This window comes from Thioalkalivibrio sp. ALJ12 (assembly GCF_000378305.1).
GTDB lineage: Bacteria > Pseudomonadota > Gammaproteobacteria > Ectothiorhodospirales > Ectothiorhodospiraceae > Thioalkalivibrio.
In genome coordinates, this window is record NZ_KB899538.1 from 1,411,476 (window position 1) to 1,468,905 (window position 57,430).

A 57,430-nucleotide genomic window follows, 5' to 3' on the forward strand; every position below is an offset into this window, starting at 1 on the left:
CGCATGCGGCGCCAGCCCGACGAGCGCATCTATGTGCGCAATCTGCGTCATGTGCGCGATCTCTCCGTGCTGGTGCTGCTGGATCTGTCGGAGTCGACCAACGAGACGATCGGCGACGGCGAGACAACCGTGGTGCAACTGGCGCGCGAAGCGGCCACGCTGCTGTCCGGCGCGATCTCGCGCATTGGCGACCCGTTCGCGATCCATGGCTTCGCCTCCGACGGGCGCCACGACGTCGAGTACTACCGCTTCAAGGATTTCGACGCCCCGTTCGACGATACCGCGAAGGCCCGCCTCGCCGGGATGCAGGGCCAGCTCTCCACCCGCATGGGGGCGGCCATTCGCCACGCCGGCCAGCAGCTGCACAACCAGGGCACGGCGAAGAAGCTGTTGCTGATCATCACCGACGGCGAGCCGGCGGATACCGATGTGCGCGACCCGCAGTACCTGCGTCAGGATGCGAAGCGGGCGGTGGAGGAGGTTGGGCGCAAGGGGGTGTACACCTTCTGCATGAGCCTGGATCCGAACGCCGACGAGTACGTCGAGCGCATCTTCGGGGCCCAGCACTTCATGGTGCTGGACCAGATCGACCGGCTGCCGGAGAAGCTGCCGATGCTGTACGCGGGTCTCACGCGGTAAACGATACGTCGCGTATGACTCAGTCCCCTACGCCAAAGGAGTCCGGTCTCCCGCAGGTGATGCTCAAGTCGGAGCTGCCGGCGCACCTGATCCGGCATGCCACGCTGCGTCAGCTGCAGGTGTTCGAGGCGATCGTGCGCCTGGGGAGCTTTACCCGCGCGGCGGAAGAGCTGCATCTGACCCAGCCGACCGTCTCGATCCAGATCAAGAAGCTCTCCACGGCACTGGGGCTCCCGCTGTTTGAATACGTGGGGCGCAAGGCCTTCCCGACCGAGGTCGGGCTGCTGCTGTACGACACCTGCCGCGAGATGCTCGGCGCGCTGACCAACCTCGAGATGAAGCTGGCCGAGATGCACGGCCTCAAGCGCGGGCGTCTGCGTCTCGCGGTGATCACCACGGCGCAGTACTTCGCGCCCAGCATCCTCGGTCAGTTCGCCCGGCGGTATCCCGATATCGAGCTGTCGCTGGAGGTCAGCAACTTTGACCGGGTGCTGGAGCGGCTGTCGAACAACGACGACGACCTCTACATCATTGGGCATGTCCCCGAGCGGCTGACTGATGTCGCGGTGCACCCGTTCGCGCCCAATCCGCTGGTGGTGATGGCCAGCCGCGACCACCCGCTGGTCGGCCGGCGCAATATCCCGCTCAAGGAGCTGGAGCAGGAGACGTTCCTGATGCGCGAACCCGGCTCGGGTATCCGCGAGGCGACGCTCAAGCTGTTCCAGGAGCACGGGATCAGCCCGCCCGTGCGCATGGAACTGGGCAGTAACGAGGCGATCAAGCAGGCGGTGATCGGTGGTCTGGGGATTGCCGTGCTGTCGCTGCACACCCTGAGTGCCGAGGGGGCCGAGGGCCCGGTGGCGCTGCTGGATGTCGAGCACTTCCCGATCCATCGCCAGTGGCACATCGTCTACCCGAAGAAGAAGGTCCTGTCCGTCGTCGCCCAGACCTTTCTCGACTTCGCCATCCAGGACGAGGCCCGGGTGCGCGGGCAGGTCGAGGACCTGCTGGCCGCGTTCAAGGCCCAGGCCGGCTGAGTGGCGGCCATGACAGGCCCTGAGGGGTCCCTTGGGAAACGCTGATTGATCGGCGTTTCCCTGCGGCACAGGGACGTGCCGCCGGAATCGACCGCCGTAGGCGGTTGATTCCGGAGCAAGCTGCAAACCCCTTTGCCCGTGCAAAGAGATGCAAGACGATGCAGCGCCGCGTGCGCTGAGAAAGCCGGGATGGCTTTATTCAGCGCTTTCTTTAAAATTCACGTTTTACCCGGCCGCCATCGGCCCGAGTGGGAGAACGCGCAGTGAGCACCGTGACCCGTCCGCGTATCAGCGGTACCCAGTTCATCAACGCCGACGAGGCCCCGCGTTCGCGGCTGAGCCTGAGCGCCTCGCACCGCGACCAGCATCACCCGGTGACCGGGACGGGCAGCGATATGCTCGCCGCCGCGATCGATACCCCGCCGAACGAGAGCTGCGTGGTCTGCGCACCCGCCACGCGCCGTCTGGCCGAGGAGTTGTTCGACGCCTGGAATGAAGCCCTGCAGACGGGCGATGCCCGTCGTGTGACCGAGCTGTACGCCAATGACGCGGTGCTGCTGCCGACCGTGTCGAACGTCCCGCGTACCAATCACGCCGAGATCCAGGACTACTTCGAGCATTTCCTCGAGAAGAAGCCCTTCGGCACCATCAACACGCGCAACGTGAAGCTCGGCTGCAACAAGCTGACCGACGCCGGCACCTATACCTTCCGCGTGACCGACGGCAACGAGACGCAGGAAGTCCCCGCGCGCTACACCTTCGTCTACGAGAACCGCGACGGCAAGTGGCTGATCGTGCACCATCACTCGTCGATGATGCCGACCGCCTGAACAGGGTGCGGAGCCGCCCGGACCGCGTTCGGGCTGGATCCCCTGATTCCCGGGTTTAGCGGTCTTGTTGCAGGGCCCGAGCGAGCTTGATACCGCTCGAGATCAGCCCTACATGACTGAATGCCTGCGGGAAATTGCCGAGGAAGGCGCCGGTGGCCGGGTCAATCTGTTCGGGGAGCAGGCCGAGGGGATTGGTGCGGGCGCACAGCGAGTCGTACAGGGCCTGGGCTTCTTCCAGGCGGCCCTGTCCCAGCAGGTTGTCGACCAGCCAGAAGCTGCACAGGACAAATGCACCCTCGTGCCCGGGCAGACCGTCCGGGGACTCTTCCGGAAGATAGCGGTACAGCAGGCCGTTGCCCGCGCCCAGGCGCCGGATAACGGCCTCTGTGGTGGCGATCATCTTCGGGTGATCGGCCGGGATTACACCGCGTCCCGGCAGGGCCAGCAGGCTCGCGTCGATGCCACCGCCGCCCAGGTGCTCGGTGAGACTCCGAAGCTCGGGGTCCCAGGCCTGGTCCAGGATTGCCTTGCGGATTTGTCCCGCCTCGGAACGCCACAGGTCGCTGTTGCCTGCCATGCCATTGTTATCGGCCAGGGCCGCTCCACGCTCCAGGGCGACCGCACACAGGGCGGCGGAGTAGGTAAAGGGACGGCCGGCGGTGCGGACTTCCCAGATGCCATGATCGGGGTTCTTCCACTCCTTCTCGGCGGCTTCGACCAGTCGCCGCAGGCGGCTCCACAGGTGCTCATCCAGCGTCCCGCCCCAGCGCTCCCACCGATAGGCGCAATCGAGGATCTCTCCGAATACGTCGTGCTGGCGCTGCTCCACCGCACCGTTGCCCCAGCGTACAGGCGCTGAGCCTCGGTAGCCCTCCAGTTCGGGATCGATTCGCTCCGGCTGCGGCAGGTGCCCGTCTACGTCATACAGCACCCGTGGCCAGCCCGCGCGATCCACCGCGTCCAGGGCCCAGCCGATAAAGCCCGCGGCCTCGTGGGTCATGCCGATATCGCTCATGGCATACACGGAAAATGCCGCATCGCGTATCCATGCGTAGCGGTAATCCCAGTTGCGCGGGCCGCCTATTGCTTCCGGCAGGGACGAGGTCGGCGCGGCGATCATCGCTCCGGTCGCGGTGTAGTCCATCAACTTGAGCGTGACGGCCGAGCGCCGGACGAGGTCCTCGCAGGGGCCTTCATAGTGGAAATGGGTCATCCAGCGCCGCCAGACCTCCAGCGTGGCCTCGAGCAGTTCCTCGGGTGTGCGGGCCTGGAAACGGTGCGTGTGCGGGCCCCAGCCCAGGATCAGGTAGTGCTGGTCTCCGGCCTCGAGTTCGTGTTCGCTGTCGGTGTCCTCCAAGGGCAGCGACGAGCTCAGCGACAGCTCCAGTTCCGGCTGGCGGTACAGCGACAGGCCCAGGCCGGCACCGTGTGGATACGCCTTCGCACCTCCCCTGGGTGCGATCCTGACCCGCAGGCGCACGCGGCCTTCCAGCACCTCGATCCGCCGGAGCAGTTCGTTGCGCCCTGCCGGCGCATCCTCGGACAAGTCGGCCCCGGCGCGCAGGGGCAGACAATCAGTGACCCGGATGCGTCCTTCGGGGCCGGTCATCTCCGTGATCAGGACCGCAGTGTCGGGCATATAGCGCTGGTGCGAGGCGACCAGGGGCTCCGGGGCCACGGTGAAGTCACCGCCTCGCTGGTGATCGAGCAGAGCGCAGAACAGGGGCTCGGAATCGAAGCGGGGCACGCACATCCAGGGGATGGACCCGTCGCGCCCCACCAGGGCGGCAGTCGTGCAATTGCCTATCAGGCCGTGTTCTTCGATGGGCAGGTAGCCCTCGACACGGGATATGGGGCGGTCGGATACCGTCACGGGCTCACTCCCTCGACATGGGATGTTGGCAAGACATACCGGGCGGATCGCCCGGTTCCATAATCACGACGGAGGCGCCGGGCAGGTCCAGGTTCTCCTGCCCGATCACGATCTCCGCTTCGGATCGCAGCAGCAGGCGTGATCGTGCGGTCCCGGGGCATGCCAGGCGTTGCGCATCGGGGTGCAGGTTGCACGCGACCAGCAGTCCCGGCCGGTGCATCACGAACCATCGGGCTGTCTCGTCGAAGTATGCGTCGATGGCATCCAGGCGATCATCGCTGAAGGCCGGGTGGGTGCGGCGCAGGGCGATCAGCGCCTGGTACCAGCGCAGGATCGCGGCATGTCGAGGCTGTTCGCGTTCGTCCCAGTCCAGTCTCGATCGTTCGAAGGTCTCGTGGGCCTGCGGGTCCGGGATGTCGCCCGGATCCCCGACGAAGGCGGCGAACTCGCGCCGCCGACCCTCGGTGACTGCCTGGCCCAGTTCCGGGTCGGTGTGATCCGTGAAGTACAGAAAGTGGCTCGAGGCGCCCCATTCTTCGCCCTGGAACAGCATTGGTACGAAGGGGCTGGTCATGACCAGGGCCGCTCCGACCTTGAGCAGGCCGGGGGAGACCAGTTCGCTGATGCGTTCTCCGTTGGCGCGGTTGCCGATCTGGTCGTGGTTCTGCAGGCAACCGACGAAGCGCCGTCCCGGCTGGTCCGCCGCGGGGCGGCCGTGCCGCCGGCGGCGGAAGGGCGAATAGCGGCCGTCGTTGGCGAGGCCGCGGGTCAGCACCCGGGCCAGGTCGGCCAGCCCGCGAAAGTCCATGTAGTAGCCGTCGGACTCGCCGGTCAGTGCGGTGTGCAGCGCGTGATGGAAATCCTCGTTCCACTGGGCGTCCAGCCCGTAGCCGCCGGCCTCGACCGGCCACGCCACGCGCGGGTCGTTGCGGTCGTTCTCGGCGATCACCACCAGGTGCCGGCCGAGCTGCCGCCCGAGGCGCTGCACCTCGCCGGCGAGCTGCTCGAGGAAATGGGTGGCCGAGGTGTCGACGATCGCGTGCACCGCGTCGATGCGCAGGCCGTCGATGTGATAGTCGCGCAGCCACATCAGGGCATTGTCGATGAAGAACCGGCGCACGCTGTCGCTGTCCGCGCCGTCGAGGTTGACCGCGTCGCCCCACGGGGTGTGGTAGCGGTCGGTGAAGTAGGGGCTGAACTGCGCCAGGTAGTTGCCGTCCGGCCCGAGGTGGTTATAGACCACGTCCAGCAGCACCGCGATGCCGCGGCGGTGGCAGGCGTCGACCAGGCGTTTCAGGCCGTCGGGACCCCCGTAGGCATGGTGCGGGGCATACAGGTCGACCCCGTCGTAGCCCCAGCCGCGGGCGCCGGGAAACGCGGCCACCGGCATCAGCTCCAGGTGGGTGATGCCGAGTTCGGCCAGATGGCCGAGGCGGTCGATCACGCCGTCGAAGCTGCCCTCCGGGGTGAAGGTGCCGACGTGGATCTCCTGGATCACCGCCGCGGCCAGCGGCGGCGCCTGCCAGCCGGCATCGTTCCAGACGAAGCGGGAATGGTCCAGCCAGCGCGACGGGCCGTGCACCCCCTGCGGCTGCCAGGCGGAACGCGGGTCGGGGAACGGCCCGTTGCCGTCGACGCGAAAGGCGTAGTCGCTGCCATGCACCAGCCGCGAGGTCTGCAGCGACCACCAGCCCTCGCCCTGGCGGTCCATCGGCATGCGGCTGCCGCCGCACTCGAGCTCGACCTGGTTCGCCTGCGGGGCCCAGACGCGTACGCGGGTCATGCGGTCTCTTCCTCGCGTTCGAGCAGTGCCACCGGAAACGCATCGAGGAGCTCGGCCACCAACCGGTCGCCGCCCTCGAAGGTCTCGCCCGAGAGGCGGTTGTGCCAGACGCCGGGCGGCAGCCCGAGCCGGGTGTCGCGCCAGTCGCCCCCCAGCCCGAGCACCAGGCGCGGCACCAGCACCAGCGCGCCTTCCCCGCGCAGGTAGGCCACTGCATGCCCGGCGCGCTCGCCGGTGACCCGCAGCGGGGTGTAGGCCGCATCCGGCCGGAACCATTCCGGATGGCGGTGGCGCAGGGTCAGCGCCTGGTGCACCACCCACTGCTTGGGCAGGCCCTCGTCGGCACGGGCACTGATCTGCGTCGGGGTCAGGTGACCGAGCTCCTCCAGCAGTCGGGCCCGGGTCACGAAGTCCACCGGGCGGCGGTTGTCCGGATCGACCAGGCTCAGGTCCCACAGCTCGCTGCCCTGGTAGATGTCGGGAACCCCTGGCGCGGTGAGCTTGATCAGGGTCTGGGCCAGGCTGTTGGTGCGGCCGGGGCCGACCAGGGGCTGCAGGAACGACTCCAGCGCGTTGCGAAATCCTGCATCCTCCAGCGTCCCGCTCACGAAGTCGCGCAATGCCTGCTCGTAGTCCTCCTGGGGGTGGGTCCAGCTGCTGTACTGCTTGGCCTCGCGCGCGGCCTTTTCCATGTAGGCGGTCATGCGCTCGGCATCGATCGGCCAGGCGCCGACCAGCGTCTGGTAGAACAGGTATTCGGTGGCCGGTTCCGGCCAATCGCCGCTGCGGTAGCGGGCGTTGTGTCGCATCCAGCTGCGCGTGGCTTTTGCCCACGCAACCGGGATCTCGGAGAGCAGTACCAGGCGCGCGCGCACGTCTTCACTGCGTTTGGTGTCGTGGGTGGAGGTGGTGAGCATGGTCTCCGGGTGACGCGCGTGTACCAGGGCGCAGGCCTCGTGGAATGCATCGACCGATATGCCGAAACGTTCCGGGTCGCCACCGACCTCGTTGAGCGCTGTCAGGCGGTGGAAGCGGTACAGCGCGGTGTCCTCGACCCCCTTGGCCATCGCCGGCCCGGTCAACTGCTGGAAGCGCAGGGCGAGTTCGTTCTCGCGCTCGCCGGGGATGCGCAGCAGGAGCAGGTCGCGCAGGAACTGCAGCAGCTCGCTGTCCAGCTCCGGACGGCGTTCGCCCGCCTGGTGGATCGCGGCGTCTACATAGTCGACGTCGGTCGCCGCCACTGAGCCTTCACGCGGGCTCACGTAGGTGCGGTAGACGGGGAAGCAGGAGGCTGTCTCCAGCAGGGCCAGGTGCAGCTCGTGGCGCGTATAGTCGCGGTGTCGGCGGTGCAGTTCGCAGATGTCCACGAACAGCGAACTCAGCCGGTTCAGCTCGCTGCCGAGCAGGTCCTTCAGTACCTGCCGCTTGGACTCGTAGACCAGCCCGGCGTAGTCGGCGTGCTCGCCGGTGAGTTCCTCGAACAGCCGCGTCAGCGGGGCCTCGCCCGCCGGGTCCACGAACAGCCCCTGTACGCGGTTGAGAAAGTCGTAGCCGGTGGTGCCGGCGATCGGCCAGTCTCCGGACAGCTGTTCGCCGGGCTCGAGGATCTTTTCGGCGACGATCCAGGCGCCCGGGCAGGCCCGGCTCAGCTGACTGAAGTACTGCCCCGGGTCGCGCATGCCGTCGGGGTGGTCGATCCGCAGGCCATGCACCGAGCCTTCCTCTACCCAGCGGAGCGGTAGTGCATGTACTGCCTCGAAGACCTCTTCCTGCTCCTGGCGCAGGCCGGCCAGGTCGTTGATGTCGAAGAACCGCCGATAACCGAGATCGCGTCCGGCGGTACGCCACCAGGCCAGGCGGTAGTTCTGTTTCTCGATCAGTGCATCCAGGGCATCGGGCCGCGTATTGATCTGTTCCACCTCGGCCTCGATGGCCGCGGCGGCCGCCGGATCCTGCCGGGTGGTGTTGTCGAGGAGTTGACGGATGACGTCCTGATCCCGATGGCGCCGAGACGCCGCGTCGCGGGCGGTCAGCCATGGCTGCGGCAGGCGCGCGCAAGACTCCGCGAGAAAGCCCAGCAATTCGATACCCGTGGCGCGGTACGCGCGGTGGAGCAGGTCGTTCAGCGAGGACGGGTCCAGCGGGAAGCGGTGTTCGTGACAGGCGAGCTCGAACAGGCCGTCGCCATACTGGAGACGGATCTCGCCAGCCTCCAGGATGCGCCCGTAATGATCGCCCAGCACCGGCAGGAGCACCTTGTTCGGCCAGCGCTCCTCCGATGATTCCCAGTCCACATCGAAATACATCGCAAACGGGCTGGAGGGGCCATTCTCCAGTACATTCCACCACCACGGGTTCTGGGCTCCGGCCACCGCCATGTGGTTCGGTACGATGTCCAGCACCAGGCCCATACCGGCCTGCTCCAGTGCCGCGCACAGGCGCTGGCGCGCCGGCTCACCGCCGAGCTCGTCGTTCACCCGCGAGGGGTCGACCACGTCATAGCCATGGGTGCTGCCGTGCACCGCCTGCAGGATCGGAGAAAGGTAGAGATGCGATACGCCCAGCCGGGCCAGGTAGGGGGTCACGCGCGCGGCATCATCCAGTGTGAAGCCGGCGTGCAACTGCAAGCGGCAGGTGGCGGTCCGTTCAGGCTGCACGGGCTGTTCTCCGGGACCGGTTCCGGCAAGGAGAAGCGCCGGGCCGGATCCCGGAACTACCCCTTATAGCGCTACCGAAGGATCTTCGCATCGCCCTCCGCCTCGAGGATCAACCAGCCTCCACTCTGAATATGGACCACATCGCGGTCGAAAGGAACGTATGTCCTGTGTGTCGCGCCCCCCGTTCCACTGGTACGGCCGCTGGCATGAGGACGAGGCGGGCAGAATTCGCTCCGGCATGCAGGTGCAAACGCATCAGCGCCAACCCCGGCTTGCCCGTTGGTACAACCCGGGATACTGTCGGGTTCGGATCAAGAGCAGGGGACACACATGAACCCGAATCGCATCGGGAGCCTGACGGCTGCCACCATTGTGTTCGCCGTGGCCGGCAGCGCCCACGCCGCGGGCACCGCGCAGCTCGAGCTGGATGGGCAGTCCCATGATCTCGACGTTCAGGTCTGTGATTTCTCAGGCGAGTCCGACGAAGGTGACCTGCAGACACTCGTTGGCGATGCCGAGACTGAAGATGGCCCGATGCGGGTGTTTGTCTCGCGCAATGAGGTCAGCGGCATGCTGATGCATACGGTCAGCGTGCAGATCGGGGATGTAATGTCGCCGGAGGGCGAGGTGCTGGAGGCCAACCGCAGCCGTTCCGGCGATCAGTGGTTCTCCGCTGCGGACGGTCCCTCCGAACCCCTGATCCGGATCGACGGCGCGGAACTGGTCGCCGAGGGGCTGTTTTCCGATACCGGGATGACGCGGGATCCAGTCGAGGGGCGCCTGACCGCGACCTGCAACGACCCGGGTGTCTGAGCCAGGCCGCGACGGATCGCAGGCGGCGGTCGCCGCTGCAGTATGCGCAGCCACGGGCGCCCGCCGCGCGATCCCCATTGAGCATGTCCAGACGCTCTGGAGCGGCTACGGCGAGATCGTCCGCTATCGTCTGGAGGGGGCGTCCGTTCCCACCGTTATCGCCAAGCACATTGTGTTTCCGGCCAATCGCCGCCACCCGCGCGGCTGGTCAGGGGCGCGGGGGCATGAGCGCAAGCGGCACTCCTATCAGGTCGAGATGCACTGGTATCGCGACTGGGCGGGGCGCTGCCGCGACGCCTGTCGTGTCCCGCGATGCCACCTCGCGCAGGACCTGGGCGATTCCCACCTGATTGTGCTGGAGGACCTGGATGCCGCCGGTTTTCCGCTTCGGCACGATGACCTGTCGGTGGAGCAGGCCGGCGTTTGCCTGGGATGGCTTGCGGCCTTTCACGCGACCTTTCTCGGTGCCGGGCCCTCGGGACTCTGGACTACGGGTACCTACTGGCACCTCGCGACCCGGCCGGACGAATGGGCGGCCATCGCTGATCCCCAACTGCGCGAAGCGGCCCCGAAGCTCGATCAGCGACTCAGTTCGGCGCGCTTTCAGACGCTGGTGCATGGCGATGCCAAGGTCGCGAACTTCTGTTTCAGCGAACGTGGCGATCGGGTGGCCGCGGTGGATTTCCAGTATGTCGGGGGTGGCTGCGGGATGAAGGACGTTGCGTACTTCATCGGCAGCTGTCTGGACGAGGCTGATCAGGAACGCTTCGAGAAGGAACTGCTGGAGGGGTATTTCGCTGCACTGCGCTCGGAGGTTGTCGCCACGCACGGAGGGGGTGTGGACCTGGACGCACTGGAGCAGGAATGGCGCGAGCTGTTCCTGCTGGCCCAGGCGGATTTCCAGCGTTTTCTGGCCGGCTGGAGTCCGGAGCACTGGAAACGCAACGACTACGCCGAGCGCGTGACGCGCAGTGTGTTGGAACGGCTGTAAGGCCAACCGTCCGGACGCGGAGAGCGCCCGGACGGGTTCGCGTCAGGAAGCGAGTCGCTTGTACTTGACCCGATGGGGCTGGTCGGCCTCAGCGCCCAGGCGCTTGTGGCGGTCTTCCTCGTATTCCTGGTAGTTGCCGTCGAAGAACACCACGTTGCCATCCTCCTCGAACGCGAGGATGTGCGTGGCGATGCGGTCGAGGAACCAGCGGTCATGCGAGATCACGATCGCGGAGCCGGGGAAGTCCAGCAGGGCCTCTTCCAGCGCGCGCAGGGTCTCAACGTCCAGATCGTTCGTCGGTTCGTCGAGCAGCAGGAAGTTGCCACCGCTCTGGAGCAGCTTGGCCAGGTGTACGCGGTTGCGTTCCCCGCCGGACAGCTCCTTCATGCGTTTCTGCTGGTCGGTGCCCTTGAAGTTGAAGCGGCCGACGTAGGCGCGTGACGGCATCTGGAAATTGCCGACCTGGATGATGTCCTGGCCGTTGGAGATCTCCTCCCAGACGGTTTTCTCGTCCTGCAGCGCGTCGCGGCTCTGGTCCACATAGGCCAGCTGCACGGTCTCGCCCAGTTCGATCGTGCCTTCGTCCGGCTGTTCCTGTTCGGCGATCATGCGGAACAGGGTGGTCTTGCCGACGCCGTTCGGGCCGATCACGCCGATCAGCGCGCCGCGTGGCACGGAGAACGACAGGCTCTGGTAGAGCACGCGGTCGCCGAAGTTCTTGGACAGGCCGTCCACCTCCAGCACCTTGTCGCCCAGGCGCGGGCCCGGCGGGATGTAGATTTCCTTGGTCTCGGAGCGCTTCTGGTAGTCGGTGGAGGCGATCTCCTCGAAGCGCTTCAGGCGCGCCTTGCTCTTGGCGCCGCGGCCCTTCGGGTTGGAACGCACCCACTCGAGCTCGGATTCCATGGCCTTAACGCGGGCGGCCTCGGCCTTTTCTTCCTGCTTCAGGCGCTTTTCCTTCTGTTCCAGCCACTGCGAGTAGTTGCCCTGGAACGGGATGCCCTGGCCGCGGTCCAGCTCGAGGATCCAGCCGGCCACGTTGTCGAGGAAGTAGCGGTCATGGGTGACGGCGACCACGGTGCCCTGGAACTCCTGCAGGAAGCGCTCCAGCCAGGCCACGGACTCGGCGTCCAGGTGGTTGGTCGGCTCGTCGAGGATCAGCATGTCCGGGCTGGACAGCAGCAGGCGGCACAGGGCCACGCGGCGGCGTTCGCCCCCGGACAGGGTCTTCACGTCGGCATCCCACGGCGGCAGGCGCAGGGCGTCTGCGGCGACCTCCAGCTTGCGCTCGAGGTTGTGGCCGTCGGCCGCTTCGATCTTCGCCTCCAGCTCGCCCTGCTTGGCGGCCAGGGCATCGAAGTCGGCATCGGCCTCGGCATAGGCGGCATAGACCTGATCCAGCTCGGCCAGCGCCTCCTTGATCGGGGCCACGGCCTCCTCGACATTGCCGCGCACGTCCTTGCTCTCGTCGAGCTGCGGCTCCTGCGGCAGGTAGCCGATATTGATGCCCGGCTGCGGCCGCGCCTCGCCGACGATCTCGGTGTCCACGCCCGCCATGATGCGCAGCAGTGTGGATTTCCCCGCACCGTTGTAACCCAGCACGCCGATCTTGGCGCCCGGGAAGAAGTTCAGGTTGATGTCCTTGAGGATGTACTTCTTCGGCGGGACGATCTTGCCCACGCCGTTCATCGTGAAGATGTACTGCGCCATGATGCTCCTGCGACCTAAGCGGTTTGAATGAGGGGCGGGCCACTTACGGCCCGCGCTGCGCCCGCACTTTACCATCCCAGGCGGCGGGAAGCGCATGGCCCCATGGTTGCGGCTTCCCGTGTCTTATCGCCATGCGTGAACGTTCCCGACAAGGTACCCTCGTTGCCAGTCAGGGAAGGGGCAGGCCTTTGACTGTGCAGTCCACCCAACTGAAGGACGGGAGAACCATGAAGTCGAGCGTTGCGGAGCTGTGCCGGCAGATCATTCACCGCGTGCCTGCGGATGGCAGCACAGTGGGGCGTATCGGACTGCATCGGCGTTTGTCCACCGAGCTGGGCGAGGTTCCCGGCGAAAGCTACGAGCAAGCCATTGCCGAGTTGACGCAGCGGGGCATCCTCGGCAAGGGTCGCGGGCGTGGCGGTTCCGTTTATTTGCAAACGTCGGTAGCGGAAGCCGAAGCGGCCCTGAAGGCGGAGGACGGGATGGATGGGGCGAAGCCCGCCCCGGAGCTGACGCTGGAACAGCCGGAGTCGCGGCCGGAGCCAGCCCCCGGGGCCGAAAAAGCGGGCGGGAAAAACCGTCAACCGCGTCCTTCGCGGGGTGATGAACCGGTTCAGGTGCTTTCCTATCGCCACGACGAGAAGCGTGCCAACAATCCCCCGGTCGGCATGGTGGATGCCACCAGCGACGGGGTGGAGGAGGAGGCCGTCTGGAGCTACGACCCGCACCTGGATCCGGAGCTGCGGTTCGATTCTTCAGCTACCCGTGCCCGGGTCGAGCGGCTGATTGACGAGGCCCTGGCCTCCGGCGACCAGGCGCAGATGAAGGACGCTCTGGAAGAACTGAAACGTTTGCAGGCGCCCTACCTGCAGTGGACCGGCAAGGCCGAGCGCACCAGCTTCGAGGTCGATACCGTCTCGCTCCACGTCCACGAGCGTATCGACCCGGCCACCATCCTCGCCGCCGTGCAGAAGCGCCTGCGCGACAGCAAGGGCAAGGCCGCACCGACGTTGCAGCCCGACTTGTTCCACGCTCCGTTCGAGAATCTGCCGCTACGCGACGCCATCGATTTCTACAAGCATGAGCGCGACTGGTCGAATCGCCTGATCGCCGGCGACTCGCTGCTGGTGATGAACTCCATGTTGCAGAAAGAGGGCATGGCCGGGCAGGTCCAGATGATCTACATCGACCCACCCTACGGCATCAAGTACGGGTCCAACTTTCAGCCGTTCACCAACAAGCGCGACGTCAAGGATCGCAAGGACGAGGACCTGACCCAGGAACCGGAGATGATCAAGGCGTTCCGGGACACCTGGGAGCTGGGCATTCACTCCTACCTGACCTATCTGCGTGACCGGCTACTACTGGCTCGGGAATTGCTAGGTGAGAGTGGGTCGGTCTTTGTGCAGATTTCGGATGAGAATTTGCATCACGTTCGGGAATTGATGGACGAAGTCTTTGGTTCAGAAAACTTCTGTCGTCTGATTACGGTGACGAAAACAGCTGGCTTCGGTGCCACCCTTTTCCCTGTCACTCAGGATTACCTCGTCTGGTATGCAAAGGACGTTAGTGTCGTCAAGTTTCGTCAGTTGTACGCTAGCAAATCGGGTGTGGTGGGCGGTGAAGATTTTGGGAACTATAAAAAGTTTGATTATGGTGGTCGTTATCGCATTGATAATCTCACCGGGCAAAACAACAACGTTTCTAGTTGCTTATTTGGTTATAATTACAGGGGTGTGGTTTATTCTACTCCCTCTACTCGTCAATGGAAAACTACAGTGTCTGGCATGGAAAGCCTTTCAAAGGCGGATCGTTTAGAGTCGTCGGGGGCGGGTATTTATTATAAAAGATATTTTGATGACTTTCCGCTTCGGCCGATCACGGATAAATGGAGCGACACTGGTTCCGGAGGCTTTGCGGATGACAAACTGTATGTTGTTCAAACGGGCGCAAAGGTTGTCGAGCGCTGCCTGCTGATGACCTCCGACCCCGGCGATCTTATCCTAGACCCCACTTGCGGCTCTGGCACCACCGCACAAGTGGCCGAGAAGTGGGGCCGCCGCTGGATCACCTGCGATACCTCCCGTGTTGCGGTCACCCTGGCGAAGCAGCGGCTGATGACCGCGAGTTATAACTACTTCGAGTTGAAGTACCCCCAGGAGGGCCTGCGCGGTGGTTTCATCTACAAGACGGTGCCGCACATCACCCTGAAGTCGATCGCCAACAATCCCGAGATCGACGAGATCTACGAGCGCGATCATCCGGCCATCGAGCAGCCGCTGGCGGATCTGAACCACGCGCTCAAGGGCAAGGCGCCAGCCTTTTCTGTGCCTTGCGGCGGACGCAAGGGGCAGACAGTCGATTTCAGCGCCCCGGACACTGAGACGATCACCCTGCCGGCCGGCGACGAGGTGCCGGTGAATGCCCTGCTGGAATGGGAAGTGCCGTTCGACTTCCCCGAAGCATGGCCCGAGGCCGCTCGAGCCCCCTTCGAGGCCTTTCATGCTGCTCGCCAGACGATGCAGCAACGCATGGACGAGAGCATCGCGAATCATGCCGGTCAGGAAGTGCTCTATGACCAACCCGAGGTGAGCAAGAACAAACAGCGCATCACCGGTCCGTTCACCGTCGAGGCGGTACCCTTTGCCACGGTGCTCGGTCTGGACGAGGCCGAGCAGCCGACGGAGGCCGATGTGGCCGTGGCCCGCTCGGGGGCCACTTCCCGTCATGTCCTGTGGCGAGAGGAACTGCTGAAGGCGGGGATCCGGGGCAAGGGTGGGCAACAGCTCAAGCTGATGGATCTGGAGACCTTGCCGGGTACCCAGTATCTGCACGCGGTCGGCACCCTGGCCGAGACCGGCGAGCGGGTCGCGGTGAGCTTCGGCCCCGAGTATGCCGCCCTGGAGCAGCGCCAGGTGGAGATCGCCAAGAACGAGGCCGGCGACCTGTTCCCGCTGCCAAAGTTGCTGGTCTTCTGCGCCTTTACCTTCGATCCGGAGGCGGCCAAGGATATCGACAGCATCAAGGGGATCCAGGCCCTCCGGGTGCAGATGAACACGGATCTGCTCACCGAGGATCTGAAGAAGAATGCCCGCAGCAACGAGTCGTTCTGGCTGATGGGCCAGCCGGATGTCGAGGTGAGGGAACTCCGGGACGGCAAGCTTCAGGTGGAGGTCCACGGCTTTGACTACTTCGACACCAAGTCGGGTGAGCTGAAGTCCGGCGGCAAGCGCGACATTGCCGTGTGGGAGCTGGACACTGACTACGATGACCGTTCCCTTTACCCGCGTCAGGTCTTCTTCCCCATGGCTGGCAAGAAGGATGGCTGGCACAAGCTCAGGAAGGATATCCGCGCCGAACTCAACGAGGAGCTGCTGGAACAGCTCCACGGTACCCGGTCGCTGTCCTTTGAGCCCGGCGAGAACCGCAGTATCGCGGTGAAGATCGTCGACAACCGGGGTATCGAATCGCTGAAGGTCATCCGGCTGGACTGAACCATGACGCGGCAGACAAGCCTCTTCGATGTACTGGCTCGCCATGAGGGGGCCGATACGGAGTACAAGTCGGCCCTTGGCGGGTTGCCGGGGGATCTGTGGGCAACCTACAGCGCTTTTGCCAACACCGCCGGCGGTACGATCTACCTCGGGGTCAAGGAGACCGACGACGGGCCGGTGACCTCCGGTATCACCGATGCTGACAGGCTCCGCTGCGACTTCTGGAATACGGTGAACAATCCCCAGAAGGTCAGCCGCAATATCCTCGAGGAGCGTCACGTCAGTATCGAGCGTTTTGGGGGGCACGAGATCCTGGTGATCGAGGTTCCCCGCGCCTCGCGTCTCGACCGCCCGGTCCACGTCGGCGTGGACCCGTACAAGGGTACCTACCGCCGCAATCATGAAGGGGACTTTCTCTGCAATGCGGCGGAGGTGCAACGGATGTTCGCGGACCGCCTGGACGAGTCGCCAGCGGACAGTCGGATCCTGGAGCACTTCGGGCTGGATGACCTGAATAGCGACTCCCTTGCCAAGTTCCGTAACCGCATGTCCTCGCGCGCGTCGGACCACCCGTGGCTGGCGGAAGATACGGTTGGTTTCCTGACCAAGCTGGGCGGCTGGCGCAAGGATCGACAGACGGGCGAGCAGGGCCTGACCCTGGCCGGACTGCTGATGTTTGGAAAGACCGAGGCGATACAGGACCCGGACGCCCTGCCGCGGTTTCACCTCGACTATCGCGAACGGCTGGCGGAAGACGAGGCGGTTCGCTGGAGTGACCGCCTGACCATCGATGGGACCTGGGAGGCCAACCTGTTCGAGTTCTATCTGCGGGCAGCCCAGAAGCTCTCTCACGACCCCGCGCTGAAGGTGCCGTTCCAGTCCGACCGTCGTGATCAGACTGACGCCCACGAGGCGCTGAAAGAGGCCCTGGTCAATGCCCTGATCCATGCCGATCACCATGGCCAGGGTGGGATCGTGATCGAGCGCTTCAAGGACCGTTTCGAATTCTCCAACCCCGGTACCCTGCTGCTGTCCCAGGAGCAGTTGATCGCCGGCGGGGTCAGTGAGTGCCGCAACAAGGCCCTGCAGCGGATGTTCCAGATGCTCGGCGTTGGGGACAAGGCGGGTTCCGGTCTCGACAAGATCCGCCACAGCTGGCAGGCCCATCTATGGCAGCCTCCCAGCTTGCGTGAACAGTACCGGCCGGATCGCGTGATCCTGTTGTTGCCGCTGTTCAGCGTCATGCCGGAGGATGTGGTGCAGTCGTTGATAGACCGCTTTGGAAGCGCATTCGAGGCGCTGTCACAGGACGAGGCGCAGACGCTGGTCATCGCCGCGATGGCTGCTGACCAGTCGGTGACTAATCAGCGCCTGCAGGAGATGTTGACCCTGCATCGGGTCGATATTACCCAGATGCTGCGGGGCCTAGTGGACAAGGGCATGCTGGATCCCCATGGCCGGAATCGGGGCGCTTACTACACGCTGGCAGCGGGTGGAGACCGCGACACCGAGGAAGGCGGGACACTTGCGCTCCGGTTTGCCGGTGACCCCGAACCGTCCCCGGATGGCGGCTCCGTACAATCCAGCGATCGCTCCGTGCAATCCGAGGACCGCTCCGTGCAATCCGAGGATCGCTCCGTACAAACGACTGGCGACCGTCCGCTGTCGAAGTTGAGCATTGATGATCCTTCCGAAGCGGAGCGCCTGTGGGCCCTTTCTGCCCATGTCCGCGATCACAAGCCTCGAAAAGAGGAGCTGAGGCGCGTACTGGCTGAGCTGTGTCGCGGGCGCTATCTCGGACCGGCCGACCTTGGAATCCTGGTGAATCGAAATCCGGACGCACTCCGGCATCGGCACCTGCGGCCAATGGCACGGGAGGGGGTTTTGCGGATGCGGTATCCCGACAAGCCCAATCACAGCCAGCAGCAATACACTACGGTAGAGGGACGAACCGAATGAGCGCCCAGTCGCTGATCATCAACTCCCCGTACGAGTACCCCGGCAGCTACTGGGAACAGGATGGTAGCGGGAAGGCGCTGAAGCTTTGCCAGGGCCGGCGGCCAGCCGCGTATGAAATCTTCGATACCCGCAACAACACCCGGCGCAGCGAGCCGCTGGATCTGGTGAATCAGATCCGGCAGCGGGTGGATGGTTGGCGCGAGAAGGGGTATCCGGGGGTGACCAGCGTGACGCGCCAGCTACTGGAACACTGGTATTGGCGCGGCGAATGGGACCCCGAAGGGCGACGCTGGGAGGGCGGGCCGCGGCAGCATCCGTTCTACTTCTGCCAGCTGGAAGCCATCGAGACCCTGATCTGGTGGCTGGAGGCACGAGAGGAGGACCGCCAGGGGGTCTTCGTGCCGGGCGATGGCGGCCCCTGGGAGCGGATCTGCAACAAGATGGCCACGGGCAGCGGCAAGACCCAGGTGATGGCGCTGATTATTACCTGGCAGACACTCAACGCTATCCAGTATCCGAAGGACAAGCGCTTCTCCCGGGCCGTGCTGGTGGTGACGCCCGGATTGACGGTCAAGAGCCGGTTGAAGGTGCTGTTTCCCGGCGACGAGAAGAACGTCTACGACGAGTTCAATCTCTGCCCCAATGAGGCGATGCGCCAGCAGTTGAATCAGGTCGAGCTGGTGGTAGAGAACTGGCACACATTGATGCCGTTGAAGGAACAGGCGCGCTCAGTAGTCAGGAAAGGTAAGGAGAGCGACGAGGCCTTTACTCGCCGGGTTCTCGGACAGCTCGCTACGCACCGCGATCTGGTGGTCATTAACGACGAGGCCCACCACGCCTATCGGCAGCGGGCGGAGGTGAAAGTCAGCAAGAAGGAGGCCGACGCACTGGGTATCGATCTGGAGGAAGCCACTCGGTGGATCGAGGGGCTGGATCGAATTCACAAGACCCGACGCATTCGCCGCTGCTTCGACCTGTCTGCGACGCCGTTCGCACCTACCGGGAAAACCAATACCGACGCGGGTTTGTTCGAATGGGTGGTCTCGGATTTCGGCCTTAACGATGCTATCGAGGCAGGCTTGGTCAAGACGCCGCGTGTGGTCGTACGCGATGACGCGCTGGCCAATGCTCGGACATACGCGAGCAAGCTTTATCACATCTATCGTGAAGACGAGGTTCGCGAGGATCTCAATCGCAAGGCTGAAACGCATGCCTCGTTGCCGGATCTCGTGCAGAAGGCGTATGCGTTGCTTGCCTACGACTGGAGGGAAGCCGCACGACAATGGCAGCAGGCAGGGCACAGCATCCCGCCGGTGATGCTGACGGTTTGCAATCGAACCGAAACTGCCGCGCGTATCGAGAATTTCTTCAACAGCGGTGATTGTCTGATCGCGGAGACTCAGGCCCCCGACAAGACTCTGCGGGTGGACTCAAAGGTGCTGGAGAAAGCCGAGCGGGGCGAAGCTTCGAACTCCAGGGACAAGGAATACGCGCAACGTCTGGAATCAATTATTAACGCCGCTGACCTGCCCGCAGATCGGCGCGATGATCTGTTGACCCAGAAGCAGGAGGAACAGCTGCGTGCGCTGGTCGACACTGTGGGGAAGCGCGGGAAACCGGGTCAGGGGCTGCAGAACGTGATCTCGGTGGCGATGCTGTCCGAAGGATGGGACGCCGCCAATGTCACGCACATCATGGGGCTGCGCGCCTTTACCAGTCAGCTTCTGTGCGAGCAGGTCATCGGTCGCGGACTTCGGCGGGTAGCGCACGATATGGATGCCATGGGCCGTTTCCTGCCGGAGTACGTGAATGTCTTCGGGGTGCCGCTCTCCATCTTTCAGGATGACGCGGGCGGCGGTGAGCCGCCGCCACCGCCCAATCCGAGCACTCGTATCGAAGTCGAATCGGGCCGTAACCATCTGGAAATTCGTTGGCCCAACGTGGAGCGGGTGGAACATAGCTTGAAGACCGAGCTGGTGCTGGATCTGGCATCTGTGCCCCCGTTGAGCCTGGATCCGGCGGAGACTCCGCTCAACGCCGACATCGCCCCGTCCCTCACGGGGTCGCCAAACCTGAGCATGGTGACCGAGATCGATCTGGAGAGCGCGGTCGAAGACTTTCGGTTGCAGAACCTGGTCTTTCGTGCCGCACGAAAACTCTATCTGCAGAATGCCGCTGGTTTCGGCGGCGACAAGCAGTATCTTGCCGTGCAACTGATCCGGCTGGTGGAGAAGTTTCTCGCAAGCGACAAGTTGGATATCCCGAGCCTCTGGCACCAGGACCCCGTGCGCCGCCGGCTATTATTCGCGCTCAATATGGATACGGTGGTTGCACATGTCAGTCGGCATGTAACCGAGCAGAATGTTGATCGGCGAGAATTGATCTTTGACGAGTCAAGGCCGATCGGATCGACGGCCTATATGCGCCCATGGTTGACGACCAAGCCATGTGCGGCGACGCGCCGGTCGCAAATTAGTCATGTGGTATATGACAGTACATGGGAGAAGTTGGTCGCGGATGTCTGCGAGGGACACGAGAAAATTCAGGCCTGGGTCAAGAATGACCACCTGGACTTCAAGATCCGTTATCTGTGGCGCGGCTCCTCACGTAATTTCGTTCCCGATTACCTGATTCGGTGTGCGAATGGGCAGACCTTGATACTCGAGGTTAAGGGGCAAGATAGCAGCATGAATGCCGAGAAACGTGCCGCTGTTCATTCGTGGGTTGAAGCGGTTAATGAACAGGGCGGCTTCGGTAGATGGGCATTCGATACGGTTTTCGAGCCCGCTTCGGCCCGAGACGTAATCGAAAGGCATTGTTCCAGAGAGAGTCCATCAGGTTAGCGAGCCGGACTTTGCGTCGTGCTTTTTTGGGTTCCCTTCGGGGGTTGGCGTTTCCGGCCACTGGCGCGGATTGAAGTCACTGCGGCGCAGAAATGCGTTGCCGAGTTGGACCACCGTGCACAGGATCAGGCCGAAAGCGAGGATGTAGGTCCATTATTCGAGCCCGATGTCGGTGGTATGAACCCATGACCCGAATGTTGATAGCGATGGTGCGGGTGAACTCGTCCGGGACTCCTTGCCATCGCGGCAATCCGGAGGCGCATGTCCCCGGTGATCCCGGAGCTTGTGAACGCCTCCAGGGCGTCAGGTCGTGATGAACACGGCAAAGGGCGGGCGCCGCGATGGCCGCCCGCCCCGATAGCTCATGGCTCGTGGCTAATGGCTCAGGCGTTGCGCGCGAAGTAGCTGGTCATCAGGTTGCGGTAGTTGGGGATGTGCTCGGAGAGCAGCGATCCCAGACCTTCGACATCATTGCGCCAGTCGCGGTGCAGTTCGCAGGCCATCGCAAACCAGCCCATCAGCTGGATGCCGGCGGCCTCCATGCGGGACCAGGCGGAATCGCGGGTGGTCTTGTTGAAGGTGCCCGAGGCGTCGGTCACCACGAATACGTCGTAGCCCTCCTCGATGGCGGACAGCGCAGGGAAGGCCACGCAGACCTCCGTGACGACACCGGCGATGATTAGCTGCTTCTTGCCGGTGGCCTTCACGGCAGCCAGGAATTCCTCGTTGTCCCAGGCGTTGATGTTGCCCGGACGCGCGATATAGGGGGCGTCGGGGAACATCTCCTTCAGTTCCGGCACCAGTGGTCCATTGGGGCCGGCCTCGAAGCTGGTGGTCAGGATGGTGGGCAACCCGAAGTACCGGCCGCAGGCCGCCGTGGCCAGCACGTTGTTCTTGAATTCGCTGGGTTCGAAGTCCTGGACCAGCGAGATCAGACCGGACTGGTGATCGACCAGCAGCAGCGCGGCATCGTCCTTGTCGAGGCGGCGGTAGGTGTAGCCGTCATTCATGGTGGTTCTCCTGTAATGAAAGCCTGCCGGGCAGGCATGAAATGCCGCGACGCGGATGCGCCGCGGGGTGGGGTCAAGTGGATGGGGCGGAGTCCTGCAGGCGGCCCTCGCGATAGTCGCGGATGGCCTGGCGGATCTCCTCCGGCGTATTCATGACGAAGGGCCCCTGGCCGACGACGGGCTCGTCGATGGGTTCGCCGGACAGGACCAGGATGGTGGCCTCGTTGTTGGATTCGACGATCACCCCCTCGTGCTCCGCGCTCAGCATCACCAGCTGGCCGCCGCGCGCGATCTCGCCGCCGTTCACCTGAACGGTGCCATGCAGTACCACCAGCATGGAGTTCCAGCCGTGCGGCAGGTCCAGGCGGACCTCGCCGTCGCGCTCCAGGCGCAGGTCCCACACCTGCATCGGGCTGAAGGTGCGGGCCGGCCCTGGCTGCCCGGCATATTCGCCGGCAATGACTCGCAGCCGCCCCGCGGCGTCCGGCAGTGCGATCTCCGGGATGTCGGTGACGCCCAGGTGCTGATAGCCCGGTGCCGTCATCTTGTATCGGGATGGCAGGTTGACCCAGAGCTGCACCATCTCCAGCCGCCCGCCGGTGCGGGTGAAGCGCCGGGAATGGAACTCCTCGTGCAGGATGCCGGCACCGGCGGTCATCCACTGCACGTCGCCCGGTCCGATAATGCCGCCGGCCCCGGTGGAGTCGGCATGCTTTACCTCGCCATCCAGCACGATGGTGACGGTCTCGAACCCCCGGTGCGGATGTTCTCCGACGCCGCGCGGCCGGGCCGCGGGTTCGAAATCCATGGGGCCGGCATGGTCGAGCAACAGGAACGGGCTCACGTGGCGGCCGTGAGTCTGGTAGGAAAACAGCGAACGCACGGGAAAGCCGTTGCCGACCCAGTGGCGGGGTGGGGCGCTGTATGTACCCAGGATGGTCTTCATGTCGTCCTCCTCGAAAGGCCGTGGTTGGTGGCCTGACGAGAATCCTGGCAGCAGGACGGTGGCGCGGGTAGTGCCGGAAAATTACACTCACCGTTCCATAATCGGAACGATGAAGATGCAGGACCTCAACGATCTCTACTATTTCGCCCGCGTGGTCGAGCACGGCGGGTTTGCCCCAGCTGCACGGGCACTGGGCGAGCCCAAGTCCAAGCTCAGTCGCCGGATCGCGGCGCTGGAAGAACGCCTGGGGGTGCGCCTGTTGCATCGCTCCACCCGGCAGGTCGGCGTCACCGAGATCGGGCGCGTCTACCATGGCTTCTGCAAGGCCATGCTGGTGCAGGCGGAGGCCGCGCAGGACGCCATCGACGGCCTGCGCGACGAGCCCTGTGGCACGGTCAAGCTGAGCTGTCCGGTCGCGCTGCTGGATGCCCGGGTGGCGACCATGCTGGCGGAATACCAGCGCCGTTACCCGCGGGTGCAGCTGCACCTGGACGCGACCAACCGCCGCGTGGACGTCATCGAGGAAGGTTTCGATATCGCCATCCGCGTGGAGCCGCCGCCGCTGGAGGACAGCGAGCTTGTCCTGCGCGTCCTGGCCGACCGAGCCCAGCGGCTGGTGGCGAGCCCGGACCTGCTCCAGCGCGAGGGCTCGCCGCAGGTGCCCGCGGATCTCGCAGACCTCCCCAGCCTCGCACTGAGCCGGCCGCAGGCACGCTATCAGTGGCATCTTGTCGGGCCCGACGGTGGCGAGGCCTGGATTGCCCACCAGCCGCGGCTGGTCACGCGCAGCATGACGGCCCTGCGGATTGCCGCCTGCCACGGGGTCGGTATCGTGCAGTTGCCGACCATGATGATGACCACGGAGCTGGAGGATGGCCGTCTGCTGCCGGTGCTGGACGGCTGGGCCCCGCCGCGCGAGATCGTGCATGCGGTGTTCCCGTCGCGGCGCGGTCAGCTGCCGGCCGTGCGTGGCCTGATCGATCATCTGGCCGAAGGCTTTGCCGCTCTCGACGAGGATTGAGGTCCACAGACCGGTCAAGCCATCGTGCGAGCGGCTGTATCGTTCGCTTGTCGCGAGTTATCAGTGCATGGGGTTACCGCCTGGCTGGCAGGCGCGATGCGGCTGAAACGGCCCGGTAGTATCCCTGTTGGTGGGGGTTGAAGCCGCGCCGGCGCAGCTCTGTTTTCTCGAGCCCGGCTAGTGTTTCGGGGATCGCAGCGATGATCATGATCAGTATTCGGCCGTTGTCGATAAGGCTCCGGATCCTGGGCACGCTGTCGATGGCTCCGCGTGCGTGTGCGAACGCGGCTCGGTGAGGGTCAGCGGGCAATTGGGTCGGAGTGGGGCAAGCCGTTGCAAAGTACGGTCTGCGCGGGCAAGCCAATCGCGGCCCGTGCTGGGCGTCCCGTTGGGGCCAACCGCTGAGCGAGACATGCTGAAGACTGCCAGCTTTGCGATGGAATACTGGTGGCGACAGCCCGACGGGAATTCGGTAGAGGGACGAGGTCTGGACCGCTGGTCAGTGTTTCAGGTTCATCCCGGTGGTGGCGTCAGGGGCCGTTCTTGTGGGGGGCGACCTTGCCGCCTGTTCGGCAATGACTGACAGCTTCATCCAGCGCCCGATGCTGCGTTCCAGCTCCAGTCTTCCGAGAACCCGAATATCCCTGCGTTCGATGGCCGGCGCGAGGGGGCGCTGGCCGATCCAGACCGGGCCCAGCACCCGCACGGTTGTGGCGATGTACAGGTCGACCTCGAATCCGGGGTCGGACTGGCAGAGGTCGACATCATCGTCTTCGATCAGTAGCCACCAGCGTCGAAGTTCGGGCGGCGCGTCGCTGTAGTCGAACTGGACGACGGTCCGCCCCGAGGGAAGAGCCGCGGTATCGATGCGCCGGCGCATGTCCCACATGAGTACGCCTGCGTCCCAGTCGGGGCCGTCGGCTGCGCTTTCCACCCAGCGCCGCCCCCACAGGCCCATCGAGATGATCACCGGGCCCAGGGCCTCGCCGGCCTCCGTCAGGCGATAGTCCGCGTGTTCTCGGACTACGACGCCGCTCGCAATCAGGTCCCGCAGACGGCGGGCCAGCAGTGCACGCGACATCAGCGGCACGCCGCGATGGATCTCGTTGAAACCTGAGGACCCACTGATCAACTCACGCAGAACCAGCGGGGTCCAGCGCGTTGTCAGGATCTCCGCCGCCTTTGCCACAGGGCAGAACTGACTGTATCCCGTTCGGTCGGTCATGGCGCTTCTCCGCAGCCATTTTCCCAATTATGGCTCCGCCACCGGGTGTTTTCCGGTTCATTTTCTGAACTAGCGGGGTCGGCCTCCGCTTCGCAATGCTGATCTCACGGCGTGCCTTGTCTTGCCGTAACCCATCGCAGCCCAAACCAAGGGGAGCCGACGATGACACTCACATGCGAATCGATCGCCAGTCGAGTCCTTCCACATCAAGCCGCACGGAGTGCGTGTGCGACATACGGCGCCGAGGGTGCCGCTGTCGGGGAGTGCTCGCCCCAAACAGACCCAAAGGAGAATGTCATGAACAATCCCGGATTCCCTGCCAGGACCAGAGCCGCCATATCCCTCACGGCGTTTACGCTGCTGGTGCTCCTGGCCACGCCACTGGCACACGCGGACCCCGATCCGATCACGGCCAAGCCATTGACCGAACGTCACGCCTTTAGCGGCGAAGTCTCGATGCAGATCACGCAGGAGCTCGACGGTTTGCCCAGGAAGACCTTCGACATTGAAGACGCATCGAATGTCAGCGTATTCGAGTTCACCATCCAGCCGGGGGCCGTGTTTCCCTGGCATACCCATCCGGGGACGGTACTCATCATGGTCACGGAAGGTGAATTCGTATTCATGTTCGCGGAGGACTGTGTAAGGCGCGAGCTTGAACCCGGCATGGCCCTGGTCGATCCCGGGGACAGTGTGCACACGGCCTACAACCCCAGCCGGGATGAGCCCACGGTGGTCATTGCCACGCTGCTTGGGGTCCCGGGAGAGGGTCCGCTGACGATGCCCGTCGACGCGGACGACAACTCTGCACTGGACGAGAAGTGCGGCATTGAGCGCACGGGCGAAAACCGGCTCCATGGGCACTGAGGAGGTGATGTTCGGCTACCACGGTCGTGAGGGGGCGTCCGTGGTGGTCGCCGACCCGTGTGCTCAAGGCAAGGCGCTCGATCTCAGCCCTTGAACTTCACCAGGCGGCTGACCTGGATGTCGCAGATGAAGACAACACCGCTGTGCTGGTTGAAGAAGGGCGTGAACCCTTCGAGGATCGGTTCGACCAGTTCTTCGGGGATCGCCGCGATGATCATGATCAGGACTTCGTCCTCGTTGAACATCAGGTGCCCCGAGTGGAAGCCCTGGCTACCCTTGCCGGAGAGATTGCCGATGATGGTGTAGCCCTTGACGCCCGCCCGATCCAGCAGATCGGTGGCAAACGCCTGGTGTTCGCCTTCGAGAATGATCTCGATCTTCTTCAGTGATTTGAGATTCAGGTCGTTCATGCGCGGTTTTCCTCCACGGCAGGTCGGTCGGCCGCATCTTGTGTGGAACGGGGCGGGGGTTCCTCGCGCCAGTCGCCGTCGACGAATCGGTACAGCCGGTCGGTTTCCGGGTCGAGGATGACGCACAGTACCCAGCCATTCGCAATCAGGCTCCGGACCTTGGGCACGTTTTCAATGGCCCGGCGCGCATGGGAGAGCGGGGCCTCGATCAGGGCCAGCAACCGGATCGGGTCGTGGTAGGGCAGCCCGTCGTAGAGTACGGTCTGGGCGGGCAGGCCGGTGCGCAGGTCCGAGAGGTTGCCGGTCATGACCCCGACGCGACAGGCGACGTTATGGTAGGCCTTGCTGCCGGAGCCGTAGCGTTCGTTGTCGACCGCCGAGAAATAGTGCTCCATGTTGATCCACTGGGCGACGATCAGCGGGCCGGTCAGAATGCTTTCCAGCAGTCGGCCTTTGGGGTCGACGCGATAGTCGTAGGAATGCAGGAACGTGCGGCCCTGCAGGTCGCTCGCCGCGGTCAGGTGTCGCCGGCCGATGATGAAGCCCGCATTGCGTGCCAGACCCCATTCGGGGCGCACCTGGGCCCAGTCGACCGTGTTGCGTCGTGCCTGCCGAGCGGCCGTTATGGTATCGGGGGCGTCCTCGAGATCCGGTTCCAGGGTCTGCAGCCGCTCGCGTGCCGTTCGGCGCGTGGCGGCGCGCAGGCCGTTGCGCAGGCGCTCGAGATAGACCAGGTGGCTGGCCGGCAGCAGGTCGAGGTCATGCAGCCGGATCTCGTCGGATGTGGTGTTGTGCATGGCGGGCAGAAACCAGGCGTCATCGGGGATGTCGATGCCCTGGGTTCGCAGCCGCCGGCGAACCTCGGGCTTGTTGCCCATGTGTGCGAGCACTCGCGCGCTGACGATACCGTGGCTGCCGCCGCAGGCGCCGCAGTCCAGGGCCGATTCGTAGGGGTTGTTGTCCGACTGGCTGCCGTGCCCCGTGAGGATGATGAAACGCGAGAACTGTTCGGTCAGGCCGATGGAGCGGAGCGCCTGGGCGACAAAGTAGGCCTGCTCTTCGAGGGAAAAGCCGATTCGTCCCAGTCGCTCGAGCTGCATATGGGCATAGGAACGGTTGATCCGATAGTCGTTCCGCAAGGTCGCGATGAACTCCGACTCCGCACTCTCGCTCAGGCCGAATTCGCGGGCGAAGACGGTCTGTTCGCTGCTGTTTCCCATTGCCGTCTCGCGCAACTCGCGGATCATGGAGTCGGTGATCGCTTCGCGCTCGATGTCGAACTGCTGATGAATCGCCTGGACGATGATGACCCGCTGCTGGGCGCGAACCACCGAATCCGCCTGTTCACGGGTAAGTTTGTCGACCATCAGGCGGGTCGAGGGCTGGTCCGACTCGATCTTGTTGCGCCATCGGTGGTAGGCCGCCGGCGCGACGGTTTTGCCAATCATGTCGAATCCGAAGAGCAGACCAATGGCCTCGACGGTGAAATACGGCGACAGCACGGAGTGCTTCAGGTCGTGCAGCAGGTATTCCGCCGAGGAGTACAGGTCCAGGTCCAGCTGCTCGGCGCCCGTGGTCACCTCCAGCACGAGGTTTTTCGGCGTGACCACGACCGGGCAGAGGTGATCCTCGCTGCCCTTGCCGAGCGCGATGAAGCTCACTGGTACCCCGAAGAAGCCGGCAATGCCGTAGGTCTGGTAGTCGCCGATGGTCTCGAGTTGACGCCGGACACGTTCGGAGCGCACGTCGATGCAGAACAGCAGCTGCGCGAACGGGCGTTTTTCGCGCGGTGCGGGCGGGTCGAGCCGCAGGCCGGACAGAACGCTGCGGCGGTAGGTCGCCTCCATGGCCTCCAGCCAGACCATACCCTCGTGCCGCTCGAACTCGCCCAGCTGTTCCAGCACGGCGGCAAGCGGTCCGCGCTCGAGCCCGTCAAACAGCGCGGGATTCCCGGCGAGCGACGCCAGGGCGTGAAGCGCGCGGGCCTGGTCGCGACTTTCCGCGTGGCGTTTGGCCGGCAGGTAATGGTCCAGCTGCCGGGCGATCTCGGCCGGCCTGCCACGCGCGATAACGTCTTCGACGATCTCGGCCTGAGTCGGCAGTATTGCCCCGGTGAACAGTTCGTGGCGCAGGTAGGCCTCGCCGGGTCGCTCGGTCAGGAAGGCCTCGAGCGCCTTGCGGTCACCGGGCAACTTGTGCCGACGGCCATGTTCGCGGATCAGCGATAGCGCGAGCACCAGGCGGATAGCCAGGAAATCGATCAGGTCGGCCGGATGTTCGCGTGCCCAGTGGTAGTGGCTTGCCGTCGAGCGCCAGCGGATGAAGCCGGCCCAGCCGTGCAGGCGAGTCAGTTCGTGAACGATCAGATCGGGCCAGGCCTCTTCGGGGATCCCGATCGCGTCCAGGACATGGGCGATGATCGCCTCGGGACTGTCACACTCCGCCAGGATTTTGTGAGTGTGCTGGCCGCGCAGGAACAGGCGCGGATGGTGATGGACGACACTCTTCCACGCGGCGAACAGGCCTTGTTCGCGGCCGGGCATCTGCCATGCCGACTGACCTTCGTCGAAGTAGTCCAGGCAGATCCTGATCAGCTGTTCGTCCAGCGTGGGCCCGATACGTGTGCCGAACACTGAATCGAGCGCCTCGTAGAGCGGCCGCATAGCCGGAAACGCGGCGTGCAGCCGGTCCGCGAGTATCCCGGTATCCGTCGCAGAGGGTGTGTGTTCGCGACCGTTCAGGGCGGCCGCCACGTCGTCGGCATCGGCGAGCGTGCGCGGCGTGATGACCGGATCATGGCATTCGGTCAGCAGCGTGCAGAGCAGGTCGAGCCCGCCGATCGCCCTAAGGGCCGGGTGGCTCTCAAGAGCGGCATCGACGCGCGCCTCGAGGGTGTCACGGTCCACGCGGCCCTCGCGGAACAGTCGCTGGTAGTCGGCTCGGGGCAGGAATCCCCGCCCGTGGAACAGCTCTTCACCGCGCCGGATCGCGTCCGGGAACGGCAAGTTCTCCAGCCCGTGAAGCGGGTTGTGATGGATGAAGGTGCGCATGGGCCAGAAGTTGGGAATCGGCTCGGCCGCCATGTGCACCATCGAGCGGATCTTGAGCTTGCGTCCGAGGGTCAGCTTCACGGGGCACCTCCAGTCCACAGCAGTCCGGATACCACCAGCAATGCCACCAGTCCGGCGAAGGCCCATATCGATGTGGCCGGCAGGTCCTCGGCGATGGCGCCACTGCGCGGCCCGAACACTGTTCCTTGCAGCAGCCGCGCCCCTGCCCAGCTCCACAGCAACCAGGTCAGCAGGACCCCGAGGGCAACCCCGGGCGTGGCACCACCCAGCAGTGTCAGCAGAGCGAAGAAGCCGGGGAACAGTGGCAGGGCCATTGTGCAGAGCGTGGCTACCACGATCATGCCCGACAGGCGGGGGAGATCCCGCGCCAGCCCGCCATGCAGTCCGGTATAGGCGGTCTCCAGTCGTCGAACAAGCGCATCGCGTACCAGGAGCATCAGCAACGGGGCGGCTGTCATCGCGAGGGCGAAGCCGATCACGTCCGTCTCAGCCGGCCGCTGCAAGGCGAACAGCCACACCAGGGGCCAAGTGGAGCTGGCCAGCAAGGCCGCCCAGCGCCCGACGTCGCGGATGGTCAACAGGCGAAAGGCGTACAGGATCGCACTCAGGGTCGCCCAGACGACAAGCACTCCAGCGAATGGTGCGATATCACCCCACAGGATCAGTGCCACGCCGATCTGCGGCCAGGCCACGAAAAGCGCCACCTGCACGTAGGTGTTGCTGATGCGCGCAGCCAGCGCATTGAACGCCAGGCTCATCGGGAACAGTGGCAGGAAGAATGCCGCGACGAGGATCAGCAGAGCGGACATCTCAACCCCACCTCAGCCAGAGATTCAGGCGCCGGGAACCCGCCAGCAGCGAGACCGTCATGCGAGTGTAGAGCTCGGCGACGTAGAACTCGCGGGAGAACAGCGAGTACAGCGTCAGCCAGGTGCGTCCATGTTCCCTGTCGACCCGCTGGCGGCGCACGTGGGTCAGATAGGCGCCCATCCACCCGGCCACCATGACCAGCGCCAGTAGCGCGATCAGCACACCGAAGGTGATCTGGTCGATGCCTGCCGCGGTATAAAGCGCTTCGCGGAACTCGGCATCCGGATACAGGAAGCTCTCGAAGCTGTGCCCGACAAAGCTGTAGCCGACCACGATTACCGCGAATGACAGGACGATCAGGGCCATCATGCGCAAGGGATTGCCGGTATCCAGCCGGTGCGTGGCGAACAGCACCTGGACGCCCGTGATCCAGCCAAAGAACAGGAGCACGATCGCGCCCTGTTTCTGGAAGAAGTCCGGGGCCACCCAGTAGTGTGCGAGCACCAGGATCACCAGCGGCACGATCAGCATCGCAGCCCCGATCAACAGCCATGGCAGTCGGGCCGGGGCCGACTTGCGTTCGACCAGAAAGTCGTAGAGCGGGTCGTTCGGCACGCCGTCGTGCTTGCGCGCGGCGCCAATTACCTTGCCGGCACCCAGGAACAGCGTGCCCTTGAACAGCCCGTGGGCAATCAGGTGGAAGATCGCCAGCGCGAACGCACCCGCACCGGTCTCCATGATCATGAAGCCCATCTGGCCCACGGTGGAATAGCCCAGCGACTTCTTGATGTCGTTCTGCGCGAGCATCAGCATCGAACCGAGTACCGCCGTGAACAGGCCCACGATGAACAGCAGATGCAGGACCTCGCTGCTGTGGACGAATACCGGCGCGAAGCGATTGATGATGATGCCGCCGGCGTTGACGATACCCGCGTGCATCAATGCCGAAACCGGTGTCGGTCCCTCCATGGAATAGGGCAGCCAGGTGTGCAGCGGGAACTGGGCGGATTTGGCAAAGGCCGCCAGCGCCACCAGGAAGGCCACGGTTCCGGCCACCGGCAGGTCCAGGAACGTACGGGCGTCCGGCGCCGCTTCGATCCGGGCGAACAGGGTGGGGAAGTCCAGCGCCCCGTAGGCCTGGAAGAGCACCATCGCGGCCAGTACCAGCGGCAGGTCACCCAGGCGATAGGTAATGAACGTCCAGAACGCGTAGCGCTGCGCGTTAACGGGTTCGGTGTTGTGCGCCAGCAGGAAATAGAGAAAGACGCCGATCAGATGCCAGGCCACCAGCAGGGTGATCAGATCGCCGGCCATGACCATCAGCAGGATCGAGCCGGTCATCAGATCCAGCAACATGAAAAAGCGCGCGTACCCCGGCTCCTCGATCATGTAGCGGATCGAATAGATGTGGACCACCAGGCTGATGCCGGCGACGACCAGCGCCATGATCGCGCTCAGCGGGTCGATCTGCAGACTGCCCCAGCCGCCGGCCATGACCGTCCATTGCGGCCCTGTGTCTCTGGCGATGTAGGCGATCAGCTGGAAAGCGGCCACCAGCACGACGAGCAGGTTGATGCCCACGCTCAGCCGTGCGACCCGTTTGCCGAGTCGGGCACCGAACAGATGGACGAGTAATGCCGAGAGGAAGGGGAGGAGAGGGATCAGCCACTGCGTCTCGATCATTGTCTCGACCTTGGTTGGCGCTGTTGGCTGCCCGTCGGGGTGTTGACTTCGATGTACCGGATAATAGGTAAAGAAATATCCAAAAACACGCCGTCCGGATACAAAACAGGTGGGCCGATTGCAAACTCTGGCCCTTCATCACGGGAGGCGTACGCGGGCCCCGGCGGGCTGTCCTGCGTGAGCCAGTCGCGGACGGGGGCGGCCGCGGCCGGCTGCCGGCTCGGTGCTCCTTTACTGGTGCGGGTTGAAGCCCCTGCGGCGCAACAGGGCCTTCTCGAGCTCCACCAGGGTAAAGAGGATCAGGCCGAACGCGAGGATGCGCAGCCACTCTTGCGGTCCGATGGCGGTGGTGCCGAACAGGAGTTGCAGTGGCGGGGCATAGGTAAAGAGGCTCTGGAGCACGATCAGGATCCCGATTGCGATCAGGGCCGGTCGGCTGGCGACGAGGCTTGCATGGCTGAGAGCGGGCGCCAGAAGAGAGCGGCTGGTAAGCATGAAGAACAGCTGCCCCATGACCAGGGTGTTGATGGCCACCGTACGGGCGAACTCGTGTTCGGCCCCCTGCTGCTCCAGCCACAGGAAGTGGCCAAAGGCACCGGCGACCAGCAGGGTGGACACGAAACTGACGCGCCAGAGCAGGAAGCCGGACAAGATAGGCGTATTGGGCGGGCGAGGAGGGCGTTGCATCACGCCCGGCTCGGTCGGTTCGAAGGCCAGCGCCAGGCCGAGGGTAACCGCACTGACCATGTTGACCCACAGGACCTGCACCGGGGTTAGCGGCAAGGTCAGACCCAGCAAAATGGCAGCGACGATCGTAAAGGCCAGTCCCCCGTTGCTGGGCAGCAGGAACATGATCGCCTTTTTCAGGTTGTCATAGACCGTGCGGCCTTCCTCGACCGCATTGGCGATGGAGACGAAGTTGTCGTCGGCCAGCACCATTGCGGAGGCCTCGCGTGCGGCCTCGGTACCCTTCAGCCCCATGGCCACGCCAACATCGGCGCGTTTGAGTGCAGGGGTGTCGTTTACGCCGTCACCGGTCATTGCCACCACGTCGCCGTGGCTCTGAATCGCGCGAACGAGCCGCAGCTTGTGCTCCGGTGTGGTGCGGGCAAATACGTCGACCCGCTGGACCATCGCCTGGAGGTCATCGTCCGAGGTGTCGTCCAGTTCGTGGCCGACCACGACACCGCCTTCGGTGCTGATGCCCAGTTCGTCGGCGATCGCCCGTGCGGTGACGCCGTGATCGCCGGTGATCATCTTCACGCGGATCCCGGCTCTCTGACAGTGAGCCACCGCTTCGATTGCCTCTTCTCGCGGAGGGTCGATGATTCCGCAGACAGCAACCAGGGTGAGGCCTCCGTTCTCGATGTCGTCGAACTCGAGTTCTCGGCAGTGCCTTTCCATGCGTTTGGTAGCGAGAGCGAGCAGGCGCTGACCGCGGGAGGCGACATCATCCATCCACTGCTGCCAGTGTTCGGTGTCCAGCGGCTCATCCTCATCGTCGGTGCGCTGGTGGCTGCACAGCGCCAGTACGCGTTCCGGCGCGCCCTTGAGGAAGAGGAAGGCGTGCCCCTCATGATCGTGGTGCAGGGTGGCCATGAACTTGTAGGATGATTCGAACGGGATCACGTCGTCGCGCACAAATTCCTTGTTCACGAGCTTCGGCTCCAGCCCGCCCTTCATCGCCGCGGTGATCAGGGCGCCTTCGGTCGGGTCGCCTTCCATGGTCCACTGGTCGCCCTTGAGATAGACCTCGGCGTCGTTGCACAGCAGGATACCGCGCAAGGTCTCGGCCAGCAGGGGATCGGTCTCCGGATCGGCCTCCTGGCCGTCGCGGGTGACCCCGCCGTGCGGCTCGTAGCCCACCCCGCCCAGTTCGTACTCTGCCTGGGTGGTGATGATGCTCTTTACCGTCATCTCGTTACGGGTGAGGGTGCCGGTCTTGTCCGAGCAGATGGTGGTAACCGAGCCCAGGGTCTCGACCGCCGGCAGGCGGCGGATGATCGCGTGACGGGCAGCCATCCGCTGAACCCCGATCGCCAGGGTGATGGTCATGATCGCTGGCAGCCCCTCGGGAATCGCCGCAACGGCAAGGCTGGCTGCAGCGAGAAAGGTCTCTACCAGGTCGTAGTCGCGCACCCAGAAGCCGAATGCAAAGGTGAGTGCCGCCAGCACGCCAATCGCGACTGACAACCAGCGGCCAAACTGGGCGATCTGCTGAAGCAGCGGAGTGGTGACGCTCTCCACTTCGCCAAGCAGGGTGGAGATGCGGCCGATCTCGGTATTGGCGCCCGTGGCCACCACTACGCCGCGCCCCTGGCCGAAGGCGACCAGGGTCCCGGAGTAGGCCATGGACTGACGGTCGCCAAGATCGGCGTCGCTGTCCACGGGGTCGGTCTGTTTGTCGCTGGCGATCGACTCGCCGGTCAGCGTGGCCTCGTCGACCCGCATATTGTGCGCCCCGATCAAGCGCAGATCAGCCGGGACTCGGTCTCCGGCCTGCAGATAGACGATATCGCCGGGGACGAGCTTCTCGGCGGGAATGCTGCGGCGTTGCCCCTCCCGCAGGACTTGCGCCTGGGGCGAGAGCATCCCGCGGATGGCTTCGAGGGCCTTTTCGGCCTTGCCCTCCTGGATGTGGCCGATGGTGGCATTGATCAGCACCACCCCGAGGATTACGCCAGTATCCAGCCAGTGACCAAGGAGCGCTGTGCCAACGGCTGCGGCGATCAGTACGTAGATCAGTATGTTGTGAAACTGCCCCAGAAAGCGCATCAGCGGTCCACGGCGTGGCGGCTGGGGCAGCCGGTTGTACCCGTGTTTTTCCAGCCGCTGGTGGGCGGTTTCGCTATCCAGGCCGTCAGCGTTGGTGCCAAGGGCATCCAGGGTCTGGTCGACGCCCCGGCTGTGCCAGTCGCGGTCTGGTTCGCGATCGCTCATGTGTATCCCTGACGGATGGCGGCTGTACATTGCTTCCGGTTGTCCTAATCATGCGCCGGGAAAGGCGATGTGTCAGGGCTTGTCGATGAACAGGCGCACTAGCGTGTGCCGAAGCATGGCCAAGTTGTATTTGAACAGATCCGCGGAGGGCGCTGAATCGGTGCGCCGAATGCAAATGCTCGACAGGCCGACTGCGGGCACAGACAATGCCGTCATGATCGACTGGTGGGAGGGCCTTGTGCTGGTGGGGGCAGGGGGCGCGCTGGGAGGGCTGGCGCGCTTCTGGCTGTCGCAGTGGATTGATAACCGCACCGGAGGCCGTTTCCCGTGGGGGACGCTGGTCGTGAACGCCTCGGGCGCGCTGCTGATCGGCGTGACGATCGGGCTGGTGGCGGACCCCTCCGGAGCGCGCTGGCTCTGGTTGTTGCTGGTGGTGGGGGTGCTCGGCAGTTTCACCACGGTCTCCTCGTTCAGCCTGCAGACGTTGGGTGTTGCGGAACGCGACGGCTGGCGCCCGGCGATCGCCTACGTCCTGCTCACACTGGGTGGTGGGCTGGCGCTGGTGTATATCGGCCATGCGCTGGGCCGTGTCGCGGGTGGTGCGGCATGACGGGCTACTCGCTGCGCCTGTCCGCGTTCGTCGCCCTGGGGGCCGCGCTGGGCAGCATGGCGCGCTATGGCCTGTCGTGGACCGGGCTGCACCTGATGGGAACCGGGTTTCCCTGGGACACGCTGGCGGTGAATGTGGCCGGCTCCTGGCTGATTGGGCTTTACGCCGTGATCAGTGCCCCGGAGGGTTGCCGGCCCGCCGATCCGGTGAGCCGCCAGTTTGTCCTGGCCGGCTTCTGCGGGGGCTTTACGACGTTTTCGGTGTTCAGCCTGGAGAGCCTGTGGTTGCTGGAGACGGGCGATCCCGGACGTGCGGCGCTGTATGTGTCCGTATCCCTGGTGCTGTGGCTGGCGGGCGTATGGCTGGGTAGCGTGCAGGGGCGTCGCTGGAATGCCGCTGCGTCACGCGGCTGAGGCCGGACGGGCCTGACGGCCCGGCCATGGACGGGGCGCGGCCGCGACCGTAGACTTCCCGGTCGTTTGTGAACGGATTACCGACATGCTGGATATTCGCAGTCTGCGCCAGGACCTGGACGCGACCGTGGCGGCCCTGGCCAGCCGCGGCTTCGAGCTCGACCGCGAGCGCTTCGAGACGCTGGAAGCGCGGCGCAAGGACCTTCAGGTTCGTACCCAGGAACTCCAGAACGAGCGTAATACCCGCTCCAAGGGGATCGGGCAGGCCAAGGCGCGGGGCGAGGATATCGAGCCCCTGAAGGCCGAGGTCGGTCGTCTGGGTGATGAACTCAAGCAGTGCGAGGCCGACCTGCATGGCGTGCAGCAGGAGCTGGACGCGCTGCTGATGCGCATCCCGAACCTGCCGCAGAAGGACGTGCCCGTCGGCAAGGACGAGGCGGCGAACGTCGAGGTGCGCCGCGAGGGCACCCCGCGCGAGTTCGATTTCACCCCCCGCGACCACGTGGACCTGGGCCTGCCCGGCGGCTGGCTGGATTTCGAGGCGGCGGTACGCGTGGCCGGCTCCCGCTTCGTGGTGATGCGCGGCGAGATGGCGCGTCTGCACCGCGCGCTGACCCAGTTCATGCTCGACCTGCACACCCAGCAGCATGGCTACCAGGAAACCTATGTCCCGTACCTGGCGAATCCGGAGTCCCTGGAGGGGACGGGCCAGCTGCCCAAGTTCGATGAGGACCTGTTCTCGGTGGACTGCGACCAGCGTTTCCGGCTGATCCCGACCGCCGAGGTCACGCTGACCAACCTGGTGCGCGAGCAGATCCTCGAGGCCGGCGCGCTCCCGCTGAAGATGACCGCCCACACCCCGTGCTTCCGCTCGGAGGCGGGCAGCTACGGGCGTGACGTGCGCGGCCTGATCCGCCAGCACCAGTTCGAGAAGGTGGAGCTGGTGCAGGTGGTGCATCCGGAACAGTCCGGCGCGGCCCTGGAAGAGCTGCTCGGGCACGCGGAGACGGTGCTGCAGGCACTGGAGCTGCCCTATCGCGTAATGCTGCTGAGTACCGGCGACATGGGCTTTGCGGCCGCGCGCACCTATGACCTGGAGGTCTGGTTGCCGGGCCAGCAGGCCTACCGCGAGATCTCCTCGTGCTCCAATTTCGAGGCCTTCCAGGCGCGGCGTATGCAGGCCCGCTTCCGTCCGGAAGCAGGCAGCAAGCCCGAGCTGGTGCATACCATCAACGGGTCCGGTGTCGCGGTGGGTCGTGCCCTGGTCGCCCTGCTCGAGAATCACCAGCAGGCCGACGGCTCGATCACGGTCCCGGAGCGGCTGCGTCCCTATCTCGGTGGAACCTCGGTCCTGAAACCGCCGTCTGAACAGTAAGTTGATTCAGGCGGGGTGGATGTGAGCCAAATCGGAAAGCCAACTGCGTTCGTCAGTCTGCTGGTGCTGCTGCTTTGCTGGCCGCTGTGGGCGCAGGCCGAGATCGAGGAGGGCTTCGATTTCGACGATTCACCGCGGATCATCGGCCTGCACGCACCGGACTGGTTCGAGCTGAGCTTTCTCGATCTGCCGGAGGACCTGGAACGTGCCGTGGAGCGCGGCAAGCAGGGGCTGGCCGTGTACTACGGGATGGACGACTGCCCGTACTGCGAACAGCTGTTCGAGGTGAATTTCGAGAAAGAGGACATTCGCGCGCAGCTGTCGGACAACTTCGATGTGGTGGCGATCGACGTGCTCGGCGACCGCGAGGTGACCGGGCTGGACGGGGAGGTCAAATTCGAACGCGAATATGCCTCGGAACAGCGGCTTAACTTCACCCCTTCCATCGCCTTCTATGATAACGAGGGCGAGCGCATCCACCAGATGCGGGGGTACTACCCGCCGTATCGATTCCGCGCGCTGCTCGACTACGTGACCGAGCGTCACGACCGCGAGATGAGTTTCCGTGATTATCTCGACCGCGCCGACCCTCCGCCCAAGTTCGACACGGACGACATCAACGAGCGCGACTTCTTTATTAACGAGCCCTATGCGCTGGATCGCAGCAAGATCCCCGCGCAACGGCCCCTGGTGGTGTTCTTCGAGCGCGAGGCCTGCCATGCCTGCGATATCCTGCATACCGAGCCGTTGCAGGAAGACGAGGTGCTGGACCGCATCGCCCTGATGGATGCCGTCCAGCTGGACGCCGAGGACAGTGACACGCCGGTACTGACCCCGGACGGTCAACGCACCAACCCGCGCGACTGGGCGGCGGAACTGGACGTGCACTGGGCGCCGACTCTGATCTTCTTCGACGAGACGGGCGAGGAGATCATCCGCATTGATTCGGTCGTGCACCTGAACCGGCTGCGCAACGTGATGGACTATGTGCTCACGCGCGGCTATGAGGACTATCCGACCTTCGAACGCTGGCGCGCCCAGCAACCATAGCCGTAAGGGAAACACTGATTCATGTACACACTCGCGTTGGCACCCCCGGTTTTCCGAGAGAAGGCGCGGTGCGCAGCCGGTAGTGGTTCTACCGGCAAGGGCCGCAACGCAGGATCGGGGAACCGGGGGTGCCAACCCCAAGGGGCTCGGCCGCCCGTTTTTGATGACAACGGGCGCGCGCACGGCGTTGCGGCTCCCTTGTGCAGAATGACTGCACGGCGGTCACCGCGCCTTGTTCGCACGCAAAAGCGACTCGAGCGCGAGCGTGTACATGAATCAGTGTTTCCCTAGGCGGCCGAGGACCGAACTGCATGCATTTCGAACGTGACTTCGTCGTGCGCAATCGCGATGTGCTGGAGGCCATTGTGGCCCGCGCTCACCGTGTCGCGCTGGGGATCTTTGTGCTGACCTTCAGCGGCTACGGGATCGCCGTCTGGCTTTGGTTTCAGGAGCAGATGTGGGCGGCGCTGATCACCGCGACCGTCAGCTACCTGGTGTTTCGCCAGTTCCGCATGCTGGCGCTGGGGATCGCGCGCATGCCGCTGCGAGGGGACCCCCAGGCGCTGGAAGCGACCCGGGCACTGGATAACGCGCTGGAAGAGGACCGGCCGCATCCGGTGCTGGCGGAGCTGGAGGCCCACCTGCGGGCGCTGGATGAGGAGGGATCTCCGGAGGCGTCGTCGCAGGAGGGTGAAGACGGCCGGTCGGGCCGAGACTAGAGCTCGACGCGTACGCCCAGCTTCTGCCCGATCACGCGGGCTACGGTCTCGTGCAGGTCGTCCCCGTTACGGTCATCCAGCCAGGCATCTTCGTCCTCGTTGTAGCCGAAGTGAGCCGGGCCCTCGGGCGAGGACAGCCAGATCTGCTGCGCAGCCTCCTGGCGGTTCAGGATCATCTGCGCCCCGTCCTCGAATTCGAGGGTCAGGACACCGTCGATCAGGTCGATGTCCAGGTCGTCGAGACCGTCCTGGTCGCTCAGGCGGTTGTAGATCTCGTCGAGGGTCTGTTCGGCGAATACGGCGAAGGAGGGCTGGCTCATGGGTCTCTCGGTTCAGTCAATGCTTGTGGCGCAGGCAGTATAAATGTTGGATGCGCTGAGAAAAGCCAAGTCTGGCTTTGTCCGGGTTTGCAAATGTCTTGCTACGCCCGCCAGGCGGCGATCGCTAGGCTCAGCCAGCCGAGGATGAAGGCGGTGCCGCCCAGAGGTGCGATGGCTCCCAGTACGCGCGGGGCGCCCAGTGCCAGGGCATACAGGCTGCCGGCAAAGAGCAGAATGCCAAGCACGAAGGCGACGGCGCTGGCGGTGGCCCAGCCGCTGGCCAGGTGCGACCACAGCGCTGCCAGTAGCAACAGGGCGAGGGCATGGATGAAGTGATACTGGACGCCGGTGTCCCAGGTGGCCAGCGCGCGCTCGGACAATCGTTCTTGCAGGGCATGTGCGCCGAAGGCACCGAGCACCACCGCGATGGCGGCGAGCAGGGCCCCGATCACGACTAGGGCGCGGATCATCGGCTCGGTCTCCGTACCTGGCATCAGTGTTTCCCTAGGGCTAGGCGTCGTCGCCCATCTCGCTGTCGTAGTCCTTCCCGGGGATCCAGCCGTGCTCGCGGGCACGCTCGATCGCTGCATCGTGGATGCGCGTGTGGCGCTCGCGAAGCTCGGGCGGGAGGTTGGCGATGCGCAGGTCGTACTTGTCCCACTCGGCGTTGACCTGGTCGTGGAGCTGCTGGATGCGCCCGAGGTCCCACCCCTCGCAGGTCTCGGTCTCCGGCAGGAAGCCGAAGACCCAGGCATCGCGGATAATATTGCCGACCGGCGTCATGCCGCCGTACAAGTCATTGTGGATGCCGATGTAGTGGCGGCGTCCGGAGCGTCTGGCTGTAGTCATGCGCGTAGTGTAGAGGCACGCCGGCCAGGCGCAAAGCACATTCTTTACAGACCGGAGTACTCACGATGCAGCCCGCGGGCGAAAGCCTGAATCGAATACGGATCCGCGTCCTGATGAAGCTGATGGTGCTGGGCGGGGTGGTGATGTTCGCCGGTGTCCTTGCGAGCTACGCCCTGTCCATGCTGGGGGGCGGGGAGACCGAGCGCCGCGTCGTGGAGCTGGATACGATCGCCCCCGGCGAGCTCAAGCGGCTGGACTGGGAGGGTCGGCGCATCCTGGTCCTGCACCGTGACCCGGCTCTCCAACAGGCGCTGGGCGAGGATGACGAGCTGGTCGATCCACGCGCCCGCCGGGGCCAGCAGCCAGACGGGCTGGAACTGCCGCTGCGTAGTCTGCGGCCGGAGTGGCTGGTCGTGATCGGCGAGAGCACCGATCTCGGCTGCGAGCTGGACCTGGTGCACCCGGACGCGGCGGAGGACTGGTCCGGCGGGTTCGTCGATCGCTGCCGTGGGGGCCGCTATGACGCCGCCGGACGGGTGTATGACGGGCAGGACGCCCGGCGCAATCTGCCGATCCCCGAGTACCGTTTCTCCGGAGACGACAGGCTGATTCTGGGTGGTTCGTGATCGGTGAGGCGCGCGTGGGCGGGCCCGGAGGCCGGATTCAGGCGTGCACGGTGGGTGCGTAGACGTCGAAGCGTACGCTCTTGCCCCGGACGCTGCCCTGGGGCGTGTCGGGACCCAGGGCAGGGGCATGCAGGGGCCGCTTGACGACGACCCGCCGCGTGGCCGCCTCGCGCAGACGCTGCAGCGTGGTTTCCGGGTCGGGGTCCGGGGCGCCCTCCATCAGGGCCTGGGTCAGCTGCATGTCCTTCTTGACCGCGGTGCGCTTGGCCCGCTCCGGAAACATGGGATCGAACACGGCGGCGACGGGCGGTGTGCCCAGGGTCGCTGGCGTGGCCAGGCCCGCGTGCAGCGTGATGCGCTCGACAATCGGGGCCAGCGCCTCGTCATGGGCGGCGCGCTGCAGGGCATCCGCCAGCAGCAGGTAGACGACCGGGTGGCGTTCCCAGGCATCCACGCGGAAGCCGTGCGCGGCCAGCAGCAGCGTATCGCGCCCCAGGCCGGCGGTGGCGTCCACCACATGGCTGTCTCGCGGGATGTTGCCCATGGCCCGGATCAGGCCCTCTCGCTGATGCCCGCTATGGGCCAGACGATATCCCTGACGGCCGGTGGCAAAGTCCAGATGCAGACGCAGTTCGCGTCGACCCTCCTCGCGGATCAGCGACAGCCCGTGCGCGCCGACCTCCAGTACCAGGGGCGCCTCGCCCAGGTGGCGATAGCCGTGGGCTCTCAGGTAGTGGTCGATCTCCCGGCCTCGGGCCTCCTGCCCGGGTTCTGCGCGGACTTGAAGGGTCACGGTCAGTAGTGCGGCGGAGGCGGCTCGTTGCCGTCTCCGGGGCCGCCACCCTGGTCCTCGAGTTCCCGCAACCGGTCGCGGAGCCACTGGAGCTGGCGGCGCAGTTCCTGGTTGTCCTGCTGGAGCTCGTGCTGGACGCGGGCCTGCTCTTCCTGGGTGTATTCCTGATGCGCCAGGCGAACTTCCAGCGCCTCGATCCGCGCGATCAGTTCGTGGTCGGTGCGGGATGGGTCAGCTGACGACATGGCGGGGCTGTCCCTGGGCGAAAGAGTGGATGTTGGCTGCGACCTCCTCGATCACGTGCTGACGGGCACCGCGGGCCGCCCAGGCCGTATGTGGCGTCAGCACAAGGTTCGGGATGTCCGCTGCCAGCAGGGGGTGGTCTGCGGGCGGGGGCTCGGGCTCCAGGACGTCGATGCCGGCACCGCCCAGGTGGCCCGCTCGCAAATGCCGCGCGAGGGCCTCGGGATCGACCAGGCCGCCACGGGCGGTATTGAGCAGGATTGACCCAGTGGGCATCTGCCGCAGTGCGTTGTCGTCGATCAGGTGGCGGGTTTCGGGGGACAACGGGCAATGCAGGCTGACCACGTCGCTGGTCGCCAGGAGCTCGGGCAGCGGGATTCGATCCGCGTCATCCGCAGGCGAGGGCACCGCCTTGCGCAGGCTTGCGGCCACCTGAACCTGCATGCCGAAGGCCCGGGCGACGCGTGCCGTGGCCTGGCCCAGTACGCCATGGCCGATGATGCCCAGACGCATGCCCGCCAGGGTCCGGATCGGGTGATCCAGCAGACAGAACTGATCGGACGCGCTCCAGTGGCCGGCGCGAATATCGGCGCGGTAGTCGTCCAGCCGCGTGACCAGCGTCAGCAGCAGGGCAAAGACATGCTGTACCACGGAGTCTGTCGCATAGTCGCGGGCATTGCTGACCGTGATGCCCGCCCGGTTCGCGGCGGCGACATCGATATTGTTGGTGCCGGTGGCCGCCGCGCAGACCAGCTGCAGGTTTGCGGCCGCGGCCAGCAGCGACTCGTCGAGCACCACCTTGTTGGTGACCACAACCTCGGCACTGGCGATGCGGGCGGCGATCTCGTCGGGGTCTGTGCGCGGGTGCAGGTCCCACTCGGGAAGGGCCTCGCGCAGGGGGGTGAGGTCCAGGTCGTCGCGATCCACCGTGGACAGGTCGAGAAATACCCCGTGTCGCAGTTCAGTCATGGCGTTTACCAGGCGAAACGGTGTTGCGACGCTTGCGGACAGGATCACTACCGACCGCACGATGCGGCTTGCCTCGGAAAACCTGGGGTACCAACGCGAGCGTGTACATTGATCAGTGTTTCCCAACAAAAGGGCCCCGCATCGCGGGGCCCGAATCGCTTGCCTGTCGGCCTGCGACTGTTAGTTGTCGCCCATGAAGGCGTGGAACAGGTTCAGCAGGTGGAGGAACATCACATAGAGGTTCGCGTACAGCGAGACCGTCATCATGATGTAGTTGGCCTCCGGGTCGTGGATCATGCGGCTGGTGTCGAACAGGATCGCCGCCGACAGCAGCAGCACCACGGCCGCCGAGATGGTCAGCGACAGCGCCGGGATCGCCAGGAAGATGTTCGCGACGATCGCCAGCAGGGCGACGATCAGGCCGACCACCAGGAAGCCACCCAGGAAGCTGAAGTCCTTCTTGGTGGCCAGGGCATAGCCGGACAGCGCGACAAAGGCGACCGCCGTGGCAGTAAAGGCATTGCCGACGATCTGCGGCCCGTTGGGCAGGCCCAGGTACATGCTCAGGATCGGGCCGAGGAAGAAGCCCAGCACGCCGGTGAAGGCGAAGGTCAGCACCAGTCCGAGCGCGGAATTGCGAGCGGCATGGATGGCGAACGGGCCGCCAATCAGGACCGCCAGCAGGACCAGCCAGTGCACCGCCGGGGCGCCCACAGCCATCGCCACGAAGGCCATCACGGCGCTGAATGCCAGCGTCACCGACAGCAGCATGTAGGTCTGGCGGATGACCTTGTTGGTCGAGATGGTCTCGCTGATGGAACCGGTGCTGGACGGATTGCGACTCGAGCGAACGATCTGGTCTCGGGACACGGGTCAACTCCTCTTGGGTTCGTAACCTGCTCAGTGTAGCGATTGACGCCGGTGGGTGCAGCCCTTTTCGCCGTCCGTGGCGTGGGCTCTCGCGATCACTTGATTGGCTCACCCACGCGTTCGGAGATCTCCTTAACCGCGTGGTCGGTGGACTTGAAGATGTTGTCCTTGCCGATAATGTCCTCGAGCCCGGTGCGCTGTATCACCTCCAGGACCTGTGCCTTCACGCCGGCGAAGACCAGGGTGATGCCGCGCGCCTTCAGGCGGTGCACCAGCTGGTGGATCACTTCCTCGCCGGAGGCGTCGATCTCGTTGATGCCCTTGCCCACCACGATCAGATACTTGGCCTGTGGGTGGCGCGCGACCAGGTCCAGTACCGCGTCCTCGAAGTAGGGGACGTTGGCGAAGTACAGCGAGCCGTCGAAGCGCATCAGGCCGACCTTCTCGTTGGTCTCCAGCCCGTAGCGCTGGGCCTCGCGAAGCGTCCCGTCGTCGTAGCGGGCCAGTTCGCATACGCGCGGCTGCATGGTGCGGTACAGGTACAGCACGATGGCCAGACCGGCACCCATCAAGATGCCGTAGTCGAGATTCGGGGCCATCGCCAGGGTGGCGATGAAGGTGACCACCGCGGCCGCCCCGTCATGCTTGTTGGCCACCCAGGCGTGCTTGATTGCCTTGAAGTTAATCAGCCCGACCACGGCCATCATGATGATCGCCGCCAGTACCGATTGCGGCAGGTGGTAGATCAGGGGCGTCAGGAAGAGCAATGCGATCCCGATAAGCACGGCTGTAAATACCGAGGCCAGGCCGGTGCGTGCACCCGAATTGAGGTTGACCGCCGAGCGCGAGAACGAACCGCTGACGGGGTAGCCCTGTGTAAAGCCGCCGGCGATGTTGGCCAGGCCCTGTCCCATCAGCTCCTTGTTCGGGTCCAGACGCTGGCCGGTGCGCGCGGCCATGGCTTTGGCGATCGCAATGGCCTCGGTAAAGCCGACCAGCGCGATCACGAAGGCCGTGGTCAGGAGCGTGGTGATCGTTCCGAAGGTGATCTCTGGTGCGGAGATTGACGGCAGACCCTGGGGTACGTTGCCCACGACAGCGCCGCCACCATTGAGCGAGACCTCATCGCCGTCCACTTGCTCGATCCGCCACGAGGTGCGCTCGGCGCGTTCGCGTTCGGCATCCGTCATGTGGTCATCGGCGATGAAGCGCTCGGGTTCGTCGTCCGTCGCCGGGAGTCGGCGCAACGTTGTGTTGCGCAACTCGTCGCGCAGTGGGGCGAGCTCGGCGCGCAGTTCATCGCGCTGCAGTGCGGCCTGCTCCTGCTCGAAGCGCAGGGCCGGTGCATCGCCACGGGCCGCCTCCTGAATCTCGAGATCCAGTTCGCGCACGCGGTCATCCAGATTGGCCGCCTGTCCCTGCTTCTCCTCGATCTGCTGGGCGAGTTCGACCAGCTCGCCAGGCGCAATTTGGGCGAGCGTCGTGTCGGCCTTGCGCTCGTACCCGATCAGCCAGGAGACCAGGATGGTGACAACCACCGCGACCAGCACGCCCGGAATCTTCGGGGCGACGCGTTTCATGCCGACCATCAGCGCGATCGCGCCCAGGCCGAAGGCGAGGGTGGGCCAATGGGTGTGCCCCAGCTCCAGCACGACACCCCAAAGACCCAGAAGGAAGTGGCCGGAGGTGTCGATCGGTACCCCCAGCAGCTTGTTGATCTGGGACAGCCCGATGATGATCGCGGCGGCGTTGGTAAAGCCGACGATCACCGGGTGCGAGATGAAGCTGACCAGCGCGCCCAGCTTGAACAGGCCCATGACCAGCTGGATTACGCCCACGATCAGGGCGAGCGCAATCGCCAGCATGATGAATTCGGATGAGCCCTCGGCCGCCAGCGGCACCAGGGCCGATGCCGTGAGCAGGGATACCACTGCCACCGGGCCGGTGGCGAGCTGATTCGAGGAACCCCACAGCGCGGCCACCATCACCGGCAGCAGCGAGGCATAGAGCCCGTACACCGGAGGCAGACCGGCCAGTTGCGCATAGGCCATGGATTGCGGGATCAGGACCAGGGCCACCGAGATCCCCGCAATCAGATCCGCGTTGAGCGTTTCCTTGGTGGGACGCCAGCTCAGGAACGGAAAGATGCGCAGCAGGATCGAATTCATGGCGGTACTCGCTTGGCCTGTTCGTGACGAAGACGACGGCTAGTCGAGCGATCCCGCGTGCCTGGCGCACCCGGGCTGTATGGCTGCCAGGGCCGTCGTCACGTGATTGGCAGCCATCTCTGGCCCGGGGTTGGGCCGGGCGCAGTCAGGGGAGGGAAGATTATAGAAGGTCGGCTTATTTTCTTCTATCAAAGGCATTCAATACGATATATAGCCTTTAGGGTATATATCGCACTCGCTGGAGCGCCCAACCCTGCACAAAAAAGCCCCGGTCACCAGCGGCGACCGGGGCCTTCCAGCGTATGCTTCAGCGTGGCTTACTGCGGGGGTGCCATGCCCGGGCTTCCGCCCTGTTGCATTTCCTGCTGCAGGGTTTCCAGACGCGCGATGATGTCATCGATGTCCGGATTCTCTTCGCGCATCGCGGCCATCAGGTCCTCGCGCAGCGATTCCTGAGCGGAGATGACCTCCTCGTCCTGCGCGACGGCCTGCTGGGCCTCCTGCAGGTTCATCTGCGCCTGCTGGACCTCTTCGGACTGGATTACCTGCTGGCGCTCTTCGGCACTCAGGTCCGGGTCGCGCAGGCGTTCTTCGGCGCCTTCGAGGGTTTCAAGATCCTGGCGGGGCTGGTAACCGGCCTCTTCCATCTTGTCGAGCACCAGGTTCTCAAGCTCTTCGCCCTTGCGCTCCAGATCAGGGTTGTTCTCGATCGCCTGCTGCTGGGTCTCGGCCAGGGTCTGCTGCAGCTGCTGCATTTCCATTTGCGGGTTGGCCCCGCCTTCCTGCTGCCCCTGCTGGCCCATGCCTTCCTGACCCATGCCCTGGGCCATCACCAGCGGACTGGCGAGCGCAAGCGCGGCGGCGGCAATCAAACCGGCGAGAGGCCGGGAACGGTTCGTCATAACAACTCTCCTCGTGAAAGTACGGTGGGAAGCTTAGTGCGTGGCGACTTAACAACAGCTTAACAGGCGCGAGCCGAGGTTTCCGGGGCAGCCCGGATTTCGTTGCAGGCTTCTCGTTTTTCGTTTCCCTGGGGCTCCGGGATGCGAAAAAGCGCAATGTCCGGTGCCGGCAGGTGGATCGCCCAGCCAAGATGCGCGGCGATCCAGCGCAGGGTGTCGGGCCCGTAGAAGGCCACGTGGGTAGGGTCGCGGCGATAGTGCCAGCGATGAAAGGCCGCCGCGGGGGGCGGCCAGCCGGTCATGATCGCAATCGTGCCGCCGGGGCGCAGAAGGGTGGCCATCTCGCCAAGGATGGCGATCGGGTCATGCAGGTGCTCGAGAACCTCGGTACAGGTGACGAGATCGAAGCATGCACGGGCTTCGGGACGGTCAGGTGCGAATACGGGGTCATGGGTCTGCATGGAGTAGCCGCGCGCACACAGCATGTCCGCCAGTACCGGATGGGGGCCGCAGCCCCAGTCCACGCCCTGCGCCGGTGGCGGGCAGTGCGCCTCCAGCGGTGCAAGCAGGCGGCCCAGAAACCGCCGATACCCGGGGTCGTCCGGCCGGTTTTCGTGTGTCTGGTAGTACTCGCGCTCGAATGCGAGGGTGGGCCAGTAACGGTGCTTCAGGACAATCAGCGAGCAGCCCCTGCAGCGCTGGTAGTCCCCGGGCGAAGGGTCGCGCACCCCGCGGCTGAAGAACGGGCGCAGAGGTGCGGTACACAGCGGGCAGCGGTCCATGCGCTACCGCCGCAGGAAGCGGAACCAGGACGCGATGTTCAACAGGCTCATCAGGGACTGGGCGACGTAGGTGTAGGCCGCGGCCTTCAGGATGCGCTGGGCATGGGGATAGTCCGGCGGGTGCAGGTAATTGCCCCGGCGCAGCATCGGCAGGGCGCGGCGAAAGCTCGCGTCGAACTCGGTGGGCAGGGTGACGAAGTGCACCAGCGCGGCGATCCCCATCGACAGAATCCCGGCCAGGAAGAACAGGATGCCCGGTGCCGGATGCCGGGCGATCAGCGTGATGATGGGGATCGCGACCATTAGCCAGGCCCCGATCTGCTGTCCGTAGCGAGACAGGCAGACCAGGTTGCTGCGCATGCGCAGGGGCGGGTAGTCCTGAGCGTGCTGCACCGCGTGCCCGACCTCGTGCGCAGCCACCGTGATCGCGGTGAGCGAGCGACCGTCGTGGTTGTCCTCCGACAGCCGCACCGCGCGATCGAAGGGATCGTAGTGGTCGCCATCGCGGGTGGATTCGACGCGCACGTGATGCAGGCCATGGCGATCCAGAAGGTCACGCGCAAGCTCGGCGCCGGTCCCGTCGTAGCGGTCCTCCGGCTGGCTGTACTTCCTCATCGTCTGGCGTACCCACCAGCTCGGTGCCCAGGCCAGAAGCAGCACGAGCGGTGCGAGCAGAATCAGCAGTCGCATGCCTTCATCATGGCGCGACTTCCCCTTCGGGGGAAGTCGTCCGCGTGAATCCGTACACCGGCCCTGTCTCGCTCAGTCCTCGGCCTCGTCGTAATCGCCCTTGTGCTTCGGATTGGGGCGGGCCCGCTGGTCTTTCGAGTAGTCGCGACCGTCGTCGGTGTCTTCACCCTGCTCCTGGCTGAGACGCAGGTGCGCGGGCGGAGCGCTGCCGTCCTTTTCCTGACCGAAGTAGATGGTCTGATGCGGGAACGGGATCTCGATACCGGCGGCGTCGAAGTGCTTCTTCACCAGGCGGTTGAACGCGCGGCCCAGGCCAAACTGCGTACCGGGCAGCGCCTTGATGCGGATGCGCACGTTGACCGAGCTGTCGGCCAGCGCAGTCACGCCGTGTACCTCCATCTCGTCGAGGATGTTCGGACCCTGGTCCGGATCTTCCTTGAGTTCCTCGAAGGCCTCTCGCAGGCGCACGATCACTTCGTCGATGTCCTCGCGATAGGCCACGCCGTACTCGCCCACGTGATAGCCATACTCGCGCATGTAGTTGGAGACGGCATCCACCGACGAGAACGGGATCAGGTGATAGGTGCCGGACAGGTCACGCAGGCCCATGGAACGGATCGTGAGCTTCTCGACCACGCCGGTCATGCCGGCCACCGTGACCACGTCCCCGGTGTTGATGGCTTTCTCCAGCTGGATGAACACCCCGGTGATGATGTCCTGCACCAGCTTTTGTGCGCCGAAGCCAACCGCCAGGCCGAGCACGCCGGCGCCGGCCAGCAGCGGGCCGATATTCACGCCAATCTCGGCCAGCACGATCATGGCGGTCATCACGGCCAGCACGACGGCGACCGCATTGCGGAACAGGGTCAGCAGGGTCTTCTCGCGCGCCCCGGGCTCGCCCTCGCCGGTATTCGGGCTCAGGCGGTGTTCGATCCAGCTGGCGAACACGAGCCAGATGGCCAGGGCACCGATCAGGATCAGGGCGACCGAGATCGCAGTGCCGAGCACGTACATGCCCGTATCGGAGGCAATCCAGGCGCCGAGATTGAACGCGCCCCAGGCATCTGCGATCACTGCCAGCACGATGAGCAGGATCACCAGGCGCATCGTCTTCAGCGCCTTGGGGATGTACGAGTTCAGGCGTGCCTCGAGCATCGGGAACTTCATGCGAGTCTCGTCCGGAACCCGGATCTCGCGGCCGATGATCTGGCTGAGCACGTTGGCGACAAAGACCCCGATGAATGCGGCCAGTACCGTCTGTCCGGTGGCCTTGGCCATGAAGGGCAGGGCATCTTCCGGGCGGGTGATGCTGACGATTGCCAGGGTCAGGAAGTAGATCAGCGCGATCCAGTGCCAGGCGTTCGCCAGGAAGGTCAGCGTCATGCGCGTGAAGGCGAATCCGGCACGATTGGCGACCAGGATCAGGCGGTCATGCACGCGCTGGCGGTTCTGCAGGATGATGACCGCCGCGTAGAGGAAAGCGGTCAGCATGACCAGCAGCCCCAGCGAGCGCCCGGCCTCGCTGGAGAGATGATTGTTGGCCAGCGGCACCAGCAGCAGCAGGCCGTAGCCGATGTACGTGACCAGGCGTGCCAGCCAGGCATTCCAGTAGGCGGCCTCGTCGCCGGCCATGGGCAGCAGCCGCAGGCCCCGGTAGCGCGTGGCGAAGATCAGGCGCAGGGCCGCCTTGGTGACCTCGATCAGCAGGAAGGCGTTGAGGAACAGCGAGTGCCGCGTCAGCATCTCTCCGGACTCCCCGAGCACAAAGAGCGCGAGGCCATAACCCCCGACCCAGGCCAGGATCACGATCAGGAAATCGATCAGCGCGGCCAGGAGTACGGCGGGGAGTGCGCGCAGCAGGTGGTACTGCTCCGGCGAATTGATCACCCAGCGGTCCAGCGCCGCAAACATCGGGCTGCCAAGACGCCGCAGGATCAGGAAGGCGGCGATCGTCAGGACAATCAGGATCGCCAGGTCCAGCACCCCCGCGCCGAATACCACCGGGTCGATCGAGCTCAGCTTGTCGCCAATATCCACGGCGATCTCGTTCAGGGCCCGAATCTCCTGCACTGTGCCTTCGGCCAGCGATTGGGTGAACTGGGCGATCTGGCGCGGGATCGACGTGAGTTCGTCGGTGTCGACCGCCGCCTCATCGTCTGCCGTACTCTCGTCGTCCCCGGTACGTTCGGCCCGCAGTGTCTCGAGCAGGCGTTCGCGTGCCTCTTCGTTCTCCAGTGCCTCGATCAGCGCGTCATGCAGATCACCTCCATCGCCACCCTCCTGGGCCTGAACGGTCCCCAGGGGCATGAGCAGCAACAGCGAGAAGAGGGTGAGGAGGAGGAAGAAGGGGCGACGCAAAAAGCGGCTGGGGGACACGGGCGGACCTCGGGTTTGGACGGGGTTCGCGGGTCGCCAGGAGGACGCCAGTGCGAGCATCCGTGCGACAGCGGAGGAACGTAGTCTAGGGAAACACCAGGGCATTTTCACGCCCGTGGAGCGAGCGCAGGGGCTATTCCAGCAGCATGGGGTCCAGCCAGGCGATGCCCAGCTGGTTCATCTGGCGCTCGATCCAGGCGATCCGCTGGCTGAGGCGCGGGCCGGGGTTGACCGGGTTGTAGCTGCCCGGGCTGGGGAGGATCGCGGCCAGGCGTGCGGACTGGTGGCGGTCCAGTTCGCGCGCGGATACGCCAAAGTAGTGCTGGGCGGCGTGCTCGATCCCGTAGATGCCCGGACCCCACTCGGCCAGGTTCAGGTAGACCTCGAAGATGCGGCGCTTGGGCCAGATGGTTTCCATACCGGCCGTGAATCCGGCCTCCAGCGTTTTGCGGACCCAGGAGCGCTTGTGCCACAGGAACAGGTTTTTGGCCGTTTGCTGGCTGATGGTGCTGGCCCCGCGCAGGCGTTGGCCGTGCAGCATGTGGTCGTCTACCGCCTGGCGCATGGAGCCCCAGTCAAAGCCGCGATGTACCGGAAAGTGCTGGTCTTCCGCTGCGATCACGGCCAGCATCAGGTGACGCGGAAGGTCGTCCAGGCGCTGCCATTCCGGCCGTAGGCGGGATGCGGTCTGCCAGTCCGTGGCGACGACCATGGCCATGCCATAGGGCGGGTTGACCTTGGCGAACAGCACGATCAGGCCGAGCGCGAATGTGACCGCGAGTGTGAGCGTCCCGGCCAGCAGCCAGGTCAGTGCGCGTAGCAGACGGGTAATCGGTCCGCGTCGTCGACGGGCCATCAGTGCCACCCTGCGTGTAAGTGCAGTCCCATATTCATCGAGGTCAAGAATACCTCGACTCGCGGTTCGATCGCGTATCCCGTCGGTGTGGTCTGATACGGTTGGGTCCAGTAACGATGCAGACCCCATCTTGACCGACGGGGAAACTCGTTCCTGGTTGAACTGTTTCCGTCATGCGTGGCCCAACCACGTAAGCCTAAGCCGCCGTTCGGCCTGGCGATACCATCCGATCCACACGAACAAGAAGGAGAGACCCATGGACGTGATGCCCTATCGGTATACCACCCCCAGTGGAGAGGCCGTTTCCTTCGAGTTTCGTTTGCATCCCGAGACCGGGTCCGCCGTGCGTGTCCAGCAGTTGCTGGACCGGCTGGTCGAGACCCTGGATCACGAGATTGCACTGCTGGGCGACACCTGCAATGGAGATGTGCTGCAGGCGCTGGCAATGGCGCTCGCCGTGCGCACCGACATGATCCCGGCACATCCGGAGATGACCCGCGATCTGGCGCGCGACGTGGTAGAACGTGCGTTGGGCTCGCTGCCGGAGGCCGAATATCAATACCTGGGCCCGGTCGGCCATGCCTGACCATTCGTTATCCGGGCGGCGCCCCATCGTCTTTTTCGATGGCGGCTGCCCACTTTGTCGGCGCGAGATCGGCCACTACCGGCGGCTGGACAAGGCCGGTCGCGTGGACTGGCAGGATATCCACGCCGACGCGGCACCCTTGAAGGCGTGGCGCATCGACTGGGATGCGGCGATGCGGCGTATGCATGTGGTCGACGCCCAGGGACAGATCCACAGTGGGGCCTGGGCGTTTGTCGTCGTCTGGCGGCATTTGCCGTACTACCGCTTGCTGGGGCGGGTGCTGTCGCGCGTGCCGCCCGTGGTGCGCCTGATGGATCGGGTCTATAACGGGTTTGCGCGTCGACGCTGGCGGTCGCGCTGTGGTGACGGGCTCTGCCGCCCCGATTAGTCCGGCGGCGGTGATGGCTCTGCATGGTGGAGTCGCGCGGTGGTGTAGCGGAGGAAATCGGAACTGTGAAACGGCTGCTGCTTGGGCTGGCCCTGGTAGTGGGGTGTCTGTTTGGCACACCGGTTTGGGCGGACGAACTGGCTGCGGAGCACGTCATTGTTGCTCAGTTGCAGGAGCCCCACCGGATCCTGTTAATACGGCATGCCGCGGCGCCAGGTATCGGGGACCCTCCGGGTTTCGATCTCGAGGACTGCACAACCCAGCGCAACCTCTCCGAGTTGGGCCGTGACCAGGCGCGCGAGCTTGGTGAACGTCTGCGCGCCGCCGGACTGGCCGAGATCCGCGTATTTGCCGGCCCGTGGTGCCGCAATGCGGATACGGCGCGCCTGCTGGGCTACGGCGAGCCGGAGATCCTCGATGCGCTGGGCTCGATCTTCCGCACCAATGAACCCGACCGGGAGCGCCGCATGCGTGCCTGGCACCAGCATCTTGCGGAGGCATTTGCGCGCGATGCGGGGCCGGCGGTGTATGTCACGCATCGTGCGAACATCATGGAACTGTCCGGTCGCAGTATCGGCGCGGGCGACATGCTGGTAGTGGAGATCGATGCCGAGGGTGGCGCCCGGCCCGTCGCCAACTGAAAAGGCCGGCTCCGGCTCGGGGCCGCTACATGTACGGCCCGATGATGCGCGCGATCCAGCCGTAGATGCGGTATTTCCAGGGCCGGTTTTCCCAGGCCTCGATCGTCATCCGCTCGGCCTCGGCCTTGTCTTCCTCGATCAGTTCCCGGATCGAGCGGGCGAAGTCTTCGTCATAGATGTTCAGATTGGTTTCGTCGTTCAGGCGGAATGAGCGGTTGTGCAGATTGGCCGAGCCGATGCTGGCCCAGCGGTCGTCCACGCTCATCAGCTTGGAGTGATACATCCGCGGGTGGTATTCGTGCAGCTCGACCCCGGCCTCCAGCATGGGCCTCCAGCGATTCACGGAGGCATGTCGTACGAAACCGTGGTTGATGCTGTCGCCCGGCATGAGCACGCGGATTCGAACGCCGCGGTCGGCCGCGTCGGTCAGCGCATCGAGAAAGTCCGGGTCGGGATAGAAGTACGCCGTCGCAATGGTCACCTGGTCCTCGGCTGCTGCCAGGGCATGCAGGAACATCTTGCGAATGCGATGACGGCCCTCGCGCGGGGCGCTGTTGACGACCTGCGCATCCAGCTCACCTTCGGCCTCGAGTTCCGGGTAATACGCATCGCCCAGCTTCAGTTCGCCTTTGGCATCCAGCCAGGTCTCCATGAATGCCGCCTGCAAGTTGCCCACAACGGGCCCGGTGACACGGAAGTGGTTGTCGCGGTAGGGCTCGTGGTCCTCGGCGGGCACCCAGGTGTCCGCGATGTTCGCGCCGCCGATGAATCCGGTTCTGCCGTCCACCACCAGAATTTTTCGATGCGTACGGTGGTTGAAACGTGACATCTGATACCAGGAGGGCTCGCGCCAGCGCACGACTTCCGCGCCGGCTCCGGTCATGCGGTCGAACTTTTCCTGATCCGCGAGCACGGAGCCCACGTAGTCGATCACCACATGAACCTTGACCCCGCGCTCCGCCGCGCGTGCGAAGGCCTCGGCGAAGCGGGCGGCCTGCTCGCCCCAGAACTCGTATACCTCGAAGGTAACCGTCTGTTCAGCGCCTTCGATGGCCTCGATCTTGGCGTCGTAGATGGCCTCGCCGTCGCGCAGCAGCTCCAGCGCGTTGCCGGAGACAATCGGCTGCTGCAGCGTGAGCCCCATTCCGCGGCGAAATGCACTGTCCGAGGTGCCGTAGTCGATGGCCACCGGGGCCTTCACTCGGTCGGGTTTCGGGAGGAGGTTGAACAGGGCAACGTTTGCCAGCACGAAGGCGAGCGCGACGCCCAGGAGGATACCGACAGGGATGCCGATGATGCGGCGGCGCATGGAAAGTCTCTCGTATCGAGCCCGTCAAGGGGAGGGTGGTTGGCGCCGAATTCGCACCTCAGTCCATGAGTCTACACAATCAGTTCTCGAACAAACCCGGACGAATGTCATGAATCCTTTTCTGGAAGCAGCCCTGGACGAGGCACGAACCGGCTGGGATGAAGGGGGTATCCCGATCGGTTCGGTCATCGAGCACGGCGGGCGCATCGTCGGCCGCGGACACAATCGGCGGGTGCAAAACGGCAGCGCCATCCTGCATGCCGAGATGGATGCCCTGGAGAACGCCGGACGCCAGGCGGCGAGCATCTACCGCGAGTGCACGCTCTACACGACGCTCTCGCCCTGTGCGATGTGCAGCGGGGCGATCGTGCTGTACGGCATCCCGCGTGTGGTGGTCGGGGAAAACGCCACCTTCATGGGAGAGGAGGACTGGCTGCGTTCGCACGGCGTGCAGGTCGATGTGTTGCAGGACGCCGCCTGCCAGGAGCTGATGGCCGCGTTTATCGAACGACACCCGGACCTCTGGCACGAGGATATCGGTTGCGAATAGGGCCGGTTTGACCGGAACACCCTTGCTGGCGGGCGGATCGTGCTTGCCGCACCGGACAAGACAGCGACATGGGGCGGGCGCCCGGGGAGCGCCTCATGGCGCCCTTCACGGAAAACACCAGTGTTCTGGCATGGTCGCTGCTTGGGTGCCGGGTGCAACGAAAACCGGGAGCACCTCATGATCGACGGCATCGGAATGAATCAGGCGGCGCTGGCGCGGCCGGTCCATTCGGCGCAAAGCCCGAACAACGCCGGGCAGGCTGGCCACCGACCGGCGCAGGCCGGGCAGGCCGGGCAGGCTGGGCAGGCGGCGCACGCACAGCCGGCACAGCAGGCCCAGGCCGCCACGCAAGCGCAGGCGAACGGTCAGGTCAATGGACAGGGCGCGGCCGTCTCGACTTCCCCACATGTGGCCCAGCCGGCGTCCACCACACAGGCCCCGTCGGCACACGAGGCGGCATTCGCGCCCCAGGGCCTTAATGCGACGCCGCCGACGCAGGCCACCGCGATGCCGCTGGCCGGCGGCCAGGTCAACGGGGCCCCGCAGGCCGACGATGCCCCCCAGATGGACGCCGATCCGGACGACGAAGCGGACATGGGCCAGACCTTCATGCCCGACGGCTCGGTGCAGTCCAACTCCAACGAGCACCTCGGATCGCACTTTGACCTGCAGGCGTGAAGCCTGGGCGCAGATCTGCGGTCTTGTGGGTCGGCTTCAATGACCGGAAGCGACATTTACTGACCGATGCCCTGCGCCCTCAGGCCGGGAAAACCGGAAGGTCACGTGCTCGCGATGGATCAGGAATTGTCCAGTCGCGTGCATCCACAGTTGTTCGCGCACCGTGGCATCCATCCACTCGAATAGCTCCTGTAGTGCCAGGGCGGTCGTGCCGCGGTCCGGATAACGCAGGCCAAGCCCCTCCCAGTAGTGCCGGGCATCTTCCGCTCGTTTCCAGCCTTCGCGGACGAACCCGGCGGTCAGCAGGGCGCGCAGGGCCCCGTCACCCAGCTTGTCGCGAAGCTCGTTCAGGAGGAGGCCGGGGTCCCCGACGCTCTCGGGGGAGACGTTGAGCGAGGCCGGCAGGAGCTCGACCCAGTCATCGTGCTGGCTAAGCCCCGGGATCAGATCTTCGTCGACCATCTGCTGATAGTCCGGGACGGGGTCAGAGTGGGTTCGCAGGGAGAGCTGGATCAGGGCCGCGGCCTCGTCGACGTAACCGGACAGACTGAAACCGCACAGGAGATGGTCGACGATGTCATGGACAAACACCGAGGTCGGAATGCGATCCCCGCAATAGGGAGTTGCGGCAATCACGTCGGCGCCCAGCCCGGCGACGTCCAGCTTCCAGCCGCGGGCGCCGAAGCCGTCCTGCCAGCTGTCCTCGTAGCGAACCGGAATCGTGACCGCCTGCGCGTTGATAACCGGGATGGACATGGTGGCCTCGCTAGATATCCGATGCTTTCCAATTTACCGACCGGTCAACTATTCTTCAATGTATGGCCGATGCATTCACCCCAACCCGGACACGCGACGCCCTGATCGCCGCCGCACGGTCGCTGATCCTTGGCCGCAGCTACGGCGCCGTCGGCGTGGCCGAGATCTGTGCGCACGCTGGCGTGAAGAAGGGCAGCCTTTATCACTTTTTTCCCGGCAAGGACGCCCTGGTACTGGAGATGCTCGAGACGCTTTATCGCGAGCTCGAACGCGAGGTACTGCGGCCGTCGCTGGAATGCGACCTGCCTCTGCGCGACCGCCTCGGGCGGTTTGTTGATCGCCTGTATCAGTTCGAGATCCGCGCCCAGGGGGAGGTCGGGGAGCTCCCCGGCTGCCCGTTCGGGAACCTGGCGCTGGAGCTGGCGAACTGGAATTCGGCGGTTCGAGAGGCCGTGGCCGCGCACCTGGAGGCTCTGCGCGGCCATTTCCAGCGAGCGATCGAGACCGCCGCGCAGCGCGGTGAACTCCCGCAGGCGTCGGATAGTGCCCGTCTGTCGGAACAGTGGCTGGCGCAGGTCGAGGGTGTGCTGCTGCTGGCCAAGGCGCGGCAGGACGCGGATACGGTCCTGCATCTGTTGCCGGCACTGGAAACCCTGCTGCCGGCCAGGCCCGCCGACGACGAAGAGCGAGGGAACCATTGATCCGTGGTTCCCTGGAGGTATATGACGATGGAATTTCCACTGAGAACACCCGGCAGCGCGCCGGAGGCCTTCGAGCGATCCGGGAAGGTGCTGGGGCTGGTGCCGAATTTGATTCGCGTGATGGCCAGCAGCCCGGCGGCGGCCTCGGCCTACCTGGACCTGACCGAGCGGTTGAGCCAGAGCAGCCTGTCCCCCGAGGAACAGAGCGTTGCGCTACTCACGATCAGTCGGTTCCACGAATGTCATTACTGCATGGCCGCGCACTCCATGACGGGACGGATGGCGGGTCTGCCCGATGCAGTCGTCGACGCGCTGCGGGAGGACCAACCTGTGCCCGACCAGCGGCTCGAGGCCCTGCGCCGGTTCGTGGTGGCGGTACTCGAGCATCGCGGCGCGGTCCCCGATGCCGAACTCGAGGCGTTTCGCCGGGCGGGGTTCGACGAGGCGGCGATCCTGGATGTGATCCTCGCGGTCGCGCTGAAGACCCTCTCGAACTACACCAACCACCTGGCCGCCACGCCACTGGATGACGTGATGCAGGACGAGCACTGGGAGGCGCCTGCGGGTCGCTGAAAGCCCGGTACCGCGGTGTTTCAGT

At 64.9% G+C, this 57,430-nt stretch carries 51 protein-coding genes (2 of these 51 only partly in view); 23 read left to right on the forward strand and 28 right to left on the reverse strand.

The features are described 5' to 3' along the window. The 3 genes from F467_RS0106720 to F467_RS0106730 all read left to right on the forward strand — a co-directional run. Positions 1-639, forward strand: the 3' portion of a protein-coding gene (locus F467_RS0106720; protein ID WP_018138842.1) for a nitric oxide reductase activation protein NorD. The gene continues 1,683 nt to the left of window position 1, outside the view; the window shows 639 of its 2,322 coding nt (coding positions 1,684-2,322); the start codon falls outside the window, past its left edge; it ends in the stop codon at positions 637-639. A 59-nt stretch (positions 640-698) separates the two neighbouring features. Continuing rightward, a complete protein-coding gene (locus F467_RS0106725; RefSeq protein ID WP_018138841.1) occupies positions 699-1,676 on the forward strand; it encodes a LysR family transcriptional regulator in 978 nt (325 codons plus the stop codon). Between the two features lie 263 nt (positions 1,677-1,939). Beyond that, positions 1,940-2,506: an SgcJ/EcaC family oxidoreductase gene (locus tag F467_RS0106730; RefSeq protein WP_018138840.1), complete on the forward strand. Its 567-nt coding sequence runs from the start codon at positions 1,940-1,942 to the stop codon at positions 2,504-2,506. 55 nt (positions 2,507-2,561) lie between these two features. Here the strand turns inward: F467_RS0106730 and F467_RS0106735 are convergent, their stop codons facing one another. Genes F467_RS0106735 through treY form a run of 3 tightly spaced genes read right to left on the reverse strand, consistent with a single transcriptional unit; the run spans position 2,562 to position 8,819 of the window. After that, on the reverse strand, positions 2,562-4,379 hold the full coding sequence (locus F467_RS0106735; RefSeq protein WP_018138839.1) for a glycoside hydrolase family 15 protein: 1,818 nt from the start codon (positions 4,377-4,379) through the stop codon (positions 2,562-2,564). 4 nt (positions 4,380-4,383) lie between these two features. Beyond that, positions 4,384-6,162 (reverse strand): malto-oligosyltrehalose trehalohydrolase, encoded by a 1,779-nt coding sequence (gene treZ / locus F467_RS0106740; protein WP_018138838.1) that lies wholly within the window; start codon positions 6,160-6,162, stop codon positions 4,384-4,386. Next, entirely contained in the window at positions 6,159-8,819 is a 2,661-nt protein-coding gene (treY, locus tag F467_RS0106745; RefSeq protein ID WP_018138837.1) for a malto-oligosyltrehalose synthase, read from the reverse strand. The genes treZ and treY overlap by 4 nt, the downstream gene beginning before the upstream one ends. 330 nt (positions 8,820-9,149) lie before the next feature. Here treY and F467_RS0106750 point away from each other — a divergent pair, with 330 nt between their 5' ends. Further along, entirely contained in the window at positions 9,150-9,632 is a 483-nt protein-coding gene (locus F467_RS0106750) for a hypothetical protein (protein ID WP_018138836.1), read from the forward strand. Continuing rightward, positions 9,625-10,623 carry a phosphotransferase gene (locus tag F467_RS0106755; protein WP_018138835.1) on the forward strand — a complete coding sequence of 333 codons (999 nt, stop codon included), beginning with the start codon at positions 9,625-9,627 and terminating at the stop codon, positions 10,621-10,623. Before F467_RS0106750 ends, F467_RS0106755 begins: the two co-directional genes overlap by 8 nt. Before the next feature lie 42 nt (positions 10,624-10,665). Here F467_RS0106755 and ettA read toward each other — a convergent pair whose 3' ends face one another. Then, the gene (gene ettA, locus F467_RS0106760) at positions 10,666-12,333 is read right to left on the reverse strand and encodes an energy-dependent translational throttle protein EttA (RefSeq protein ID WP_018138834.1); all 1,668 of its coding nucleotides are present in this window, start codon (positions 12,331-12,333) and stop codon (positions 10,666-10,668) included. Between the two features lie 227 nt (positions 12,334-12,560). On the opposite strand from ettA, the gene F467_RS0106765 reads away from it, so the two are divergent. From F467_RS0106765 to F467_RS0106775, 3 genes are read left to right on the forward strand one after another with little or no spacing between them, the layout of a single operon-like run. Beyond that, positions 12,561-15,827: a site-specific DNA-methyltransferase gene (locus F467_RS0106765; RefSeq protein WP_018138833.1), complete on the forward strand. Its 3,267-nt coding sequence runs from the start codon at positions 12,561-12,563 to the stop codon at positions 15,825-15,827. A 3-nt stretch (positions 15,828-15,830) separates the two neighbouring features. Then, entirely contained in the window at positions 15,831-17,786 is a 1,956-nt protein-coding gene (locus F467_RS0106770; protein WP_018138832.1) for an ATP-binding protein, read from the forward strand. Further along, entirely contained in the window at positions 17,783-20,629 is a 2,847-nt protein-coding gene (locus F467_RS0106775; RefSeq protein WP_018138831.1) for a BPTD_3080 family restriction endonuclease, read from the forward strand. The genes F467_RS0106770 and F467_RS0106775 overlap by 4 nt, the downstream gene beginning before the upstream one ends. A gap of 383 nt (positions 20,630-21,012) precedes the next feature. Here F467_RS0106775 and ycaC read toward each other — a convergent pair whose 3' ends face one another. Together ycaC and F467_RS0106785 are read right to left on the reverse strand one after the other, a co-directional pair. Next, positions 21,013-21,639, reverse strand: a complete 627-nt coding sequence (gene ycaC, locus F467_RS0106780; protein ID WP_018138830.1) for an isochorismate family cysteine hydrolase YcaC — start codon at positions 21,637-21,639, stop codon at positions 21,013-21,015. 73 nt (positions 21,640-21,712) lie between these two features. Further along, complete coding sequence (locus F467_RS0106785; RefSeq protein ID WP_018138829.1) at positions 21,713-22,585, reverse strand: pirin family protein; 873 nt, start codon at positions 22,583-22,585, stop codon at positions 21,713-21,715. 109 nt (positions 22,586-22,694) lie between these two features. Between F467_RS0106785 and F467_RS0106790 the strand changes: the two genes are divergently transcribed. Further along, the gene (locus tag F467_RS0106790; protein WP_018138828.1) at positions 22,695-23,606 is read left to right on the forward strand and encodes a LysR family transcriptional regulator; all 912 of its coding nucleotides are present in this window, start codon (positions 22,695-22,697) and stop codon (positions 23,604-23,606) included. 499 nt (positions 23,607-24,105) lie between these two features. Here F467_RS0106790 and F467_RS0106795 read toward each other — a convergent pair whose 3' ends face one another. Further along, positions 24,106-24,831 carry a helix-turn-helix domain-containing protein gene (locus tag F467_RS0106795; RefSeq protein ID WP_018138827.1) on the reverse strand — a complete coding sequence of 242 codons (726 nt, stop codon included), beginning with the start codon at positions 24,829-24,831 and terminating at the stop codon, positions 24,106-24,108. Positions 24,832-25,128: 297 nt separating this feature from the next. Here F467_RS0106795 and F467_RS0106800 point away from each other — a divergent pair, with 297 nt between their 5' ends. After that, the gene (locus F467_RS0106800; RefSeq protein ID WP_018138826.1) at positions 25,129-25,698 is read left to right on the forward strand and encodes a cupin domain-containing protein; all 570 of its coding nucleotides are present in this window, start codon (positions 25,129-25,131) and stop codon (positions 25,696-25,698) included. An 83-nt stretch (positions 25,699-25,781) separates the two neighbouring features. Here F467_RS0106800 and F467_RS0106805 read toward each other — a convergent pair whose 3' ends face one another. From F467_RS0106805 to F467_RS0106825, 5 genes are all read right to left on the reverse strand, one after another. Then, positions 25,782-26,108, reverse strand: a complete 327-nt coding sequence (locus F467_RS0106805; RefSeq protein WP_018138825.1) for a P-II family nitrogen regulator — start codon at positions 26,106-26,108, stop codon at positions 25,782-25,784. Continuing rightward, complete coding sequence (locus F467_RS0106810) at positions 26,105-29,239, reverse strand: DUF2309 domain-containing protein (RefSeq protein ID WP_018138824.1); 3,135 nt, start codon at positions 29,237-29,239, stop codon at positions 26,105-26,107. Before F467_RS0106810 ends, F467_RS0106805 begins: the two co-directional genes overlap by 4 nt. Further along, entirely contained in the window at positions 29,236-29,988 is a 753-nt protein-coding gene (locus tag F467_RS0106815; RefSeq protein ID WP_018138823.1) for a hypothetical protein, read from the reverse strand. Before F467_RS0106815 ends, F467_RS0106810 begins: the two co-directional genes overlap by 4 nt. Before the next feature lies 1 nt (position 29,989). Continuing rightward, positions 29,990-31,672, reverse strand: a complete 1,683-nt coding sequence (locus tag F467_RS0106820) for an NADH-quinone oxidoreductase subunit L (RefSeq protein ID WP_018138822.1) — start codon at positions 31,670-31,672, stop codon at positions 29,990-29,992. Positions 31,673-31,903: 231 nt separating this feature from the next. Further along, positions 31,904-34,612 carry a cation-transporting P-type ATPase gene (locus F467_RS0106825; protein ID WP_018138821.1) on the reverse strand — a complete coding sequence of 903 codons (2,709 nt, stop codon included), beginning with the start codon at positions 34,610-34,612 and terminating at the stop codon, positions 31,904-31,906. 175 nt (positions 34,613-34,787) lie between these two features. On the opposite strand from F467_RS0106825, the gene F467_RS0106830 reads away from it, so the two are divergent. From F467_RS0106830 to F467_RS0106850, 5 genes are all read left to right on the forward strand, one after another. Beyond that, on the forward strand, positions 34,788-35,222 hold the full coding sequence (locus F467_RS0106830; protein ID WP_018138820.1) for a CrcB family protein: 435 nt from the start codon (positions 34,788-34,790) through the stop codon (positions 35,220-35,222). Beyond that, positions 35,219-35,635, forward strand: coding sequence for a fluoride efflux transporter CrcB (gene crcB / locus F467_RS0106835; RefSeq protein WP_018138819.1), 417 nt, complete (start codon positions 35,219-35,221; stop codon positions 35,633-35,635). The genes F467_RS0106830 and crcB overlap by 4 nt, the downstream gene beginning before the upstream one ends. Positions 35,636-35,720: 85 nt before the next feature. Beyond that, positions 35,721-37,010 (forward strand): serine--tRNA ligase, encoded by a 1,290-nt coding sequence (gene serS / locus F467_RS0106840; protein WP_018138818.1) that lies wholly within the window; start codon positions 35,721-35,723, stop codon positions 37,008-37,010. 21 nt (positions 37,011-37,031) lie between these two features. Continuing rightward, complete coding sequence (locus F467_RS0106845) at positions 37,032-38,060, forward strand: thioredoxin fold domain-containing protein (protein WP_018994333.1); 1,029 nt, start codon at positions 37,032-37,034, stop codon at positions 38,058-38,060. Positions 38,061-38,371: 311 nt separating this feature from the next. Next, the gene (locus tag F467_RS0106850) at positions 38,372-38,779 is read left to right on the forward strand and encodes a hypothetical protein (protein ID WP_018139189.1); all 408 of its coding nucleotides are present in this window, start codon (positions 38,372-38,374) and stop codon (positions 38,777-38,779) included. On the opposite strand, the gene cyaY is transcribed toward F467_RS0106850, so the two are convergent. From cyaY to F467_RS0106865, 3 genes are all read right to left on the reverse strand, one after another. After that, positions 38,776-39,099 carry an iron donor protein CyaY gene (gene cyaY, locus F467_RS0106855; RefSeq protein ID WP_012982299.1) on the reverse strand — a complete coding sequence of 108 codons (324 nt, stop codon included), beginning with the start codon at positions 39,097-39,099 and terminating at the stop codon, positions 38,776-38,778. The two genes, F467_RS0106850 and cyaY, sit on opposite strands and share 4 nt — an antisense overlap. A 101-nt stretch (positions 39,100-39,200) precedes the next feature. Then, complete coding sequence (locus F467_RS0106860) at positions 39,201-39,593, reverse strand: DUF423 domain-containing protein (protein WP_018139188.1); 393 nt, start codon at positions 39,591-39,593, stop codon at positions 39,201-39,203. 16 nt (positions 39,594-39,609) lie between these two features. Then, positions 39,610-39,882, reverse strand: a complete 273-nt coding sequence (locus F467_RS0106865; RefSeq protein ID WP_018139187.1) for a hypothetical protein — start codon at positions 39,880-39,882, stop codon at positions 39,610-39,612. 131 nt (positions 39,883-40,013) lie between these two features. On the opposite strand from F467_RS0106865, the gene F467_RS0106870 reads away from it, so the two are divergent. Then, positions 40,014-40,574 (forward strand): hypothetical protein, encoded by a 561-nt coding sequence (locus F467_RS0106870; protein WP_018139186.1) that lies wholly within the window; start codon positions 40,014-40,016, stop codon positions 40,572-40,574. Positions 40,575-40,611: 37 nt separating this feature from the next. On the opposite strand, the gene F467_RS0106875 is transcribed toward F467_RS0106870, so the two are convergent. The 10 genes from F467_RS0106875 to mtgA form a co-directional block, all read right to left on the reverse strand. Further along, entirely contained in the window at positions 40,612-41,367 is a 756-nt protein-coding gene (locus F467_RS0106875) for a class I SAM-dependent methyltransferase (RefSeq protein WP_018139185.1), read from the reverse strand. Between the two features lie 2 nt (positions 41,368-41,369). After that, on the reverse strand, positions 41,370-41,612 hold the full coding sequence (locus tag F467_RS13430; RefSeq protein WP_081601215.1) for a SlyX family protein: 243 nt from the start codon (positions 41,610-41,612) through the stop codon (positions 41,370-41,372). After that, entirely contained in the window at positions 41,599-42,579 is a 981-nt protein-coding gene (locus F467_RS0106885) for a D-2-hydroxyacid dehydrogenase (RefSeq protein ID WP_018649353.1), read from the reverse strand. The genes F467_RS13430 and F467_RS0106885 overlap by 14 nt, the downstream gene beginning before the upstream one ends. A gap of 180 nt (positions 42,580-42,759) precedes the next feature. Further along, on the reverse strand, positions 42,760-43,449 hold the full coding sequence (locus F467_RS0106890) for a Bax inhibitor-1/YccA family protein (RefSeq protein WP_018139182.1): 690 nt from the start codon (positions 43,447-43,449) through the stop codon (positions 42,760-42,762). Between the two features lie 95 nt (positions 43,450-43,544). After that, on the reverse strand, positions 43,545-45,617 hold the full coding sequence (locus F467_RS0106895) for a SulP family inorganic anion transporter (protein ID WP_018139181.1): 2,073 nt from the start codon (positions 45,615-45,617) through the stop codon (positions 43,545-43,547). 317 nt (positions 45,618-45,934) lie between these two features. After that, positions 45,935-46,519, reverse strand: coding sequence for a hypothetical protein (locus F467_RS0106900; RefSeq protein ID WP_018139180.1), 585 nt, complete (start codon positions 46,517-46,519; stop codon positions 45,935-45,937). A gap of 59 nt (positions 46,520-46,578) precedes the next feature. Continuing rightward, positions 46,579-47,301 carry a class I SAM-dependent methyltransferase gene (locus F467_RS0106905; RefSeq protein WP_018139179.1) on the reverse strand — a complete coding sequence of 241 codons (723 nt, stop codon included), beginning with the start codon at positions 47,299-47,301 and terminating at the stop codon, positions 46,579-46,581. Positions 47,302-47,304: 3 nt separating this feature from the next. Continuing rightward, complete coding sequence (locus F467_RS0106910) at positions 47,305-47,991, reverse strand: zinc metallopeptidase (protein WP_018139178.1); 687 nt, start codon at positions 47,989-47,991, stop codon at positions 47,305-47,307. A 72-nt stretch (positions 47,992-48,063) separates the two neighbouring features. Beyond that, on the reverse strand, positions 48,064-50,367 hold the full coding sequence (locus F467_RS0106915; protein WP_018139177.1) for a mechanosensitive ion channel domain-containing protein: 2,304 nt from the start codon (positions 50,365-50,367) through the stop codon (positions 48,064-48,066). Positions 50,368-50,500: 133 nt separating this feature from the next. Next, complete coding sequence (mtgA, locus tag F467_RS0106920; RefSeq protein WP_018139176.1) at positions 50,501-51,223, reverse strand: monofunctional biosynthetic peptidoglycan transglycosylase; 723 nt, start codon at positions 51,221-51,223, stop codon at positions 50,501-50,503. Positions 51,224-51,479: 256 nt separating this feature from the next. On the opposite strand from mtgA, the gene F467_RS0106925 reads away from it, so the two are divergent. The 3 genes from F467_RS0106925 to F467_RS0106935 are packed head-to-tail and all read left to right on the forward strand — an operon-like array spanning position 51,480 to position 52,838. Continuing rightward, positions 51,480-51,809 carry a hypothetical protein gene (locus F467_RS0106925; protein ID WP_018139175.1) on the forward strand — a complete coding sequence of 110 codons (330 nt, stop codon included), beginning with the start codon at positions 51,480-51,482 and terminating at the stop codon, positions 51,807-51,809. After that, positions 51,802-52,197: a thiol-disulfide oxidoreductase DCC family protein gene (locus F467_RS0106930; RefSeq protein ID WP_018139174.1), complete on the forward strand. Its 396-nt coding sequence runs from the start codon at positions 51,802-51,804 to the stop codon at positions 52,195-52,197. The genes F467_RS0106925 and F467_RS0106930 overlap by 8 nt, the downstream gene beginning before the upstream one ends. Before the next feature lie 23 nt (positions 52,198-52,220). After that, a complete protein-coding gene (locus F467_RS0106935) occupies positions 52,221-52,838 on the forward strand; it encodes a histidine phosphatase family protein (protein WP_018139173.1) in 618 nt (205 codons plus the stop codon). A 25-nt stretch (positions 52,839-52,863) separates the two neighbouring features. Here the strand turns inward: F467_RS0106935 and F467_RS0106940 are convergent, their stop codons facing one another. Further along, positions 52,864-54,147, reverse strand: a complete 1,284-nt coding sequence (locus tag F467_RS0106940; protein WP_018139172.1) for a phosphatidylserine/phosphatidylglycerophosphate/cardiolipin synthase family protein — start codon at positions 54,145-54,147, stop codon at positions 52,864-52,866. A 109-nt stretch (positions 54,148-54,256) separates the two neighbouring features. On the opposite strand from F467_RS0106940, the gene F467_RS0106945 reads away from it, so the two are divergent. Both F467_RS0106945 and F467_RS0106950 read left to right on the forward strand, forming a co-directional pair. Next, complete coding sequence (locus tag F467_RS0106945) at positions 54,257-54,697, forward strand: nucleoside deaminase (RefSeq protein ID WP_018139171.1); 441 nt, start codon at positions 54,257-54,259, stop codon at positions 54,695-54,697. A gap of 177 nt (positions 54,698-54,874) precedes the next feature. After that, on the forward strand, positions 54,875-55,375 hold the full coding sequence (locus F467_RS0106950) for a hypothetical protein (RefSeq protein ID WP_026182221.1): 501 nt from the start codon (positions 54,875-54,877) through the stop codon (positions 55,373-55,375). Positions 55,376-55,411: 36 nt separating this feature from the next. On the opposite strand, the gene F467_RS0106955 is transcribed toward F467_RS0106950, so the two are convergent. Beyond that, positions 55,412-56,131 (reverse strand): hypothetical protein, encoded by a 720-nt coding sequence (locus F467_RS0106955; protein WP_018139169.1) that lies wholly within the window; start codon positions 56,129-56,131, stop codon positions 55,412-55,414. A gap of 62 nt (positions 56,132-56,193) precedes the next feature. On the opposite strand from F467_RS0106955, the gene F467_RS0106960 reads away from it, so the two are divergent. Then, positions 56,194-56,832: a TetR/AcrR family transcriptional regulator gene (locus F467_RS0106960; RefSeq protein ID WP_018139168.1), complete on the forward strand. Its 639-nt coding sequence runs from the start codon at positions 56,194-56,196 to the stop codon at positions 56,830-56,832. A gap of 21 nt (positions 56,833-56,853) precedes the next feature. Then, entirely contained in the window at positions 56,854-57,405 is a 552-nt protein-coding gene (locus F467_RS0106965) for a carboxymuconolactone decarboxylase family protein (protein WP_018139167.1), read from the forward strand. Positions 57,406-57,425: 20 nt separating this feature from the next. On the opposite strand, the gene F467_RS0106970 is transcribed toward F467_RS0106965, so the two are convergent. Further along, positions 57,426-57,430 carry the end of an AraC family transcriptional regulator gene (locus tag F467_RS0106970; protein WP_018139166.1) on the reverse strand. 931 nt of this gene lie beyond the right edge of the window, so the window shows 5 of its 936 coding nt (coding positions 932-936); its start codon lies off the right edge, out of view — the gene reads right to left on this strand; its stop codon occupies positions 57,426-57,428.

Bases quoted from the DNA above. Each gene is read 5' to 3' on its own strand.
- F467_RS0106775 (WP_018138831.1), top strand. From the start codon at position 17,783: ATGAGCGCCCAGTCGCTGATCATCAACTCCCCGTACGAGTACCCCGGC.
- F467_RS0106895 (WP_018139181.1), bottom strand. From the start codon at position 45,617: ATGAATTCGATCCTGCTGCGCATCTTTCCGTTCCTGAGCTGGCGTCCC.
- cyaY (WP_012982299.1), bottom strand. From the start codon at position 39,099: ATGAGCCAGCCCTCCTTCGCCGTATTCGCCGAACAGACCCTCGACGAG.
- F467_RS0106805 (WP_018138825.1), bottom strand. From the start codon at position 26,108: ATGAACGACCTGAATCTCAAATCACTGAAGAAGATCGAGATCATTCTC.
- F467_RS0106770 (WP_018138832.1), top strand. From the start codon at position 15,831: ATGACGCGGCAGACAAGCCTCTTCGATGTACTGGCTCGCCATGAGGGG.
- F467_RS0106815 (WP_018138823.1), bottom strand. From the start codon at position 29,988: ATGTCCGCTCTGCTGATCCTCGTCGCGGCATTCTTCCTGCCACTGTTC.
- F467_RS0106795 (WP_018138827.1), bottom strand. From the start codon at position 24,831: ATGACCGACCGAACGGGATACAGTCAGTTCTGCCCTGTGGCAAAGGCG.
- F467_RS0106910 (WP_018139178.1), bottom strand. From the start codon at position 47,991: ATGCGACTGCTGATTCTGCTCGCACCGCTCGTGCTGCTTCTGGCCTGG.
- F467_RS0106725 (WP_018138841.1), top strand. From the start codon at position 699: ATGCTCAAGTCGGAGCTGCCGGCGCACCTGATCCGGCATGCCACGCTG.
- F467_RS0106820 (WP_018138822.1), bottom strand. From the start codon at position 31,672: ATGATCGAGACGCAGTGGCTGATCCCTCTCCTCCCCTTCCTCTCGGCA.
- F467_RS13430 (WP_081601215.1), bottom strand. From the start codon at position 41,612: ATGTCGTCAGCTGACCCATCCCGCACCGACCACGAACTGATCGCGCGG.
- F467_RS0106935 (WP_018139173.1), top strand. From the start codon at position 52,221: ATGGTGGAGTCGCGCGGTGGTGTAGCGGAGGAAATCGGAACTGTGAAA.
- F467_RS0106940 (WP_018139172.1), bottom strand. From the start codon at position 54,147: ATGCGCCGCCGCATCATCGGCATCCCTGTCGGTATCCTCCTGGGCGTC.
- F467_RS0106945 (WP_018139171.1), top strand. From the start codon at position 54,257: ATGAATCCTTTTCTGGAAGCAGCCCTGGACGAGGCACGAACCGGCTGG.
- F467_RS0106785 (WP_018138829.1), bottom strand. From the start codon at position 22,585: ATGAAGACCATCCTGGGTACATACAGCGCCCCACCCCGCCACTGGGTC.
- F467_RS0106905 (WP_018139179.1), bottom strand. From the start codon at position 47,301: ATGGACCGCTGCCCGCTGTGTACCGCACCTCTGCGCCCGTTCTTCAGC.
- F467_RS0106790 (WP_018138828.1), top strand. From the start codon at position 22,695: ATGAAGATGCAGGACCTCAACGATCTCTACTATTTCGCCCGCGTGGTC.
- F467_RS0106850 (WP_018139189.1), top strand. From the start codon at position 38,372: ATGCATTTCGAACGTGACTTCGTCGTGCGCAATCGCGATGTGCTGGAG.
- F467_RS0106965 (WP_018139167.1), top strand. From the start codon at position 56,854: ATGACGATGGAATTTCCACTGAGAACACCCGGCAGCGCGCCGGAGGCC.
- mtgA (WP_018139176.1), bottom strand. From the start codon at position 51,223: ATGGCCCGTCGACGACGCGGACCGATTACCCGTCTGCTACGCGCACTG.
- crcB (WP_018138819.1), top strand. From the start codon at position 35,219: ATGACGGGCTACTCGCTGCGCCTGTCCGCGTTCGTCGCCCTGGGGGCC.
- F467_RS0106900 (WP_018139180.1), bottom strand. From the start codon at position 46,519: ATGACGAACCGTTCCCGGCCTCTCGCCGGTTTGATTGCCGCCGCCGCG.
- treZ (WP_018138838.1), bottom strand. From the start codon at position 6,162: ATGACCCGCGTACGCGTCTGGGCCCCGCAGGCGAACCAGGTCGAGCTC.
- F467_RS0106950 (WP_026182221.1), top strand. From the start codon at position 54,875: ATGATCGACGGCATCGGAATGAATCAGGCGGCGCTGGCGCGGCCGGTC.
- F467_RS0106830 (WP_018138820.1), top strand. From the start codon at position 34,788: ATGCTCGACAGGCCGACTGCGGGCACAGACAATGCCGTCATGATCGAC.
- F467_RS0106750 (WP_018138836.1), top strand. From the start codon at position 9,150: ATGAACCCGAATCGCATCGGGAGCCTGACGGCTGCCACCATTGTGTTC.
- F467_RS0106885 (WP_018649353.1), bottom strand. From the start codon at position 42,579: ATGACTGAACTGCGACACGGGGTATTTCTCGACCTGTCCACGGTGGAT.
- ettA (WP_018138834.1), bottom strand. From the start codon at position 12,333: ATGGCGCAGTACATCTTCACGATGAACGGCGTGGGCAAGATCGTCCCG.
- ycaC (WP_018138830.1), bottom strand. From the start codon at position 21,639: ATGAATGACGGCTACACCTACCGCCGCCTCGACAAGGACGATGCCGCG.
- F467_RS0106925 (WP_018139175.1), top strand. From the start codon at position 51,480: ATGGACGTGATGCCCTATCGGTATACCACCCCCAGTGGAGAGGCCGTT.
- F467_RS0106930 (WP_018139174.1), top strand. From the start codon at position 51,802: ATGCCTGACCATTCGTTATCCGGGCGGCGCCCCATCGTCTTTTTCGAT.
- F467_RS0106825 (WP_018138821.1), bottom strand. From the start codon at position 34,612: ATGAGCGATCGCGAACCAGACCGCGACTGGCACAGCCGGGGCGTCGAC.
- F467_RS0106860 (WP_018139188.1), bottom strand. From the start codon at position 39,593: ATGCCAGGTACGGAGACCGAGCCGATGATCCGCGCCCTAGTCGTGATC.
- F467_RS0106865 (WP_018139187.1), bottom strand. From the start codon at position 39,882: ATGACGCCGGTCGGCAATATTATCCGCGATGCCTGGGTCTTCGGCTTC.
- F467_RS0106800 (WP_018138826.1), top strand. From the start codon at position 25,129: ATGAACAATCCCGGATTCCCTGCCAGGACCAGAGCCGCCATATCCCTC.
- F467_RS0106870 (WP_018139186.1), top strand. From the start codon at position 40,014: ATGCAGCCCGCGGGCGAAAGCCTGAATCGAATACGGATCCGCGTCCTG.
- F467_RS0106960 (WP_018139168.1), top strand. From the start codon at position 56,194: ATGGCCGATGCATTCACCCCAACCCGGACACGCGACGCCCTGATCGCC.
- F467_RS0106955 (WP_018139169.1), bottom strand. From the start codon at position 56,131: ATGTCCATCCCGGTTATCAACGCGCAGGCGGTCACGATTCCGGTTCGC.
- F467_RS0106765 (WP_018138833.1), top strand. From the start codon at position 12,561: ATGAAGTCGAGCGTTGCGGAGCTGTGCCGGCAGATCATTCACCGCGTG.
- serS (WP_018138818.1), top strand. From the start codon at position 35,721: ATGCTGGATATTCGCAGTCTGCGCCAGGACCTGGACGCGACCGTGGCG.